Source organism: Streptomyces sp. NPDC005566 (genome assembly GCF_040605575.1).
Classification (GTDB): domain Bacteria; phylum Actinomycetota; class Actinomycetes; order Streptomycetales; family Streptomycetaceae; genus Streptomyces.
The window spans coordinates 454,709-511,239 of sequence record NZ_JBEXDB010000002.1; the positions used below are offsets into that span (position 1 = coordinate 454,709).

Annotated in this window: 52 protein-coding genes (2 of these 52 running past the window's edge); 11 read left to right on the top strand and 41 right to left on the bottom strand. The window is 70.5% G+C overall.

The features are described from left to right. A protein-coding gene (locus ABZS61_RS04950; RefSeq protein ID WP_356416193.1) for a DUF3533 domain-containing protein crosses the window boundary here: on the top strand, positions 1 to 384 show its final stretch. Its footprint begins 657 nt before the window's first position; 384 of the gene's 1,041 nt are visible here — the last part of the coding sequence; its start codon lies beyond the left edge, outside the window; the stop codon is at positions 382 to 384. Positions 385 to 625: 241 nt separating this feature from the next. Beyond that, on the top strand, positions 626 to 1,120 hold the full coding sequence (locus ABZS61_RS04955; protein WP_356416196.1) for a phospholipase: 495 nt from the start codon (positions 626 to 628) through the stop codon (positions 1,118 to 1,120). 129 nt (positions 1,121 to 1,249) lie between these two features. Here ABZS61_RS04955 and ABZS61_RS04960 read toward each other — a convergent pair whose 3' ends face one another. Next, positions 1,250 to 2,335 (bottom strand): S1 family peptidase, encoded by a 1,086-nt coding sequence (locus ABZS61_RS04960; RefSeq protein ID WP_356416199.1) that lies wholly within the window; start codon positions 2,333 to 2,335, stop codon positions 1,250 to 1,252. Positions 2,336 to 2,762: 427 nt separating this feature from the next. On the opposite strand from ABZS61_RS04960, the gene ABZS61_RS04965 reads away from it, so the two are divergent. Then, complete coding sequence (locus ABZS61_RS04965) at positions 2,763 to 3,647, top strand: alpha/beta fold hydrolase (protein ID WP_356416201.1); 885 nt, start codon at positions 2,763 to 2,765, stop codon at positions 3,645 to 3,647. Between the two features lie 60 nt (positions 3,648 to 3,707). Here ABZS61_RS04965 and fxsT read toward each other — a convergent pair whose 3' ends face one another. The 5 genes from fxsT to ABZS61_RS04990 form a co-directional block, all read right to left on the bottom strand. After that, complete coding sequence (gene fxsT, locus ABZS61_RS04970; RefSeq protein ID WP_356416204.1) at positions 3,708 to 7,643, bottom strand: FxSxx-COOH system tetratricopeptide repeat protein; 3,936 nt, start codon at positions 7,641 to 7,643, stop codon at positions 3,708 to 3,710. Then, the gene (fsxC, locus tag ABZS61_RS04975; RefSeq protein WP_356416208.1) at positions 7,640 to 8,986 is read right to left on the bottom strand and encodes an FxsC protein; all 1,347 of its coding nucleotides are present in this window, start codon (positions 8,984 to 8,986) and stop codon (positions 7,640 to 7,642) included. Before fsxC ends, fxsT begins: the two co-directional genes overlap by 4 nt. A 148-nt stretch (positions 8,987 to 9,134) precedes the next feature. Next, a complete protein-coding gene (gene fxsB, locus ABZS61_RS04980) occupies positions 9,135 to 11,384 on the bottom strand; it encodes a radical SAM/SPASM protein FxsB, inactivated metallohydrolase extension form (protein ID WP_356416211.1) in 2,250 nt (749 codons plus the stop codon). 55 nt (positions 11,385 to 11,439) lie between these two features. Then, complete coding sequence (locus tag ABZS61_RS04985; RefSeq protein ID WP_356416214.1) at positions 11,440 to 11,613, bottom strand: FXSXX-COOH protein; 174 nt, start codon at positions 11,611 to 11,613, stop codon at positions 11,440 to 11,442. 412 nt (positions 11,614 to 12,025) lie between these two features. After that, complete coding sequence (locus ABZS61_RS04990; RefSeq protein ID WP_356416217.1) at positions 12,026 to 12,736, bottom strand: hypothetical protein; 711 nt, start codon at positions 12,734 to 12,736, stop codon at positions 12,026 to 12,028. 302 nt (positions 12,737 to 13,038) lie between these two features. Between ABZS61_RS04990 and ABZS61_RS04995 the strand changes: the two genes are divergently transcribed. After that, positions 13,039 to 13,968 (top strand): DUF4231 domain-containing protein, encoded by a 930-nt coding sequence (locus ABZS61_RS04995; RefSeq protein WP_356416220.1) that lies wholly within the window; start codon positions 13,039 to 13,041, stop codon positions 13,966 to 13,968. A 12-nt stretch (positions 13,969 to 13,980) separates the two neighbouring features. Here ABZS61_RS04995 and ABZS61_RS05000 read toward each other — a convergent pair whose 3' ends face one another. From ABZS61_RS05000 to ABZS61_RS05045, 10 genes are all read right to left on the bottom strand, one after another. Next, positions 13,981 to 14,460, bottom strand: coding sequence for a hypothetical protein (locus ABZS61_RS05000; RefSeq protein ID WP_356416223.1), 480 nt, complete (start codon positions 14,458 to 14,460; stop codon positions 13,981 to 13,983). A gap of 185 nt (positions 14,461 to 14,645) precedes the next feature. Continuing rightward, positions 14,646 to 15,545, bottom strand: coding sequence for a S1 family peptidase (locus ABZS61_RS05005; protein WP_356416226.1), 900 nt, complete (start codon positions 15,543 to 15,545; stop codon positions 14,646 to 14,648). A gap of 267 nt (positions 15,546 to 15,812) precedes the next feature. Continuing rightward, the gene (locus ABZS61_RS05010; protein ID WP_356416229.1) at positions 15,813 to 16,619 is read right to left on the bottom strand and encodes a DUF1684 domain-containing protein; all 807 of its coding nucleotides are present in this window, start codon (positions 16,617 to 16,619) and stop codon (positions 15,813 to 15,815) included. 4 nt (positions 16,620 to 16,623) lie between these two features. Then, on the bottom strand, positions 16,624 to 17,913 hold the full coding sequence (locus ABZS61_RS05015) for an NtaA/DmoA family FMN-dependent monooxygenase (protein WP_356416231.1): 1,290 nt from the start codon (positions 17,911 to 17,913) through the stop codon (positions 16,624 to 16,626). After that, complete coding sequence (locus tag ABZS61_RS05020) at positions 17,910 to 18,986, bottom strand: LLM class flavin-dependent oxidoreductase (protein WP_356416234.1); 1,077 nt, start codon at positions 18,984 to 18,986, stop codon at positions 17,910 to 17,912. The genes ABZS61_RS05015 and ABZS61_RS05020 overlap by 4 nt, the downstream gene beginning before the upstream one ends. Before the next feature lie 17 nt (positions 18,987 to 19,003). Further along, positions 19,004 to 19,978, bottom strand: a complete 975-nt coding sequence (locus tag ABZS61_RS05025) for an ABC transporter substrate-binding protein (protein WP_356416237.1) — start codon at positions 19,976 to 19,978, stop codon at positions 19,004 to 19,006. Positions 19,979 to 20,038: 60 nt separating this feature from the next. Next, positions 20,039 to 20,791: an amino acid ABC transporter ATP-binding protein gene (locus tag ABZS61_RS05030; protein WP_356416426.1), complete on the bottom strand. Its 753-nt coding sequence runs from the start codon at positions 20,789 to 20,791 to the stop codon at positions 20,039 to 20,041. 50 nt (positions 20,792 to 20,841) lie between these two features. Next, entirely contained in the window at positions 20,842 to 21,738 is an 897-nt protein-coding gene (locus ABZS61_RS05035; RefSeq protein WP_356416240.1) for an amino acid ABC transporter permease, read from the bottom strand. Positions 21,739 to 21,779: 41 nt separating this feature from the next. Continuing rightward, the gene (locus ABZS61_RS05040; protein WP_356416243.1) at positions 21,780 to 23,621 is read right to left on the bottom strand and encodes an FAD/NAD(P)-binding protein; all 1,842 of its coding nucleotides are present in this window, start codon (positions 23,619 to 23,621) and stop codon (positions 21,780 to 21,782) included. Beyond that, a complete protein-coding gene (locus ABZS61_RS05045; protein ID WP_356416246.1) occupies positions 23,618 to 24,484 on the bottom strand; it encodes an amino acid ABC transporter permease in 867 nt (288 codons plus the stop codon). The genes ABZS61_RS05040 and ABZS61_RS05045 overlap by 4 nt, the downstream gene beginning before the upstream one ends. A gap of 448 nt (positions 24,485 to 24,932) precedes the next feature. Between ABZS61_RS05045 and ABZS61_RS05050 the strand changes: the two genes are divergently transcribed. Then, complete coding sequence (locus ABZS61_RS05050; protein WP_356416249.1) at positions 24,933 to 25,871, top strand: ABC transporter substrate-binding protein; 939 nt, start codon at positions 24,933 to 24,935, stop codon at positions 25,869 to 25,871. A gap of 69 nt (positions 25,872 to 25,940) precedes the next feature. Here ABZS61_RS05050 and ABZS61_RS05055 read toward each other — a convergent pair whose 3' ends face one another. Then, the gene (locus tag ABZS61_RS05055; protein ID WP_356416251.1) at positions 25,941 to 27,146 is read right to left on the bottom strand and encodes a DUF5685 family protein; all 1,206 of its coding nucleotides are present in this window, start codon (positions 27,144 to 27,146) and stop codon (positions 25,941 to 25,943) included. 308 nt (positions 27,147 to 27,454) lie between these two features. Between ABZS61_RS05055 and sepF the strand changes: the two genes are divergently transcribed. Continuing rightward, positions 27,455 to 27,895, top strand: coding sequence for a cell division protein SepF (gene sepF / locus ABZS61_RS05060; RefSeq protein WP_356416255.1), 441 nt, complete (start codon positions 27,455 to 27,457; stop codon positions 27,893 to 27,895). A 41-nt stretch (positions 27,896 to 27,936) separates the two neighbouring features. On the opposite strand, the gene ABZS61_RS05065 is transcribed toward sepF, so the two are convergent. Both ABZS61_RS05065 and ABZS61_RS05070 read right to left on the bottom strand, forming a co-directional pair. After that, entirely contained in the window at positions 27,937 to 29,145 is a 1,209-nt protein-coding gene (locus tag ABZS61_RS05065) for an acyl-CoA dehydrogenase family protein (RefSeq protein ID WP_356416258.1), read from the bottom strand. Between the two features lie 73 nt (positions 29,146 to 29,218). After that, the gene (locus tag ABZS61_RS05070; RefSeq protein WP_356416261.1) at positions 29,219 to 30,925 is read right to left on the bottom strand and encodes an MFS transporter; all 1,707 of its coding nucleotides are present in this window, start codon (positions 30,923 to 30,925) and stop codon (positions 29,219 to 29,221) included. A 500-nt stretch (positions 30,926 to 31,425) separates the two neighbouring features. Between ABZS61_RS05070 and ABZS61_RS05075 the strand changes: the two genes are divergently transcribed. Then, on the top strand, positions 31,426 to 32,457 hold the full coding sequence (locus ABZS61_RS05075; RefSeq protein WP_356416264.1) for a phosphatase PAP2 family protein: 1,032 nt from the start codon (positions 31,426 to 31,428) through the stop codon (positions 32,455 to 32,457). An 85-nt stretch (positions 32,458 to 32,542) separates the two neighbouring features. Here the strand turns inward: ABZS61_RS05075 and ABZS61_RS05080 are convergent, their stop codons facing one another. Both ABZS61_RS05080 and ABZS61_RS05085 read right to left on the bottom strand, forming a co-directional pair. Continuing rightward, entirely contained in the window at positions 32,543 to 32,758 is a 216-nt protein-coding gene (locus ABZS61_RS05080) for an I78 family peptidase inhibitor (protein WP_356416267.1), read from the bottom strand. A 409-nt stretch (positions 32,759 to 33,167) separates the two neighbouring features. Continuing rightward, positions 33,168 to 34,451, bottom strand: a complete 1,284-nt coding sequence (locus ABZS61_RS05085; RefSeq protein ID WP_356416269.1) for a glycosyltransferase — start codon at positions 34,449 to 34,451, stop codon at positions 33,168 to 33,170. 301 nt (positions 34,452 to 34,752) lie between these two features. Here ABZS61_RS05085 and ABZS61_RS05090 point away from each other — a divergent pair, with 301 nt between their 5' ends. Continuing rightward, complete coding sequence (locus tag ABZS61_RS05090) at positions 34,753 to 35,535, top strand: hypothetical protein (protein ID WP_356416272.1); 783 nt, start codon at positions 34,753 to 34,755, stop codon at positions 35,533 to 35,535. 137 nt (positions 35,536 to 35,672) lie between these two features. Beyond that, entirely contained in the window at positions 35,673 to 35,975 is a 303-nt protein-coding gene (locus ABZS61_RS05095) for a hypothetical protein (protein ID WP_356416275.1), read from the top strand. A 61-nt stretch (positions 35,976 to 36,036) separates the two neighbouring features. Here ABZS61_RS05095 and der read toward each other — a convergent pair whose 3' ends face one another. The 7 genes from der to ABZS61_RS05130 all read right to left on the bottom strand — a co-directional run bounded on the left by der (position 36,037) and on the right by ABZS61_RS05130 (position 41,553). Then, positions 36,037 to 37,506 (bottom strand): ribosome biogenesis GTPase Der, encoded by a 1,470-nt coding sequence (der, locus tag ABZS61_RS05100; protein ID WP_356416278.1) that lies wholly within the window; start codon positions 37,504 to 37,506, stop codon positions 36,037 to 36,039. A gap of 79 nt (positions 37,507 to 37,585) precedes the next feature. After that, on the bottom strand, positions 37,586 to 38,263 hold the full coding sequence (locus tag ABZS61_RS05105; protein ID WP_356416281.1) for a lysophospholipid acyltransferase family protein: 678 nt from the start codon (positions 38,261 to 38,263) through the stop codon (positions 37,586 to 37,588). Next, on the bottom strand, positions 38,260 to 38,976 hold the full coding sequence (gene cmk, locus ABZS61_RS05110; protein ID WP_356416284.1) for a (d)CMP kinase: 717 nt from the start codon (positions 38,974 to 38,976) through the stop codon (positions 38,260 to 38,262). Before cmk ends, ABZS61_RS05105 begins: the two co-directional genes overlap by 4 nt. A gap of 102 nt (positions 38,977 to 39,078) precedes the next feature. Next, on the bottom strand, positions 39,079 to 40,164 hold the full coding sequence (locus ABZS61_RS05115) for a prephenate dehydrogenase (RefSeq protein WP_356416287.1): 1,086 nt from the start codon (positions 40,162 to 40,164) through the stop codon (positions 39,079 to 39,081). Then, positions 40,161 to 40,523 carry a chorismate mutase gene (gene aroH, locus ABZS61_RS05120; protein ID WP_056786131.1) on the bottom strand — a complete coding sequence of 121 codons (363 nt, stop codon included), beginning with the start codon at positions 40,521 to 40,523 and terminating at the stop codon, positions 40,161 to 40,163. The genes ABZS61_RS05115 and aroH overlap by 4 nt, the downstream gene beginning before the upstream one ends. A gap of 35 nt (positions 40,524 to 40,558) precedes the next feature. Further along, the gene (locus ABZS61_RS05125; protein ID WP_356416291.1) at positions 40,559 to 41,185 is read right to left on the bottom strand and encodes a TetR/AcrR family transcriptional regulator; all 627 of its coding nucleotides are present in this window, start codon (positions 41,183 to 41,185) and stop codon (positions 40,559 to 40,561) included. A gap of 5 nt (positions 41,186 to 41,190) precedes the next feature. Continuing rightward, entirely contained in the window at positions 41,191 to 41,553 is a 363-nt protein-coding gene (locus ABZS61_RS05130) for a DUF1304 domain-containing protein (RefSeq protein ID WP_356416294.1), read from the bottom strand. Between the two features lie 151 nt (positions 41,554 to 41,704). On the opposite strand from ABZS61_RS05130, the gene ABZS61_RS05135 reads away from it, so the two are divergent. Both ABZS61_RS05135 and ABZS61_RS05140 read left to right on the top strand, forming a co-directional pair. Continuing rightward, entirely contained in the window at positions 41,705 to 42,169 is a 465-nt protein-coding gene (locus ABZS61_RS05135) for a Rieske (2Fe-2S) protein (RefSeq protein ID WP_356416297.1), read from the top strand. A gap of 18 nt (positions 42,170 to 42,187) precedes the next feature. Continuing rightward, a complete protein-coding gene (locus ABZS61_RS05140; RefSeq protein WP_356416300.1) occupies positions 42,188 to 42,883 on the top strand; it encodes a nucleotidyltransferase domain-containing protein in 696 nt (231 codons plus the stop codon). A 64-nt stretch (positions 42,884 to 42,947) separates the two neighbouring features. On the opposite strand, the gene ABZS61_RS05145 is transcribed toward ABZS61_RS05140, so the two are convergent. From ABZS61_RS05145 to ABZS61_RS05205, 13 genes are all read right to left on the bottom strand, one after another. Continuing rightward, the gene (locus ABZS61_RS05145; protein WP_356416303.1) at positions 42,948 to 43,724 is read right to left on the bottom strand and encodes a nucleotidyltransferase domain-containing protein; all 777 of its coding nucleotides are present in this window, start codon (positions 43,722 to 43,724) and stop codon (positions 42,948 to 42,950) included. A 3-nt stretch (positions 43,725 to 43,727) separates the two neighbouring features. Beyond that, positions 43,728 to 44,750 carry an ADP-ribosylglycohydrolase family protein gene (locus tag ABZS61_RS05150; RefSeq protein WP_356416306.1) on the bottom strand — a complete coding sequence of 341 codons (1,023 nt, stop codon included), beginning with the start codon at positions 44,748 to 44,750 and terminating at the stop codon, positions 43,728 to 43,730. After that, positions 44,747 to 45,478 (bottom strand): NUDIX domain-containing protein, encoded by a 732-nt coding sequence (locus tag ABZS61_RS05155; protein ID WP_356416309.1) that lies wholly within the window; start codon positions 45,476 to 45,478, stop codon positions 44,747 to 44,749. Before ABZS61_RS05155 ends, ABZS61_RS05150 begins: the two co-directional genes overlap by 4 nt. After that, positions 45,475 to 46,554: an AAA family ATPase gene (locus ABZS61_RS05160; RefSeq protein WP_356416311.1), complete on the bottom strand. Its 1,080-nt coding sequence runs from the start codon at positions 46,552 to 46,554 to the stop codon at positions 45,475 to 45,477. The genes ABZS61_RS05155 and ABZS61_RS05160 overlap by 4 nt, the downstream gene beginning before the upstream one ends. Next, a complete protein-coding gene (gene pnuC / locus ABZS61_RS05165; protein WP_356416314.1) occupies positions 46,551 to 47,201 on the bottom strand; it encodes a nicotinamide riboside transporter PnuC in 651 nt (216 codons plus the stop codon). Before pnuC ends, ABZS61_RS05160 begins: the two co-directional genes overlap by 4 nt. A 134-nt stretch (positions 47,202 to 47,335) precedes the next feature. After that, a complete protein-coding gene (locus tag ABZS61_RS05170; protein ID WP_356416317.1) occupies positions 47,336 to 48,520 on the bottom strand; it encodes a pseudouridine synthase in 1,185 nt (394 codons plus the stop codon). Beyond that, positions 48,520 to 49,170 carry an SMC-Scp complex subunit ScpB gene (gene scpB, locus ABZS61_RS05175; protein WP_356416320.1) on the bottom strand — a complete coding sequence of 217 codons (651 nt, stop codon included), beginning with the start codon at positions 49,168 to 49,170 and terminating at the stop codon, positions 48,520 to 48,522. The genes ABZS61_RS05170 and scpB overlap by 1 nt, the downstream gene beginning before the upstream one ends. Further along, positions 49,167 to 50,348: a segregation/condensation protein A gene (locus ABZS61_RS05180; protein ID WP_356416323.1), complete on the bottom strand. Its 1,182-nt coding sequence runs from the start codon at positions 50,346 to 50,348 to the stop codon at positions 49,167 to 49,169. The genes scpB and ABZS61_RS05180 overlap by 4 nt, the downstream gene beginning before the upstream one ends. Before the next feature lie 108 nt (positions 50,349 to 50,456). Next, positions 50,457 to 51,062, bottom strand: a complete 606-nt coding sequence (locus ABZS61_RS05185) for a hypothetical protein (RefSeq protein ID WP_356416428.1) — start codon at positions 51,060 to 51,062, stop codon at positions 50,457 to 50,459. Next, positions 51,059 to 52,177 (bottom strand): ParA family protein, encoded by a 1,119-nt coding sequence (locus ABZS61_RS05190; RefSeq protein WP_329212580.1) that lies wholly within the window; start codon positions 52,175 to 52,177, stop codon positions 51,059 to 51,061. Before ABZS61_RS05190 ends, ABZS61_RS05185 begins: the two co-directional genes overlap by 4 nt. A gap of 369 nt (positions 52,178 to 52,546) precedes the next feature. Then, complete coding sequence (gene ald / locus ABZS61_RS05195; protein ID WP_356416431.1) at positions 52,547 to 53,662, bottom strand: alanine dehydrogenase; 1,116 nt, start codon at positions 53,660 to 53,662, stop codon at positions 52,547 to 52,549. A 144-nt stretch (positions 53,663 to 53,806) separates the two neighbouring features. Continuing rightward, positions 53,807 to 55,879, bottom strand: a complete 2,073-nt coding sequence (locus ABZS61_RS05200; protein WP_356416326.1) for a tetratricopeptide repeat protein — start codon at positions 55,877 to 55,879, stop codon at positions 53,807 to 53,809. 388 nt (positions 55,880 to 56,267) lie between these two features. Beyond that, positions 56,268 to 56,531, bottom strand: partial view of an NUDIX hydrolase gene (locus ABZS61_RS05205; protein ID WP_356416329.1) — the final stretch only. It continues 363 nt past the right edge of the window; the window shows 264 of its 627 coding nt (coding positions 364–627); the start codon falls outside the window, past its right edge; its stop codon occupies positions 56,268 to 56,270.

Consider the following 56,531-nt stretch of genomic DNA (forward strand, 5'->3'; position numbering starts at 1 on the left):
GCCCTGTCCGGGCTCGGCGCCCTGGTCGTCTTCTCGGTCGGCATGATCACACTCGCCCTGGAGGCGCTCACCGGCATCGTCGGCATCGGCCTGGCCGTGCTGATCATCGTGATCGCGGGAAATCCGAGCGCGGGCGGCGCCTTCCCGCTGCCGATGCTGCCGGACTTCTGGCGCGCGGTCGGCCCCGCCCTGCCGCCGGGCGCGGGGACCTGGGTGGCCCGCTCGATCGCGTACTTCGAGGGCAACGCGGTCACCGGACCGCTGCTGGTGCTCTCGGCCTGGGCGGTCGCCGGCACGGTCGTCACCCTGCTGACCGCGATGCGGCACCGGCCGGACGAGGCGACGAGAGCGGCGACGGCCCACGGCGGCTCGAACCTCGCCTGAGGCTTCGCGCCGTCACGTGTGGAGCGGCTGGAGCACCCCTCTGCGCCGGGGCTCCCGCATGCGCTCGGGGCCCCTCGTCCTTGGCCCCCGTGACTGCTGCCCGACCGGTGCGCCAACTCTTGGCGTCCGATCGGCGAAACAGCTAGGCATGGCAGGTACATGGCGGCATTCTGGAGCGGCCTCGTGCGACCCGCGAGGCGCACGGCCACCACAGCTCTCTTTCATCCCACGGAGGTTGCTCATGCGTCGCCGCTTCGCCACCCTGCTCGCCACAGTCGCCTTGTCGCTTCCCCTCGCCCTGATACCCGCCGCATCCGCCTCGGCCGCCCCTGCGGACAAGCCCCAGGTCCTCAGCTCCTGGACCCAGACGAGCGCCTCCAGTTACAACGCCTGGAACGCCGCCCGTAACAACCAGGGCGCATGGGCCGCCTACGGCTTCGACTGGGGGACGGACTACTGCAGCACCTCCCCCGACAACCCGTTCGGCTTCCCCTTCCAAACGGCGTGCGCCCGCCACGACTTCGGCTACCGGAACTACAAGGCAGCCGGCACGTTCTCCGCCAACAAGGCCCGCATCGACTCCGCCTTCTATTCGGACCTCAAGCGCGTATGCGCGGCCTACTCCGGCGCAACGCTGACGTCGTGCAACGCCACAGCCTGGACGTATTACCACGCCGTGGACATCTTCGGCGTCGCACCGGCCAAGGCGGACGGCAGACTCCCCCAGGCCGCCTGACCGCCGCCGTCCCTTCGGGCCCGGTCGGCATCACCGCCCGGGCCCTCCACCGCTCACGGCAACGGGCCCGCTCGCCTCACCTGGGAGTGAGGGAGCGAGCCCGTCGCGTACAGGAGCAGGAGGTGCAGGTCAGCCGATCTCGGCCCCGAAGGCGGACAGAGCCTCCGGCACCGGCTGGAAGAAGGTCTCGCCGCCCGCGGAGCAGTCGCCGCTGCCGCCCGAGGTCAGGCCGATGGCGGTGTCGCCCGAGAAGAGCGAGCCGCCGCTGTCGCCCGGCTCGGCGCAGACCGTCGTCTGGATGAGGCCGTTGACGATGTCGCCGTTGCCGTAGTTGACCGTGGCGTCCAGTGCGGTGACCTCACCGTCGTGCACCTGGGTGGTGGAGCCGCTGCGGGTCACCGACATGCCGACGGTGGCCTCGCCCGCCTTGGTGATCGGCTGGGTGGAGCCGTTGTAGAGGTTCACCTCGCTGGGGTGCGGCACGTCCGCGGTGTACTTGACCAGGCCGTAGTCGTTGTCCGGGAAGCTGGAGCCCTCGTTGGCGCCGATCTCCGCGCCACCCTGCGAGTCGGACCAGCTGGTGATCCCCTCGGTGCAGTGCCCGGCGGTCAGGAAGTACGGCTCGCCGTCCTTGACCACGTTGAAGCCGAGCGAGCAGCGTCCGCTGCCACCGAAGATGGCGTCGCCGCCCGCGATGAGGGGCTTGAACTCCCCTGCGGACTTGTTGAGTTCCGCCTTGCCGCCGAGACCCTCGACCACGGCGCTGAGCTTGTCCCAGGCCGCGCCCTCGACGGTACGGTCGGCGGTGACGACCACCTTGTTGCTGACGGGGTCGACCGCCCAGGCGGTGCCGGGGATGGTGGCCTTGTCGGTGAGGGTCTGCCGGGCCGATGACAGCTCGGTGAGCGAGTTCCGTACGACTCTGGCCTTGCCGCCCGCCTGGCGCACCTGCTCCGCCGCGGCGTCGTCGAGGACGTTCACGACGAGGTTCTTCGCCTCGGCGTCGTAGTACGCGCCGGCCGTGTCGCCGCCCAGGGTCTTGTCCAGGGTCGTGGCGAGATTTCCGGCCGCGTTCGCCGTCAGCGTCCGTGCCGTGAACTGGGGCACGTCGTCACTGGCGTTCGCAGTCTGGAAGGTGACTCCTGCTGCAACCAGGGCGACGACGGCCGATCCCGCCATGGCCGCGCGCTTCCTGGATATGCGTCGGTGCTTCAACTTCGACCTCCTGTGGGGCCGTGGTACGGACCTGTGGGGGGTCCGGAACACGGAGGATGGGGCGCCCACTATTCCGATGCGGGCGATAGCACACAAGGTCGACTTCAGGACGCACACACGACAACGACGCTTCACCCCTGACCCGTTCACAACCGGGAGGTCGGACCACGTCGGTTCCATATGCGAATACCGCGTGCAATCGGCTGTCGGCAGCGGGTGAGGACTAGTCCTGTCCTGTTTTCGCTCTTGCGAGTCCGGATGCTGGGGTTCCCCGTCCGGATGCGGTGCGAGCCGGAAACCGGGCAGACGCGGGTTCCTTCCGACAAGGAGTCCCGGTGGCGCCCTTGATGGGTCATCATCGAACTGGCAGCACACACCGGGCACTTGATGCCCGGACCGGGCGGGGTGACCGAGCGGAGGCGACGGGGTGCGCAGTCGGGTGCGCGTGGCGGACGGACGGCATCTGATGGTCGAGCGTCAGGGGGATCCGCGCGGCAGACCGGTCTTCCTCCTGCACGGAATGCCGGGCAGCCGGCTCGGACCCGCTCCCCGCGGGATGGTCCTCTACCAGCGCAAGATGCAGCTGATCGCCTACGACCGCCCGGGGTACGGCGGTTCCGACCGGCTGGCGGGACGCCGGGTGGTGGATGTCGTCGAGGACGTACGGGCGATCGCCGACTCGCTCGGCCTGGAGCGCTTCGCCGTGGTCGGCAGGTCCGGCGGCGCGCCGCACGCCCTGGCGTGCGCGGCGATGATGCCCGAGCGGGTGACCCGTACCGCCGCACTGGTCGGTCTGGCTCCCTGGGATGCCGAGGGCCTCGACTGGTTCGAGGGGATGGCCGCGTCGAACGTCCTCGCGTACTCGGCGGCGGCGGCCGATCCCGACGGGCTCGCGGAGTCCTTCATCAGCCGCTCGGCGGTGATCCGGCAGGATCCGGTCCGGCTCCTGGACGACCTGCGCAGGGAGCTGACCGACTCCGACCGGATCGTGGTCAACGACGCCGGGATCCGTACGATGCTGCTCGCCAACTACCGCGAGGGGCTGCGCACGTCGGCGTACGGCTGGATCGACGACGCGATCGCGTTCTGCCGGCCGTGGGGTTTCGATCCCGCGGACATCACGGGCCCCGTGATGCTGTGGCACGGCGAGAAGGACGTGTTCTCACCCGTCGGCCACTCCCGATGGCTGGCCGAACAGATCCCGGGCGTCACCGCCGTGATGGAACCCGCGGCGGCACACTTCGACGCGCTGTCCGTGCTCCCCGAGGTGCTCAACTGGCTGCTGGACGACCGCAAGGCGCCGGTCTGCTGACCCACGGTCCGGGGTGCGGAGTCCGTGCGGACTCGGCACCCCGGACCGTGGCAGGCCCGATCACACCGACATCGGTTCCAGTTCGCGCAGGAACCTGGTCTCGTCCCGCGCTATCCGGGTCAGCGGGTGATCGTCGCCGAGCTGGCGTGCCAGCTCGTCGCCCGTCTCCGCCCGCAGCCCCAGTGCCTCGTCCTTGCGCCCCATCGCATCGAGGGTGACCGCGAGGTTGGAGGTCATGGCCAGGGTCTCCGGGTGGTGCGCCCCGAGGACCTCCCTGAGCTGACCGGAGACCTTGCGCTCCGTCTCCAGGACGAGCTCGAGGTCGCCGCGCTCGGCCGTCGCGTTGGCCAGGTTCATGACGCAGAACAGGGTGTTCGGGTGCTCGCGGCCGAACACCTCGCGCATCGAGGCGACCACCCGTGTCAGCAGCCTCTCCGACTCCTCCGGCGCGCCGGACCCCAAGAGGTACACACCGAGGTTGTTCTGTGCGGCCAGGGTGTACGGGTGCCGCTCCCCCGGCACCTTCATGTACTGGTCGACGACCTCCTGGGCGGTGTTCCTGGCCTCGGCCGCCTCCCCTGCCGCGAACAGGTCCGCCGCCAGGTTGAGGTCGCAGGCGAGCGATTCGGGGTTGGCCGAGGTGTACTTGCCCCGGTACCTGGCGCGGGTGGCCACCGTCAGCCTGCGGGCGTCCTCCAGCTGCCCGGCCCTGCGCAGGGAGACCGCGAGGCTCTTCGCGACGCTCAGAGTGGTCGGATAGGTCCGGCCGAGCGTGGACTTGAAGCTGTCGTAGGTGCGGCTGAGCAGACTGACGGAGTCCTCGTACCGTCCGACCTCGCGCAGGTCGCGGGCCAGGTTCATGGCGGAGGACAGGCTGTGCGGGTGCTCCTGTCCCAGCACCTCGGACCGCAGGTCGTAGCAGTCCTGGTCGATCTCCCTGGCCCGGGCGTACTGCCCGATGCTCCGGAGGTTCAGTGCCAGGTTGTTGGCCGCGGCCAGCGTCCTCGGGTGCCGTTCGTGGAAGATCTGTCCGAAGCCCTCATGGGCCTTGGTCGCCAGCTCGATCGCCTTGCCGTAGTCACCGAGCAGCCCCAGGTCGATGGCCAGGCTGCTGGTGGTCATGTACGTGTGCGGGTGCTCCGGCCCCAGCACCTCCCGCTGCCGCTGGAGGGTGAACTCGTCCAGCTCCTTCGCCTCCACGTACCGGCCCCGGGTGCGCAGGATGTTGGAGATGTGGAAGCAGAGGTACAGGTACTGCAGGTCCTGCTCCCCCAGCATCTCCAGCCAGGTCTCGCGCAGTTCGTCGCCGAGCGTGGCCGCGGTCCTGACGTCTCCGCGCTTCCACAGGTAGCGCACCCTGTCGATCAGCAGCCTGCGGGTCTCCGGCTCCTTGCAGTTGCGCGCGTCGGACGGACCGAGGTGCGGCCAGATCGAGGCGAAGCGGGACCATGTCTCCGGGTTGTCGATCGGCTCGTCGCTGTCGGGCCGGGCCCCGGCCAGGATCCGGTGCACGACATGCCGGGCCTCGCGCTGTTCCTCCTCGCTGAGCTGGGCCTTGATGACGGCCTGTACGAGGCGGTGGACCTGGATCGAGTTGGAGACCTGGTCGACCTTGGCGAGGGCGAACCGGCCGATCTCCCTGATGACCCGGCCCAGGACCAGCTTCTCCTGGAGCGAGGAGTCGTACGGCTTCAGCGCCTCGATCATCTCCTTGCTGTAGAGGAGGTCCGCGGAGATCGGCTCCGGGGCGAAGAAGGCGCAGAGCTGGAGCAGCCGCACCGCTGCGGGCGAACGCTCCTTGAGGCGTTCGATGGAGATGTTCCAGGTGGCCGCGACGGGCTCCGGGTAACCCGCGGGCTGGTTGAGGGCCAGGACCTGGGGGGCCTGGCGGGCCAGCTGTTCCAGGTAGGTCCCGATGGGGGTGGCGGTCTCCGCGATCCAGGCGGCGGCCTGTTCGACGGCCAGTGGCAGGTCACCGACGGCGGTGGCCACCTGGGCGGCGTCCTCCACGCTCAGACCCGGGGCCCGGCGCTGGAGGTGTTCGATCGACTCCTCCCGCAGGAAGACGTCGACGGGCAGCGCGTCACCGTGCTGGGACCACGCCTGGTTCCTCGACGTGACCAGGATGTGGCCGGAGCCGCCCTGCGGGAAGTAGCGCCTGAGCCGCTCGGGGTCGTCCGCGTTGTCGAAGACCAGCAGCCAGCGGTCCGAGGGCACACCGCGCCGTAGCAGGTCAACGGCCTCCAGCGAGGCCGAGGCCATGTCGTCGCCGCCCTGGGCGCCGAGCCGGACGGCGAGTTCGGCGAGGCTGGCCACGACGTCGTCGGACTGTTCGGACGATATCCACCACACCAGGTCGTAGTCCGCCATGAAGCGGTGCACGTACTCCAGTGCCACCTGGGTCTTGCCGACGCCGCCGAGCCCGTACAGCGTCTGCGGCTGCGGCAGCACGACGGCCATGCCGCCGCCGAGCTGGTCCCGCATCCGCTCCAGGACCAGTGAGCGGCCGGTGAAGCCGGGGTTGCGGGGCGGTGCGTTCCAGATCCTCGGCACGGTACCGGGGAAGCGGGGTCCCGGCGACACTCCGTCGCCGAGCTGGACGGGCCTGTCCAGGGCGCGCATCAGGGCGGTGGTGGCGTGGACCTCGTCCAGCCGGAACAGGTCGACCGGGTTGCGGTCGATGTACGGCGCCGAGAGGCGCACGTCGGTGACCCTGAGCGGCAGCAGCTGACGCCGCCCGCCGCCGGGGTCCTCGTTGACCGCCCGGGTCCACAGGTCGACGGCCCGCTGGGACTTGAGGTAGGCGCTGGAGAGCAGCACGACGGTGCGGGCCGCGATCTCGGGCGTGCTGTGCGGGGCGTCCAGGGTGGCGGGGTCGGCGGAGACGTCGCGCGGGACCACGCGGAATCCGGCCCGGGTGAGGACCGATTCGATCCAGTCGGCCCACATGCGGTTCTCCGCCACGTAGCTGAGGAAGAGATCGGCCGGCATGGCGGGGCGGCGCCGGGTGAAGGCGTCGCGGATGCGCAGCCGTACCTCCTCGCCCACCGGCGGCATCGAGGTGATCTCCTGCGCGGTGACGACCGCGGTGAGCCGTTCGAAGGCGGACAGGAGCGAGTTGCTGAGGCCGGCCTCGTCGCCGAAGGTGGCGAGGGTCTCCTCGTACGCGTAGTAGGGACGGTAGGGGATCTCCACCGCACCCCAGTAGGCGGTGAGTTCGTCGCCGGAGAGGTCCCGGGGCAGCCGGTCGAACTTCAGCCGGGCCAGGGCCCTGCCCGCGTCCGCCTTCTCCTTCTCACCCTCGTCGATGCGCATCGGGACGGGGAAGATGGAGATGGGGCGGCCGGTGTAGCGCTCGGCGATCTGCCGGGCGACGGAGGCCGCGCCGTCGATGGACTGGTCGCTGAGGGTGAAGCAGTCGACCAGTACGTCCGGGAGGTGGACGGTGCAGATGTCGGCGATGTCGCTGAGGCCGGTACGGCTGTCGATGAGGACGTAGTCGTAGTTGGCCTTCATGTCGTCGCGCAGGGCGTCGAAGAAGTGCCCGCCGCCCAGCCGGTCGTAGAAGTTGTCCCAGTCGAAGGTGGAGACGGTCGCGGAGTACTCGCGGTTCTGGCGGCCGGCGGAGACGAAGTCGAGCGTGCCGCCCTGCGGGAACTCCCAGCCGAGCGCCTCGGGGTTGAGCGAGACCGCGTGCGGCTGGATGCGGGCGTAGTCGCGGTGCCAGTCGTCCGCGCGCTGGGCGGGGTTGGTCGCGGCCCAGGCGTACTCGGTGATCAGGTCGATCACACCGGTGGTGGCACCGAGCGTCGCCGGGTCGAGGAAGGGGTGGAAGAACCGGTGGAGCCCTGGGGCTTCCAGGTCCCAGTCGACGGCCAGCACCCGCTTGCCGTTGGCTGCGAGGATCCAGGCGGTGTTGGCCAGGGCCATGGTGCGCCCCGTGCCGCCCTTGTACGAGTAGAAAGTGACGATGCGCCCGTCACGACCGGCTGTCATACGTCCTCCGCATCCGTCGCAGGGTCGTGCATGTCGGGTATGAACTGCGTGTTGCCCATGGGCCCCATCAGTCGCGTCCGTTCGGTGTGCCGTCCGCCTGTCGCGGGCGGATAGACCGTGGCATGCCTGAGATACTGCTGAGCGGCCACCTCGACCACCTGGGGAAGGATCTGGCCGAACGCCTCCATGGTCGGTACCCCTTTGGCCGCGATCCGGCAGAAGGCCCGCCCCTGTCGCATCTTGGCCGGCATCGTCTGCTCGAGCTTCTCGGTCAGTTCTGCTTCGGCGGCTCTGCTCTGATGGTCGTCGCGGCACCACGGCACGACCATGGTCACCCAGGGACGGTTCTCCGCGTCGAAGGCCGCGAGCCGCCGCCGCCGGTCCTCGTCCTGCAGGGCCCAGCGGTCGACCAGGAGTATCTCCGGGGTGCTGGGCGGCTGCTTCCCCTCCAATTGCCCGGACTCCTCGTCGAACGAGGTGATGAATGCCTGGTAGTTGAGGGACCGGACCAGTTCCTCGGCGACGTAGGCCAGCGGTTTCGCGGCGTCCGGATGGTAAGGGTTCCAGTCGTGCGGGTTGTCCCCGTAGTAATCGGGGTTGCGTCCCGTCGGCAGGTCGTGGCGGGTGGGAGCGGCGATGGTGATCTGCATGGGCCGGGGTGCTCCGACTCCACTGCTCGGTGATCCGAAGGCGCTGGGAGCGAGCCGGTAGTCCACCGGCCTCCCGGTGTCGATCTGGACCGTGTCGGCGACGCTGACGATGCGTTTGGCCAGTTCGTAGACGGCCCGCTCGTATTCCTGGGCGAAGAGCCTGAGTTTGATCAGCCCGTAGAGCCCGTCGCTGACGTAACGGTCCCCGAAATCACGGTGGTTGAACTGTAACCGTTCGGCTGATCCGGGCAGTTGGTTGGGCGGCACCGGAACCCAGAGCGCCGGAACGATCGCTTCTGCCGGCTGGTTCGAGCGGGCCCGGTGGTGGATGGCACGCTGCTCGAAGGCGTACCACTCCTTGCCGCACATCTCGCTGGCGAAATAGCGCGGCGAGAACAGTGGCACGAAGACACGGCAGGTGGCGAGTACCCCGCCCAGGCGCTCCGACCAGCCCTCACCGGAACGTATCTCCCGGTCCATGAACCCCGCGGGCGCGCCCGCGGGCAGATCGGTCATGGCCATCACATGGCCGCAAAGATCTTGGAAAAGCCGTTCGACCCACATATCGGGGTCCGTTCCACCGCCGTACCCCGGTGTGTGCGCGTAACTCAGAAAGAAGTACGGCCGATGGTCCGCCGCTCGCTGCTGCGTCGATGCGTGCACACGACCCCCGTCCTGTGTGAGCACCCGCATCCCAGGACTGTGGAGAGGGTGCGAGCGAATTCATCATTCCGGAGCGGACCTTGCTCCACCCCCATGGCGTTCGGTCAATCAACGCCGCTTTTCAGTCATCCATACCCAGGTTCGACCGGCGCCTTCGCGATTCACGGCAATCCTGTGGCTATTCGGCCCACTTGTCCCGTGTTTCCTTCATCTCCTCGATGAGCACTCCCACGAGTCGCCTTCCCGCGACCGTGGGCTCGGCCGCTGTCCCGATCATGTCGAGTGCCTGTTCCACACCCTGCATGTAAAGGGGATCAAGAGCGGCAATTGCCACCCGTTCATAGGTGTCGGCCAGCAGCCGGGAAAACGGAACCAATTCCTCCGTCCATGGCAGGCGATGTTCCCAGGCACCGTCCGACGCATAAAGCTCCGTGATGTCGAGAATGGCCCGCAACGTGGTCCGCCGGAGCCCGCGCATCAGTTCGATCGCCAGTTCCTCCGCGTCACCGGTCACCGGGAGACCGATCGCACCGTGACCGGGACGGCGCTCCTCGCTCCGCCCCGTGGTGAGCGGGGTCAGCGTGATCGGGCCGCCTCCCGCAGCCGCGACCGTGGCGGGCGCCGACGCCTCCAGCAGCTCCCAGGCCTCCGCGAGTCCCGCGCCCCACGCCTCGGCCTCCGCCTGCCCGAGCCGGGGCGCGGCCGGAGCGCCGAAGCAGTCCCGGTACGGGTCGAGGTCGTCGAGCACGAAGGAGGGCGTGCGGCCCTGGCCGAGGAGGCGCACCGGAAGCCAGTCGGGTTCGTCACCCGGCCCGTCCGTCACGATCCGCCACTCGGCCCCGCCACTGTCCGGCCGCACCACGAACCCGTCGTCCGTGGCGCGCACCCGGACCGTGCCGGCCTGCCCGGCCCCACCGATCCGCAGCTCGCCGAGTGTGGGCAGATAGAGCCTGCCGTCCCGGTACGGAACCTGCGCCGCCTGAGGGAGACCCGCCCGTACCGCGGCTGCCGCCGCACAGGCCGGGAACCTCAGGGCGTCGTCGACCGCACCGGGCCGTCCTGCGTGCAGGCCCTCGAGCGCGTCCAGCAGCCAGGTCCGCGTGTACGGATGAGCCAGTACCCGGTCGAGCGCCGAGACGCCCCCTTCCGACGACTCCAGTACCGCTGCCAGCTCCCAGGCCTCGTCCCAGCGCGCCCCTCCGCGGCCGTCCAGCTCGGAGTGGAGCCCGGCGAGCAGGGTGCGGGTCAGGTCCTGCTGCTCGGCGGCCAGTTCCTGCGGGTCGGTCACCGCCGGGGGGACCGTGAGGTGGGCGGTGCGTGCCTCGATGCCGCGCACCAGCGCTTCCAGGTCGTGGCAGTACACGGACGGGTTGTCGAAGTCGGTGGCCGAGCTGTAGCGGTGCGTGTAGAGGCCCCCACCGCACGAACGTACGACGGGGCACCGGCGGCACGTCTCGCTGACTCCCGCCAGCCCGAGCTGCCTCGCCCGCACCCCGGGGTGGGCGGCGACGTCGTCGAAGGAGTGCGAGAAGACGTCGAATCCGGTGGCTGCCGCACCCTCGTACGCACTCTTGAGCGAATCCACCTGCTCCAGCTGGCCATCGGTCTCGACGACCACCAGGTCGGTGGGTGCGAGGCCCAGGGACTCGGTGAGGCTGGGGCCGCCGCCCAGGGTGGAGAGCACCGAGGAGAAGAGTCGCACCGGCAGCCGCTGTTCCGGATCCTGCTCCTGCCAGCGGTCGAAGACCGCGAGGAGCCAGTCGGCATAGGCGGTGGGCGAGCCGTCCGGCCGCAGCGGGGGGTCGTCCCAGGTGGCATGCGGCAGAAGGAAGTCGACGCGGGGCGGTTCGAGCTCGGCGAGCGCGTCGAACACGGCGACCGGGTCGTTCCGGATGTCGATGGTGCACAGGAGCCCGAGGTCCAGGTGCCGGTAGCGCTCCTGACGGAGCAGATCCACGGCTCGGAGAACCTGCGGATGGCTGGTACGCCCGTTGGCGAAGCGGCGGTGCCGGTCGTTCGCCGTGCGATCACCGTCGAGCGAGATGCCGACCCTGACGTGGAACTCGTCGAAGAGGTCGAGGTAGCGGGAGCTGAGCTGGACACCGTTGGTGTGGATCCTGAGGTCCAGCTCAGCGACACCGTTCATCGCCGATGTGAGCTCCTCGCAGACACGACGCAGTTGCGCGGGTCCGGCCAGGAGTGGCTCTCCTCCATGCAGGATCACTGACATCGAATCGAGCGCATGCGCCGAGGCATGCTCGGCCAGTCGTCGAGCTGTCCATGAAATGGCTTCGTCAGAGATCGTTTTCGGGCGGGTACGCCAGCTCTGATCTGCGTGTTCATAGATATAGCAATGGTCACACGCGAGATCGCACCTGCTGTGCACCTTGAGTACGATCTCGCGAAAAGGGACCAGGGGTCCTGTCATTCTCCCAGTCTAGCCACGCCAGGACCCCTCTCGGAGCTCGGAGCGGAAGCTTGGCTCAGAGCGCAGAGCTGAAGCTCGACGTCTGGACAGGACGACCCACGGGCGTGCCGAATACCCGGCCGAGCTTCCTGGATGCCTCGATGCTGCGTGCATCGATCTCGGCAAGTGCCACACGACTCTTCTTCATGTGGTCGGAAGCAGACGCGGGGGAGGTTTCGTAGGTCTTCACGGCCGTCCTTGAGGGTCCTTGGAGGGGGTATTTTCGGACACCGACTCGGGCGTCGGAGTCCGCATATTCAGCACGACTTTACTCCCAACCGGTCCCTCTCACACGCCGCCCTGACGTGAAACCTTGCGGTAATGGAGCATTTCGGAGAAGGAAATGCCGGCCGGGGTTCGCCCACCTGGGTGATGAATGAATCCGCAGGCCAAAGCACCTGCGGCCGGGCCCGCTCCGGCGGACGCCGCGGAGGCCACCGCTCCACGGATCCCGCACGGACCGGGAGCACTCCCGGCGTCGACTTCAGGACACTCCCAGGACAACACGCGTTCACTTCCGACCGGTTCACCCGTCCGGTGGCTCCGGGTGGCGGGTCCTGCGCGTGAACGGTCTGCCCGGTCCCTCGCGGCGGGGACGACAGTCAGTCGAGCGGGGCGTGGACGACCCCTCGCGCACCCTTCATGCAGTCCCCTGTGCGCTCATGGCTGTCGCCCACCACGTCGGTCACCCGCACGCGTACGTACAGCGCGTCGACCTTCTCGACGAACCTCTTCGAGAAGGCGCCCACCAGCACCGTCTCGTAGCTTCCGGTCCCCACCAGGGGGAAGCCCCTGCCGAACTCCACGAGCTGGAAGTCCTCGGCCACGACCAGCCCGGCCGCGGTCAGTTCGGCCACGGCCCCGGAGACGTCGACCCACGAGGCGGCACCGGACTCGGTCTCCCCCGCCGGCACCACCCGGCAGTCGAAGGCCTCGATCGCCGCGATGTGCTGACCGCCGTTGAGTATGCCCACCCGCCACGCCTGCGCATCCCCCTTGAGGAGACCCTTGGCCCAGGCTCCCCGCCAGCCCAGATAGGGCCGGACGGTTCGGGCGTACTGGGCCCTGGCCAGTACGGCACCGACCGCGACGGCCAGCAGGCTCCCCAGCGCCTCCATCTCGAGCAGCTGGAGACGCCATGGCCACTGGGTTCGCGCATCGGCCGTCACATTGGCACGGATCGCCTCCCAGAACAGGACGAGGACCAGCAGCCCGAGCAGCACCAGCGGCGCGGTGAAGAGCAGGGGGCTCCGTCGGATCCTGCGCTGCGCCTCGGACGGCGGATCCATAGGGCGTCGGCCTGCGTCGTTCACGCTGTCTCCCCCTGTGGCAGGCCAGACCCGGCTTTCGCGCTCGCGGGTCAACTCGCCTGTATACATGACTAGTTGTCAGACCCTCTCATAGGGCGACGGATCACACGAGAGGGTCGTTCGGGCACGGCCGGCCGGGAGGCGCCATTGCAGTCTGCGGGGAGGCGACCCTACTCTCATGGCCCCGGCAGGCCTCGGCGCATGCGTCCTCCTGAGCCCCGGGCAGCACACCCGGTCGGGCCCCGTGCGGTCGGACCGGCCGTATGACCGACGGAGCATGCCCACAACTGCACACGGGGGTGAACATGACGGCGATTCCCGGGCCACTTCAGTCCATGGTCTTCCGGACCGAGGACCTTCCGGCGCTCTTCCACCACACGGACGCCATCGCCATCGCACGCCAGCGGGAGGCGGTCAACACCACCCGCGGGCAACTGATCCTGCTCGTCCTCGGCACCGTTCCCGGCGCCCTGCCCTGGCACGTCGAGGTCGGTGACTCCTTCCAGCTCCTCGACTCCGTAGCCGTGCTGGCGTATCTCGGCGTTCTGGTCACGACGTACCTCGCCTCGCGGCGCAAGGCCAAGTCGCACTGGCAGCTCAACCGGTCGGCAGCGGAGTACATCAAGTCCAACTGCTGGCGCTACGCGGTCCACGGCTCGCCCTTCGACACCGGCACGCACCATCCGGAAGCCGTGTTCGCCAACCGGCTGGAGGACGGTCTGCAGGAGCTGAGGAAGGTGGGGTGGGACGACCCCCGGGAGGAGATGACGGACGCGGGCGGCGGACTCATCACCGAGTCCATGCGCGAGTTACGGGACAAGGCGTTCACGGTGCGCAAGGAGACGTACATCCGCGACCGGCTGATCGAGCAGCGGCGCTGGTACCGCAGGCGCCGGCAGGTCTCCCGGCGCGGTGCGTTCGTCTGGACGAGCACGATCGCCGCCCTGACACTGCCCGCCCTGGTCCTCGCCCTGCTGCAGGCGTTCGGCACCGCCGGGTCCTTCGCGCTGACGGGATCGCTGTCCGCCGCCGCTGCCGCCTGCCTCGCCTGGAACGAGATGCGCCGCCATCACCCGCTGGTCTCCGCGCACTCGCTGGTGGAGGACGATCTGGAGAACATGCAGGCGGCGATGGAGACCACTCTGGCGGAGCGGCAGTGGGCGGCCGCCGTGTTCGAGACCGAGCGCATCGTCTCCCCCGAGCACACGGACTGGCTCGTCCGGCACCGGATGTGACCGCACGTCGGGTCAGGCCCGCTCCACGCCGTCGCGCCAGATGACCGTGACCGGCCGGCCGAGGCTCCGGGCGTACGTCACGATGTCGCCGGTACCGCCCAGGCCGCGTGCGGGCCGGCCGTCCCACACCGCGAGCAGCCGGTCGCAGTGGTCGGCGATGTAGGCGCCCGCCGCGTAGTAGGCCTCGTCGGTGGAGTGCGGGTAGTCCAGCCGGACCTCGCGGGCCGCCCGGGCCTTGAGCATCCGGTAGCGCGCGAGGTCGGCCTCGTCGGCGAAGCCCTCCTCGTAGTCCCCGCTGGGGATCACCACGGTCAGCTCCGCACCGCAGGCCAGCGCCAGGTCGGCGAACAGCTGGTCGGCTCCGACCGCCAGGCTGGAGAGGGCTTCCGTGGAGCCTTCGAGGCCGCACAGTGCCGCCCGCATTCCTTCCAGCACGTGCGCGTAGGCCTCTTGAGGGATGGAGCGGTGACCGGTCACTCCGATGCGTTTCACGGACCTGGAACCCCCTGGGAGTCTGTGGGGGCCCGGAGGGCATCCCTCCGGACAGGTGCAGCGTCCGCCCCCGTGGTGCCTCTGCGACCGACCGTCCTGACATCCTCTCAAAAGCCGCGGACCGAAGGGGAGCCCCCGCCGGGAATCGGCGGGGGCTCACGGGGGTACGGCCGTTCCCGGCCTTGTCAGAACACGCTGACGCCGTAGGCGCTCAGCGCTTCGGTGACCGGCTGGAAGAAGGTCGTTCCGCCGGAGCTGCAGTTGCCGCTGCCGCCCGAGGTGAGACCGATCGCCCGGGTTCCCGAGTAGAGCGGGCCGCCGGAGTCGCCGGGCTCGGCGCACACGTTGGTGCGGATCATGCCGTAGACGATGTCCCCGCCGCCGTAGTTGACCGTGGCGTTGAGGCCGGTGACGGAGCCGCTGTGGGTACCGGTGGTGGAGCCGCGGCGGGTGACGGACATGCCGACCGTGGCGTTGGCGGCACTGGTGATGTCCTGGCTGCCCACGGTGCCCGACTTGGTGACCGAGGTGTTGGTGTACCGCACGATGCCGTAGTCGTTGGTCGGGAAGCTGGAGCCCGAGGTGGTGCCGAGGACGGTGGTGTGCCCCGAGTTGGACCACCAGGTTCCGGCGCCGTCGGTGCAGTGCCCGGCCGTCAGGAAGTAGTAGGTACTGCCACTGCGGACGTTGAAGCCGAGGGAGCAGCGCCAGCTGGAGGCGTAGATGGCGTCGCCGCCGGAGATCAGCTTGCTGAACGTTCCGGGTGCGCGTTCGATGTCCAGGGCGCCCGCGTTGGCTCCGGCGGACTCCTTGATCCGGTTGATCTCGGCCTGCGAGACGGTGCTGTCGACCGTGACGACGAGGCGCTTGGTCGCGGGGTCGATGTTCCAGGCGGTGCCCGCGATGTCGGCGCCGAGTACGGCGTCCTGGGCGGCGGTGAGCTGGTTGGCGCTGAACGTCCCGGTGGAGTTGGCGTTGGCCGCGGGGACGGCGAGTGCAGCGACGGCGACGAGGCCTGCGGAGACGGCGATCACTCTGCTGCGTCTCGCTGTGCCGCTGCGGGGGGTGGTGCGCTTGATCCTCACTTTTCGTTCCTCCCGAGGGGAATCGGGGGCCCGCCTGTGGGGTGGCCGGACCCGTGAGGCGCAGTCAGCGGGCATGTCCGCATCCAGAAAGCGTTCGAATTCCGGATGCTCCGTGCGCCTGACAAGCGCTGCTCGGGAGTATTGGGCGCGTCAACTCGCCGCGCAAGGGCGCCTTTCGGCCGCGGCGGACGCGCAGCGGGGACGGCCCCGGCAGCTCTGTGGCTGACGGGGCCGGATGGCCGGGCGCTGCGTCGCCGGTGGGACGGGTCAGGCGTCGATGCGGTTCCGCTCCCCCGCCGCAACCGCGACGGCGAGCGTGTTACCGGGCGGCGGGAAGGGGCAGATGAAGTGGTCGGCGAAGGCGCAGGGAGGCAGCAGTGCGCGGTTGAGGTCCACCCTGACCTTGCCGGCCGCGTCCGGGGCCTCGGGCCGCAGGAAGCGGAAGCGGTAGCTGCTGTCTCCGCTGGTGGCATCGGCGAATACGGCCCAGAGCGAGCCGTCGGGCTCGACCGCGACCTGGAGCGTGTGCTCCGCGCCGTCCAGCTGGAAGCCGATCTCGCCGCCGAGGCCCAGTCCTCGCTCGCGCCCGTCGGCGTTCGCCACCCGGACGGTCCGGTCCGAGCCGTACGGGCGGAAGGTGCCCTCCAGTGACCAGCGCGCGTCGTACGGGGTGGCGTCGATGGTCCGGAAGGAATGCCGTGCGGGCGACTGCGGGTCGAAGTCCCTGACCGCCCACAGGCCTTCGCGGCTCAGTACGACCAGCCGTCGCTCGCCCTGCGCCACCCGGGACGTGTCGATCGGCCCGCGGTCGGCGCCCAGGCGGACCTCGCCGGCCAGCGGTTTTCCGTCGACGGTCAGCCCGTCCTCGGCGGCGCCGGTGAGCACCACCTCGTCCCCGTCCTCACGCCACTGCCCCGGCACGGCCGGAATTCGACCGTCCGGGTGGTCGGAGAGCCAGTGGGTGCCCGTGAGGGAGAGTGGTCCGTGCGGTGCCGCCACCGCGACGATGCGCTCCTCGTGCCACCGCTGCCAATCCTGGAAGTCCTGGCTGCCCTGCTGTGCGTCCGTGCTCATGCGATCAACCTTTCCATACCGGCTCGGCCAGACCGAGGTGCGACCGGAGGGTGGAGCCGGTGTATTCGGAGCGGAAGGCTCCGCGTTCCTGGAGGAGCGGGACGACCCGGTCGACGAAGTCGTCGAGGCCGCCCGGTGTGAGATGCGGTACGAGGATGAAGCCGTCGGCCGCGTCGGTGGAGACGAACGTCTCCAGTTCGGCCGCCACCGTCTGCGGGGAGCCGATGAAGGACTGCCGGGCCGTGGACTCGATGACCGTCTGGCGGATGGACAACCCCTTGGCTGCCGACAGTGCACGCCACTTGGCGGCGACGGCCAGCGGATCGGCGACCCGGACCCTGCCCTTCACCAGGCCGGACTCGGGGTCCGGCTCGATGTCGGGGAGGGGGCCGTCCGGGTCGCACGAGGAGAGGTCGCGGCCCCAGACCTGTTCGAGGGCGAGGATGGCGTTCTGCGGGGAGACCTGCTGCCGGCGGATCTCGGCGGCGTTCTCCTGTGCCTCCGCGTCGGTGTCGCCGAGGGCGACGGTGACTCCGGGCATGATCTTCAGGTCCTCGGGCTGCCTGCCGTACTTCGCCAGCCGTTCCTTGACGTCGGCGTAGAAGACCCGCCCGGCCTCCAGGGTGCCGTGCCGGGTGAAGATGACGTCGGCGGCCGATGCGGCGAATTCCCGGCCTTCGTCGGAGTCCCCGGCCTGGATGACGACGGGGTGCCCCTGTGGGGAGCGGGGGACGGTGAACTCCCCGGAGACCTCGAAGTGCGCTCCGGAGTGCGCGAACGGGCGGGACGTCCCGTCCGGTGTCCAGGAGTCCCACAACTCCCGCACAGTGGCGACGAATTCGGCGGCGCGGGTGTAGCGGTCCGCGCGGTCGAGGTAGCCGCCGCGGCGGAAGTTCTCCCCGGTGAAGGCGTCGGAGGAGGTCACGACGTTCCAGGCGGCGCGCCCGTCACTGAGGTGGTCGAGCGTGGCGAGGCGGCGCGCGAGTTCGTACGGCTCGTTGAAGGTGGCGTTGACCGTGGCCGCGAGCCCCAGACGGTCGGTGACGGCGGCCAGGGCGTTCAGGACGGTGAGGGACTCCGGGCGGCCGACCACGTCCAGGTCGTGGATCCGGCCGTTGTGCTCGCGCAGCCGCAGCCCCTCGGCGAGAAAGAAGAAGTCGAACCGGCCGCGCTCCGCGGTTCGGGCCAGGTGCTCGAAGGAGGCGAAGTCGATCTGGCTCCGGGAGCGGGGGTCCGCCCACACGGTGGTGCTGTTGACGCCGGGGAAGTGTGCGGCGAGGTGCATCTGCTTCATGAGGTCGCCCCCGAAGTCCTCGCGAGCGCGTAGCGGTTGGCCGGGCGGGCCAGGCCGAGGTGCTCGCGCAGAGTGCCCCCCGGATAGAAGGTGCGGAACAGACTGCGGTGCTGGAGCAGGGCCACGGTGCCGTTGACGATCCTTTCGAGGTCGCGCTCGGGGGTGATGGGGGTGAGGTGGAAGCCGTCCACGGCCCCGCCCCGGTGCCACTGGGTGATGAGTTCGGCGAGGTCGACCGGGCCGCCCCGGAAGTAGGTCCCCCGCCCGGCGAGTTGCGGACCGCTCTCCAGCCCCGGCTCCGGTGCCGTCTCGGCGTCCCCTAGGTCGACGGTGAGGGCGACCAGCACCCGCAGGGTGTCGGGATCGCGGCCGTGCGCCGCGGCGATGCGGCGTACCTCCGTGCGGAGCGATGCCGCCTGCTCGGGCGAGGTGGCCCGTACGTAGACGACGTCGGCGTACCGGGCGGCGGACTCCCGGGCCGCGCCGCCCGTGCCGTCGAAGACGGTGACGGGCCTGCCCTGCGGTGGCCGGGGCACGATGGCCGGGCCCCGTACGGAGAAGGTGCTGCCCTCGAAGTCCACGTAGTGCAGCTTGTCGCGGTCGATGAACCGGCCGGTGGCGACGTCCCGGATCTCCGCGTCGCCCTCCCAGCTGTCCCACAGCCGGGCTCCGACGTCGGCCGTCTCCCCCGCCTCCTGCCACAGGGCGGCGGCGGGCGCGGCACCGCGCCGGCCGAACAGCCGGGCCTCGGCCTCGGTCGTCGACACGTCGGCGTGCCAGCCGGCCCGGCCTCGGCTGACCCAGTCGAGAGTGGCGACGGCGGACGAGACGTGGAAGGGCTCGGTGTGTGTGGTGGTGACGGTCGGTACGAGACCGATCCGGGTGGTGGCCGGGGCGACCCGGGCGAGCACGGCGAGCGCGTCCGGTCCCGGCCGGGCGAAGGAGTCGCCGAGGGTGACGAAGTCGAGCGCGCCCTGCTCGGCGAGACGGGCGAGTGTGACGTGGGAGGCGGCGTCGTAACGCGGCGGGCCGCCGATCTCGGCGGCCAGATGGAGTGGCCTGGTGGCAGACATTGCGGGACCTCTCGGGGTCAGTTCTTGGCCTTGGGGAGGCCGGGCGGGTTGATCTCCGACTTCTCGACGGCCTCGTTGGACAGACCCCAGCGCTTCAGCACCTTGGCGTAGGAGCCGTCCTGGACGATGTGGTCGATCGCCGCGCCGTAGGCCTCGACCAGGCCGCTGTCCTTCTTCGTGGTGACGGCGATCTTCCCCTGGACTCCGTCACCGCCGCCGGAGAGCGTGCCGACGATCTCGGACTGCCCGGCCGCCGCGACGTGGTAGTTGGCCGAGGGGCTCGGGCCGAGGTAGGCGTCGATCCGGCCCGACTGCAGGGCCAGGTAGTAGTCGGTGTCCTTCTGGAAGTACTTGATGTCCACCGGCTTCCGGCCGGCCTTGACGTTCTGCTCGCTCCAGTCGACGAGGATCTTCTCCTGGTTGGTGCCCGAGGCGACGGAGATCGTCTTCCCCGCCACGTCCTCGGGGCCCTTCACCTTCCAGCCGGACCCCTTTTTGGCCTCGAAGGCGATGTTGTCGAGCCGGTAGGTGGCGAAGTCGTACTTCTCCTTGCGCTCCTCGGTCACGGTGACGTTGGACAGGACGCCGTCGAACTTGGAACTGTCGAGGCCGACGAAGAGGTTCTCCCAGGAGACCTCGTCGAACTGCGGCTTCAGCCCGAGCGTGTCGGCGATCAGGGTCGCTATGTCGATCTCGCTGCCGATCCGGGTCTCGTCATCGGTCGCGTAGAAGCCGAGTGGTGGTGAGGCGTCGGCGCTCGCACCGAGGCGGAGCGTGCCGCGCTCACGGACGGCTTCGGGCACCTTGGCGGCGATGGCGTCGACCTTCTTGCCTCTGATCCGCTTCTGGTCGGGCCCGATGTTGATCCCGGTGTCCTTCTCCCCCTTCGGACGGACCACGTCGGTGGCGGCGTCGCTGGTGCCGCAGGCGGTGAGCAGGCCGGCGGCGGTGAGAGTGGCGAGGGCGACGACGAGGGTGCGGCGGACGGACACGTGACTGCTCCTTGACGGTGGGGAGAGGGGCTGCGGAGGCGTGGGCTGCGCGGGCACGGCTCAGAGGACCTTGGAGAGGAACGCGCGGGTGCGTTCCTGGACGGGGCGGTCGAGTACGTCGGCGGGCGCGCCCTGCTCGACGATCCGCCCCTCGTCCATGAACACCACGGTGTCGGCGACCTCACGGGCGAAGCCGATCTCGTGCGTGACGACGATCATCGTGGTGCCCCGGTGCGCCAGGTCCTTGATGACGTCGAGGACCTCGCCGACGAGTTCGGGGTCGAGCGCGGAGGTTGGCTCGTCGAAGAGCAGCAGCTTCGGTTCGAGAGCGAGCGCGCGGGCGATGGCGACGCGCTGCTGCTGGCCGCCGGAGAGCTGTTTGGGGTACGCCCCCGACTTGTCGGCGAGCCCGACCCGGGCGAGGAGGGTCTCCGCGGTGGCGACGGCGTCCTTGCGGGTGCGGCCGAGGGCCGCGACCGGGGCTTCGATGATGTTCTCGAGGACGGTCAGGTGCGGGAAGAGGTTGAAGTTCTGGAAGACGAAGCCGATCTGGGTGCGCTGGCGCAGGACCTCGCGTTCGCGGAGCTCGTACAGCTTGTTGCCGGACCGGCGGTAGCCGACCAGGGTGCCGTCGACGCTGATCCAGCCCTGGTCGACCTTCTCCAGGTGGTTGATGGTGCGCAGCAGGGTGGACTTCCCCGAGCCGGAGGGGCCGAGGACGACGGTCACCTCTCCCGGCCGTACGGACAGGTCGATGCCGCGGAGCACTTCGAGGGAGCCGAAGCTCTTGTGCACGGCGCGGATCTCGACCATGGCGTCCGTGGTGTTGCCGGGTGCGTCGGTGGATACATCTGTGGGTGCGCTCATCGCACGGCCCCCTTGGCGTAGTGACGTTCGACGTAGTACTGGAGGGCGGAGAGCACCGTGGTCAGGAGGATGTACCAGACCGTGGCGACCATCAGCAGGGGCACGACCCTGCCGTTGCGGCCGTAGACGACCTGGACCTGGTAGAAGAGTTCGCCGATCGCCATCACGGAGACGATCGAGGTGCCTTTGAAGAGGGAGATGATCTCGTTGGCGGCGTTCGGCAGGATGGAGCGCATCGCCTGCGGCAGCACGATCCGCCGCAGTTGCCGCAGCCGGGGGATCCCGAGGGCGGCGGCGGCCTCCAACTGCCCGCTGTCCACGGCCAGTACGCCGCCCCGGACGATCTCCGCGGCGTACGCCGCCTGGTGCAGCGCGAGCCCCAGCACGGCCGCGCTCATCGCTCCGACGAGGTTCATCGTGTCGAAGGAGAAGAAGCCGGGCCCGAACGGGATGCCGAACTGCAGCTCCTTGTAGAGGTAGGCGAGGTTGAACCAGAACAGCAGCTGGACGATGAGCGGGATCGAACGGAACGCCCAGATGTAGGCGTACGCGACGGCCCTGAGGAAGGGGCTGGCCGACAGCCGCATGAAGGCGAGGACGATGCCGAGCGCGAAGCCGATGACCGTTCCGTAGAAGGTCAGCTGGAGGGTGACCCAGACCGCCTTGAGGATGGTCTCGGTGGTGAAGAACTGGGCGAAGACGTTCCATTCCCAGCCGGGGTTGGTGATCAGCCCGTTCAGGAACTGGGCGAGCAGCACAGCGGTGGCTGCGACGGCGACCCAGCGCCAGGGGTGGCGCAGCGGGACGACGGTCAGCTCGGCGAAGCCGGGCCCGTCGTGCGGGGGCGTGCGTACGGTCTCTTTGTCGATGGGTGGATCACTGGTCAGCGGCATTCGGATTCCTTCGGCGACGTGTACGGGAGGAGGTGCCGCACTCACGCGGTGCGGCGGTCACGACAGGAGAGGTCGCGCAGGAACGCGAGCGCCGTGCGGGCGGTGGCGTCGTTCTGCCGGAAGGCGGGGCCGCCGGTGCGGGGCCTGGTGAAGGCGCCGCTCGAGCGTGCGGTGGTGTACGGGCCGAGGGCGAAGCGGCGCGGGTGCGGGCTGCCGTCGACGCCCAGGATCCGGCTGTCACGGGCGTCCACGGAGAGCAGTCCCGTGTCGGTGCCGGCGGCCCCGTCCTCGTACAGTCCGCGCAGGAGCCGGCTGCGGGTGCGGTGCAGGGACGGGTGGGGGAGCCTGGCTTCGACGAGTGCCCGGGCCTCGGTGAACTCTCCGGGCACGGTCGCGCCGGAGGCCCGGAAGACGCCCCGCTCCTCGTCGGCCTCGACGGTGAGCCCGGCTCCGAGGAAGCGGACGACTCCGGCGCGGGACAGGGCGAGGAGCTGGCGCAGCCGTGGGCCGGGCGGCCCGGACGCGAGGTAGCTGAAGAAGCTGTGCCACCGTTCGCCGATGTCGCCGAAGTGGATCAGATGCCCGTAGACGGACAGCAGTCCGAGGAAGACGGCGAGATCGGGGCTGTTGCCGGGGTCGTGGCGGCGTTCCAGGTCGGCGGTGATGTAGTCGCGCAGCCCGTCCTGCAGTGTGTCGTAGGAGGCATGGCGCACTCCGTCCAGCGGGTGGTCGAGCGCCTCCAGGTCGAGCCGGTCGGCGGGGTCGGGAACGGCCGAGGAGACGAGGGCCTGCAGTTCGGGGCTGCCGGGCTCCGCGACGGCGTACTTCTCCTCGAAGTCGCCCCAGCCGACGGCGGTGCGCTCGGGGTGGGTGGTGAAGAGGCGGTGGTAGTGGGCGTGGCCGAGCTCCTTGGTGACCAGCGGCCACAGGTCGCGCCGGAAGTCCACGGGGCCGGGGCGGCTCAGCAGTTCCTGCACCCGGTCGGGCCCGAAGTGCCGTGGCAGGGGCGGCCGTTCACCTGTCCAGGGGTAGCCGATCTTCGAGTGGTACGGGACGCCGCGCCGCGATCCGACGTACAGGACGGGTTCCCGGCCGGAGGGGACGTAGACCCCGTTCTCGTACCGTCCGCCGCGGCCCTCGGTGAGCAGGACCATCAGATCGATGAAGGCGAGCCCGAAGCCGCGGACGATGACCGGCTCGCCCGCGGGCAGCGCCGTCAGGTCGCTGTCGGCGGTGAAGTCGGGTGGCAGGTGGACCAGCCCGTGCCGTGCCGCGAAGTCGCCCAGTTCCCGCTGCTCGGGCTCGAGTTCGGCGTCGAGGTGACCGACGGTGAGGACGACGAGGTCGGCGACGAGGGGCTCGGTGCGCCCGTCGAGCCAGACGCGCTGGCTGCCGTCGCGGGGGCCGGTGATCTGCCGTGCGCGGCCCAGGTGTTCGTGGACGGTGATGCCCGGCGGGAGTGCGGTGAGCGCCTGCTCGTACACCCAGCGCAGATAGGCGCTCTGCAGCCGGCGGCTGGGGAAGTCCTGGGCGCCGAGCCCTCGTATCTCCTCCAGTATCGCGGGGGCGGTGCGGGTCGTGGTCCGCCCCTCTCGGACGTCGGCGGCCCAGGTGTGCAGGGCGGGACCGGGCCGTACGGGACCGTCCTGCTGCACCGTGTCGTCGGTGAACATCGTGACGTCCTCGGCCATGGAGTTCATCCAGAGCAGCGGGGACTGGTCCTGCCGCCAGATCCGGCCGCCGCCGGGGGGATACGGGTCGACGAGGTGGATGTCCAGGCGCCGGTCCCCGTACAGGTCGGCCGCGTTGGCGGCGATGCGTTCGATGACGCCGGTGCCGCGCGGTCCGCCGCCGATGATGACGAGGGTCGGTGCGCCGCTCATCGGGCGTCTGCCGTGCCGCGTGCGTAGTGGCGTTCGACGTAGTACTGCCCGATGGACAGGAGGGAGGTGACGGCGATGTACCAGAGGGTGGCGACCAGCAGCAGCGGGATGACTTCGTAGGTGCGGTGGTAGACGAGCTGCACCGAGTAGAGCAGGTCCTGCACGGCGATGATGCTGACGATCGAGGTGCCCTTGAGCGTGCCGATCAGCATGTTCCCGGCGGGCGGGACGATGGAGCGCATGGCCTGCGGCAGCACGATCCGCCGGAGCCGGCGCCACGGGCCGAGGCCGAGCGACTGGGCGGCCTCCAGCTGTCCGCGCTCGACGGAGAGGATGCCGCCGCGGACCACTTCGGCGGCGTACGCGGCTTCGTGGAGGGTGAGTCCGATGACGGCGACGGCGACGGGTCCGAGGATGTTCACCGTGCTGACGCCGAGGACCTGCGGGTACAGCGCGCCGATGTTGAACCAGAAGAGCAGCTGGACCAGGATCGGAGTGGACCTGAACAGCCAGATGTATCCCCAGCTGACGGCCTGCAGCACACGGTTGCCGGAGAGCCTGAGCACGGCGAGGAGCGTCCCGAGGGCGAAGCCAAGCACCATCACGAGTGCGGTGAGCCACAGGGTGAGCCCGAGGCCGCGCAGCACGGAGGCGGTGGTGAGGTAGTCGCCGACGACGTCCCACTGGAACGCGTCGTTGCGGATGACCGAGCTCAACGCGCCGGCGACGAGCAGCAGGACGACAACGGCCGCAGCCCACTGCCCTGTTCGCCGTACGGGGACGATGCGTGGGGCGGAGGCTTCGTCGTGCTGGGCGGGTGGGGCCGGAAGTGGTGGCGGGAGGGTATCTGTCTGCGCAGACATGCGAAGGCTCCGTGGATGCAGAGATCGAACACGGGATGTGCCTTCAGCAGAAACACGACGTGGACCGGGCCCCTCAGCGCCGGTCCGGTTCCGAGACAACCGCTGTTCAGGGCCAGTTGTCAAGCCTGTCCACACTGTGAGCCGTACGTCTCACGCCAGTTGACGTGCAACCGGATGCCTGCTCCACTTGGGCCATGTATTCGCAGCAGTGGCTGGTCACCCGCTCCCACATCGACTTCGGTCGCGTGTGGTCCTCTTCCTGTTGAGCTGACCCCCTGCTTTTCCGCTTTTCCCCGCTCGCGCCCCTGCCGGCGCTCGAGCCGATCTTCCGCGTGCCTTCACGTACACGACGCCGCTCCACCCTCCCCTCGTACAGCTGATCTCCCGCCCCGTGGCTCCGTGCGCCCACGCACCGGAGCGCGGTCGACGACCCCGGAGAGTTTCCGTCATGCCCCGAACCCGGCACACCGCTGCCTTCGCCCTGATCACCGTTGCCGCATTCACGCTCACCTCCTGCGGATCGGGTGACCCGGCGGCCTCCTCGGCCGGTTCCGGCCCCGCGGGCAAGGGAGAGTTCTCCACGGCCGACGTCGTCTCTCCGGTGAAGAAGAACGAGGCCGCGGCGAAGCTGCTGCCCGCCGGGGTACGCGACTCCGGCACCCTCACCATCGCCTCCAGCATCGGCACACCGCCCGGAGCGTTCTATCTGGAGGACGGCAAGACCCTGGCCGGCGCGGACATCGAGTTCGCGGACGCGGCGGCCAAGGCCCTCGGACTGGAGCTGAAGCGTGAGGTCGCCTCGTTCGAGGCGATCCTCCCGGCTCTCGGCAGCGGGAAGTACGACCTGGGTACCGGCAACTTCGGGGTGACCGACGAGCGCTTGAAGACGATCGACTTCGTGACGTACATCAACGACGGCCAAGGTTTCGCCGTCCGCGACGACAGCAAGCTGAAGGACGTCACCGACCTCACCCAGCTCTGCGGCCTGACCGTGGCGACCAGCGCCGGAACCACGTTCGAGGCGACGCTGGAGGAGAACAAGCACGTGTGCGCCGACGCGGGCAGGAAGGCGTACGACGTGAAGACGTACGCCGACCAGGCCGCCGTCTGGATCTCGCTCCAGCAGGGCCGCAGCGATGTCGTGATGTCGACGATCAACGGACTGCGCTACGCCGTGACCCAGCAGAAGGGGCTGCGCTTCCTGAGTGAGTTCAAGCGGCTCGACGTCGGCTTCGCCTTCAAGAAGGGCACCCCGCTCGCGCCCGCCTTCCAGGCGGCGGTCAACGGCCTCAAGGCGGACGGGACCTACGACCGGATCCTGAAGAAGTGGGGCACGAAGGGGTCGGCGATCGAGACGTCGCAGATCTCGCCGCCCGAGATCACGTGAGGACGGGCGACCGCCTCACGCGACCACCCCGCGCGCTGCCCCGGTCTGCGGCTGCCGGACCCGGCCGGTTCAGCAGTCGCAGCCGCAGTCGCAGCAGCCGCCGTCCTCCCCGCCGCAGCTGCAGCAGTTGCTGCAGCAGTCGCATCCTTCGCAGCAGTCCCCGCAGTCGCACTTGTGGCAGAGGCCTTCGCGTTCCTGCCCCGACCAGGGGTCGTGGAAGCTTCCGCAGCACATCTGGCAGGTGCAGGCGAGCCCCGCCCACACCAGGCAGCCGGTGATCAGACCGCGCCGGTTGCGGGGCGGCTCGGGCGGGAGCGGCGGGCCGGGCGGACCGTACGGACCACCGGGTGTCGGCGCGTACGGGTTACCGGGCGCGGGGCCGAAGGATCCCGTCGGCAGGTCCGGCTGATGCGAGCAGGAGTCCGAGCCGAAGGCCCGGTCCACCGAGCGCCGCAGCTCGTGCACCAGCAGCACGTGCGCCAGCTTGCTGTCGGTGAACTCCGCGTCGCGCATCGCGAGGCGCATCCCGTGCAGCGCGTCGTCGCACAGCCGCCGGGCCTCGGACAGCGGCGTGCCGGTGGCGGTGAGCGGGTTCCAGGCACCCGACGCCGCGTCAGTTTCCCGGTCCTCCACGGCATCCAGCAGATGGGCGAGCCGCCCGAAGAGCCGTCCGGCCTCGGCCAGGGGGGCGGCGTTCTGCGGCTTGCCCGCGAGTACGGCGGTGTGCGCGAAGGCCGCGGCCGTCGCCGTCTCGGTGGGTTCGGTGACCGTCAGCAGGGGCGTGCCCGGTCCGGCGAGTGACTCGATCCCGGTCTGCCGGTCGACGGCGTCGACCAGTACCGCCGTGTCGAATCCGAGTTCGGCGCCGGTACGCGCCCCGGCCCTGTCCCAGCCGGCGGCCACCCGGCGCGCCGCGGCGGCGACCGGTCGCCGCTTCAACAGCCCGTCCCGGTCGGCCACGTGGTCGCGCACCTTCGCCGACGCCAGCACGAGCGAGACGGCGGCGGCGAGTCGGGCGCCCTCACCGCGGGCGACCGGAGCCGTCCGCATCGAGCGCAGCGGGCAGGGGCCCGCGGTGCGCCGCTGTGCCGTGGTCCGTTCGCTCTGAGCCTCCGTCAGGACCGAGACGATCAGGCCGTCGTAGTTCGTGACGATGCGGGCGAACTGACCGTGGTCGGCGCGAAGGGCGAGACACAGCCCGCAGAGATGGGCCATCCACTCCGTCTTGAGCCTCTCGGACAGCCGATGGGTACAGGGCCTCACGATTCCGAACACGACGATCCCCCGGGAGCCGTTCACCTGATGCGCCGCGCTCGTGCACATGCGCGGCGTGCATCGTATCGAGTGACCCGTTCACCCGTACGTCCCCCATGTCACCCGTACGGACCGGAGCATCATATTTTCTTTCTGCGAGCGGCCGTACACAGGAGGAACCTTGACGAATCGCCACATCTTCTGCACCAGTACCGTCACGAATCCCCTGCGCGCCGACTATCCCCTTGGCGCAGTATCCGCATCATGGACGACGATGGGGACAGTAAAGACATGCGGACACCAAGGAACCGCGGTGAGAGGAGGCGTCCATGGGATCGGTGCGCAAGGCGAGTGCCTGGCTGGGCCTCGTAGAGGACAACGACGAGCGGTACTACGACGACGAGTACTCCGAGGATGCTGAGACCGGCACGAACCAGGCGTGGACGACCGACCCCCGCGTGCAGGTGGCCGTGGAGACGGCCGAGGACAGAGGCCGCCGGATCGCCACCGTCACCCCGGACAGCTTCCGGGACGCGCGCGGCATCGGCGAGCTCTTCCGGGACGGTGTGCCGGTGATCGTCAACCTCACGGCCATGGATCCCGCCGACGCCAAGCGCGTCGTGGACTTCGCCGCGGGGCTGACGTTCGGGCTGCGCGGCTCGATCGAGCGCGTGGCCACCCGGGTCTTCCTCCTGACCCCCGCCGACACCCAGGTGGTGACCGGCGAAGCCGCCGGCCGGCCGGCCGACGGCTTCTTCAACCAGAGCTGAGCAGGGCGCTCGCCGGACAGATCCGGTTCACCGTCCGCCTTCTACCGGAAGGCGTCCAGACCGGTGAGCGCCTTGCCCAGCACGAGCTGGTGCATCTCCACGGTGCCCTCGTAGGTGAGCACCGACTCCAGATTCGTGGCGTGCCGCATCACCGGGTACTCCAGCGAGATCCCGTTGGCGCCGAGGATCGTGCGCGAGGTGCGGCAGATCTCGATGGCTTCCCGCACGTTGTTGAGCTTGCCGAAACTGACCTGCTCGGGTCGGAGCCTGCCCGCGTCCATCCGGCGGCCCAGGTGGTGGGCGAGCAGGATGCCCTTGTGCAGCTCGACGGCCATGTCGGCGAGCTTGGCCTGGGTCAGCTGGAAGCCGCCGATCGGCTTGCCGAACTGTTCCCGGGTCTTCGCGTAGTCCACGGCCGACTCGAAGCTGGCGCGCGCCGCGCCCATGGCCCCCCAGACGATGCCGTAGCGGGCATGACTGAGACAGCTGAGCGGGCCGCGCAGACCGGTGACGCGGGGAAGTACGGCGTCGGCGGGCAGCCGCACTCCGTCGAGGACGAGCTCGCTGGTGACCGAGGCACGCAGTGACCACTTGTGCCGGATCTCCGGCGCGGAGAATCCCGGGCTGTCCGTGGGCACGACGAAACCGCGGATGCCGGAGCCGCCGCCGGCCTCGTCGGTCTGCGCCCAGACGACGGCGACCCCGGCGACCGATCCGTTGGTGATCCACATCTTGCGGCCGGTGAGGATCCAGTCCTCGCCGTCACGCTTGGCGTACGTCCGCATCCCGGCCGGGTCCGAGCCGTGGTCCGGCTCGGTGAGGCCGAAGCAGCCGATGATCTCGCCGGCCGCCATGCCGGGCAGCCACTGCTGCTTCTGCTCCTCGGAGCCGAAGCGGTGGATCGCGTACATGGCGAGCGAGCCCTGCACGGAGACGAGGGAGCGGATACCGGAGTCGGCAGCCTCCAGCTCCAGGCAGGCCAGGCCGTACTGGACCGCGGTGGCGCCGGCACAGCCGTACCCCTGCAGGGACATGCCCAAGGCGCCGAGGGAGCCCAGTTCGCGGGCCAGCTCACGGATGCCGGGGAGCTCGCCGTTCTCGTACCACTCGGCGATGTGCGGCAGGACGCGGTCGGTGGCCCAGCTGCGCACGGTGTCGCGGATCGCGAGGTCCTCCGGCTCGAGGAGATCATCGATGCCGAGGGGGTCGGCCGGGTCGAACGGCGGGAGTTTCGACGGCTTGACGGACATGGGAGTGCCTCCGGCGGCTCGCACGGTACTAAAACTAGCAGTGATAGTTATGGCGTCGTGCCGACGTTACGGCTCAGCGCGGCGCCCGTCCAGAGCCCGTGGCCTCGGCGGGTTCGCGCCGCGCGGGCAGTGCGAGCCGACGGCCCGGCCGCTTCTGCACCGGCAGCGCTCGTGGCTCGGAACGCGGCCCCGAAGCCACCGGGTCGGCCACGCGCGGCCGGCAGGCATCCCTGGCCGGAGCGCAGTCCATGACCTTGGGCAGCCGCAGCGCCGCCAGCGCCCCGAGCAGCAGCAGTCCGGCGCTGACCAGCAGCGTGACATGCAGTCCCTGGACGAAGGCGTGCCGGGCCGTGTCGCGCAGCAGATCACCCATCGGGCCGCCCAGCCGGCCCGCCACCTGATAGGCCTCGCCGAGCGAGTTCGAGGCGGCCGAGCCGGCCGCGGCGGGCACGCCCTCCTCGTGGAGCCGGGCCAGTCCGGGCGCGTAGGCCGCGTTCATGACACTGCCGAGCAGGGCGATGCCCAGCCCGGCGCCCAGCTGGTACGAGGTCTCGCCGATCGCCGCCGCACCGCCGGCCCGTTCGGCGGGCGCCTCGCTGAGCATCGATTCGTACGCCCCGAAGAGCGTGGACTGAAGGCCGAAGCCCAGCAGCACGAAGCCGACGGTGAGCAGTGCCGGCCGGTCGTGCTGCCCCATCAGGGTCAACAGGAGCACCGAGGCCGCCGTGAGGACGAACCCCCAGCCGACCATGCGGCGGGGGCCGATCCGGCTCAGGGTGTACGAACCGGTGGCGCCGGCCGCCATCGCGGCGAAGGTCAGCGGAAGGAGTCGCAGCCCGGTTTCCAGTGGGCTGAGGTCCAGCACCAGCTGGAGGTACTGGACGGCGATCAGCTCCAGTCCGACCAGGGCCAGCATCGCGAGGACGATGCAGCCGACGGCGGTGGTGAAGGCGGGGCGGGAGAACATCGCGATGTCGATCAGCGGATGCGTCCGGCGTTTCTGCCTGCGCACGAAGAGCACCAGCAGCGCGGCTCCCGCAAGCAGCGGGGCGACACCGGCGAGGTCCAGCACGCCCCCGCCGGAGCCCATCCGTTTGACCCCGAGGACGGCTCCGAGCACGCCCGCCGCGGCCATCAGTGCGCCGACCACGTCCCAGGGGCCGTCTCCGGTGCCGCGGGACTCGGGCAGCAGGAAGCGTCCGAGCGGAAGGATCATGGCCATGAGCGGGATGTTGATGAGGAAGACCGAACCCCACCAGTAGTGCTCGACGAGGAATCCGCCGATGACCGGTCCGGCGGCGGCACCGACAGCGGCGACCGCGGTCCATATCCCGATGGCCAGGGCGCGCTCGCGCCGGTCGGGGAAGACCTGGCGGAGTATCGACAGCGTCGCGGGCATGATCATCGCGCCGCCGACGCCGAGCAGGGCACGCGCCGCTATCAGTACGGCGGGAGAATCGGCTGCCGCCGCCAGCGCGGAGGCGAGGCCGAAGAGCGCGTAGCCGAACAACAGGACACGCCGTCTGCCGATCCGGTCACCGAGCGTGCCGAAGAGAATCAGCAGCGAGGCACAGACCAGCGGATAGGCGTCCACGATCCACAGCAGGCCGACGGCGCTGGGCCGCAGGTCCTCGGTGACGGCGGGAACGGCGACGTGCAGCACGGTCGCGTCGAGGGCGACCAGCAGCAGGCTGAGGCAGAGGACGACCAGGACGACCCAGCGGTTGGCACCGCCGGCTGCTGCGCGCAGCCGGGTCACAGCCGTGGACGTCCCGCTCATATACGTACCTCCCAATGAGTCCCTCGCGCTCGGCAGACCTACCGGGGCCCCGGCTTTCGGCGTCCCTCAGGTCCGGCATCGACGGGCGAGTGAGCCGTCAGCGTACGCGAGTTCCACGTGGTCACACGTGGTCCACCTCATACCTTCGCCCGGCCCCGAGTGTGTCGTACGCCACTTCCGCCCCACCGGCGGGGCCGCACCCGGGACCCCTCGCACCGGTGCGGGGGCGGCGCCGAGGCCGCCCCTCACACCGCCCCGGGAGCCGCACCGCGCCTCCTCCGCCTGGCCGGGTGAATACATACGAAAGGTGCGTCGCACGATTGCATCGATGATCAAACATTCCTACGAATTGCCACCGGAGCGAATAGGCCGCAAGGCTGATCGGATTCTTCGCGACACCCGTAATAGATGCCGGTCTGAGACAAAGTCCACATCACATCGTCATCACAAAGAGCCGGGATCGGCCGGATCGCACACTCACTCGCTGTAACGTCCTTTGCGTGCGTACCGACATCTTTGCCCGGCTGGACCGGGAGCCGGAACCGCCGAAGATAGAGATCCCGCGGATGAGTCGTCACCGCATCGCTCTCTTCGGCGGGACTTTGGCGTTCTATCTCGCCATCGTCGTCGCCGTGCTGGTCTCGTCCTGGCTGGTGGCCCTCGACTGGAAGGTCATGCTGTTCCGGCCCTACCAGCAGTGGCCCGGGCTCCATGCCTTCCTCGACTACTACGTCGTGCTCGGCCAGCGTGGCCCCACGGCCGTGATGGTCGCCTCCTGGCTCGGCTGGCGCTCCTGGCGCCAGCACACGTTGCGCCCCCTGCTCACGCTGGGCGCCTCGCTGCTGCTGCTCAATGTGACGGTGGGGGCGGTCAAGCTCGGCCTGGGGCGGCTCGGCCCGCACTACGCCACCCAGATCGGCTCCGCGGAGCTCTACGCCGGCGGCGATATATTTCCTTCGGGACACACCGCCAACGCCGTGGTGACCTGGGGAATCCTTGCCTACCTGGCCACCACGCCGCGCGCCAGGCGCTATCTGTCGGCCCTGTCCGCGTTCGTCTCGCTGGGCGTGGGGCTGACCACCGTCTACATCGGCACGCACTGGCTCAGCGACGTCCTGCTGGGCTGGGTGGCCGGTCTGCTGATCCTTCTGGCCCTGCCCTGGTTCGAGCCGCTGATCACGCGTACGGAGGTCTGGGTCCTGTCCGTGCGCGAGCAGTGGCGCGCGCGGCGCAGGCTCCGGGCCACCGCACCGGTGGCCGGGGGCGGCCCCACACCGGTGCTCCTGCCCCAGTCGCTGAGCGTGCTCGGCACCGAGCACGCCGAGGGCTGTGACTCCGCACCGGACGCACCACCAGCCGGCGGCCACACCGGCACGGGCACCCGGGCGAGGGCGCATCCCGTGCACGGGGTGCGCTCGGAACGGACGCCGATCACCCCGGCAGGCTCACGCCGCCCGCCGCACGCGGACCGCACCCTCCGGGGCGGCACGACTCCGGCCCACCCGGTGACGGGCGGATCGGTCGCCCCCTGACCTGCGCGGACGGTGCGCACAGCCGTTTTTCTGCATGAGTGAAGGCCCCGACTCCGGTCGGGGCCTTCACTCATGCAGAAGGGGTTCAGCCCACCCAGCAGCGGGTCACGGTGGAGGCGTCGACCTCGAAGTTGATCCGCCCGCCGACGAACTCCATGGTGATGAAGGTGCCCGGGGCAAGAGCCCTCACCGTGCTCCAGCCATGCGCTCTGGCCTGCCGTTCGGCGGTTTCGGCGTCGAGGCCGACGTACGACTCGGGGGTGTCGTCCGGCTGGGCGGGAGGGGTCGGTATAGGTGCCATACCTCTCACCGTAGGCGGCCCGGCACCGCGACGGAAGCCGGGGCGGAAACAAGCGGTGATGCATCCCCACGTACCCCACCGGTCACGCTTGTGTCACAGGATCCCCACACGCGTGTACGTCGAACTGCTTCACCCGAACGAGCCTGCCGAGCGCACACAGTGAGAATGCGGGCTGTCCCGAGAATGACTGTCCGGTGCCTACGAAGGAAATTGCGGGAGAGATGCGGAGCGAGGTCCGCATTCCCGCCAGGCACACGGAGGCGGGCGGGAACAGTTTTGCCATCCGGAATGCACGCGGCTTTATGCGGGTCTTATGAATCCCCCGCCGCGGTCTCCTCCGCGCCCCTCGCCCGCCCCCGCCCGCCCGTGCTATCCGGAATGAAACGATCCGGGATGTCGTGGCCAGAGCTCACCCGGCCCGCCCCTTGCGCAGCGCGTCGGCCGCCTTGTAGCGCAGCGCGTACGCACCGTCCAGGACTGTTCCCCTGGAGCGGTGGAGCACGGTGCGCAGCGCGCTCCGTGAACGGCCCCGCGGACCCTGCGCGGCCAGCTCGGCGAAGAGCTTCTCGTGCCGCTCCGCGATCGGTGCCGGGTCGAACCGCGCGGAGGAGGCCCGTGCGGCGCGTCCCATCCGCCGCCTCAGCTCGTCGTCGTCGATCAGGGCGAGCAGGGCCCGCGCGAACGCGTCGGTGTCCCCCACCGGCACGAGCCGCCCGTCCGTGCCGTCGTCGATGATCTCGGCCGGACCGTGCGGGCAGTCCGTGGCGACGACCGGCAGTCCGCAGCGCATCGCCTCGACGATGGTCATGCCGAACGACTCGCGCTCCGAGGTGACGGCGGCGATGGAACCCTTGGGCCACTCCGCCTCCATGGGGTGGACCGAGCCCATGAGGCGCACCCGCTCCTGGAGCCCGAGTGCGTCGATGAGTCCGCGCAGCGTCTTCTGCTCGTTGCCGGTCGCGTCGCCGCCGCCGTAGATCCGCAGCCGCCAGCCGGGGCGGGCCGCCGCTACTTCGGCGAAGGCGCGTACCAGTAAGTCGTACCGCTTGACCCGGTGCAGCCGGCCTGCCGCGACCACCCACTTGGCGTCGGACTCCGCGGGCGGGCCCGCGGGCTCCGGCACGCTGTTCGGGATGGACTCGATCCGTACGCCGGGCAGCCGCAGCCTGTTGCGGTAGTCGCGGGCGTCGGCCCGGGTGACGGTGGTGACCGCGTCGAGCAGTCCGTACCGGTGGCTTATCTCCCGGCGCAGCCGGTAGCTGTGACTGTCGAGGGTCAGGTGCTCCTGGCCGATGCGCACGGGCCCGCGCCGCGCCTGTGCGCTGATGTGGACGTTGAGGCCGGGGCGCGTGCCGATGACGACATCCGCTTCGAGCGCGCCCAGATGCGCCGCGATCCGGGTGTCGGTGAGCCTGCTGTACTGCCCGTGCCGGGTGTCGCCGCGCGGGAACACCGCGGCGGGCCTGGCATGTTCACCGTCGCCGCCTTCGTAGGACGGACTCTCCTTGCGCAGATCGACGAGATGGCTCATCCGTACGCGGCCGGGCGCGCCCAGCGCGGGTCCGTCACGGTGCCGGAAGACGGACACGATCTCGACGTCGTGCTGCTCGGCCAAGGTCTGCGCGAGCGTGAAGGTGGTACGGATCGTTCCCCCGATGCCGTACGCGTTGTGGAGCAGAAATGAAATGTGCATTACGTAGTCGTTTCCCCTGATCGACTGGTCTGCGACGGACATTACGTGGCGTCAGGAACAGTCACGGGGTTCGCACAGGAGTCGTGCAGAGTCGTGACAATTCGAACGAACGCCCGTGCACGGCGGATTCATCCGCGGAATATCCGACTCCGTATCAGTTTCCCGATCTGTCGATGTATCGGCCTGCCGACTCTCCCGCGTTCTCCTCCCGATTCGCGCGTGACCCCGGCCCCGGATCGCCCGTTGTCTCTTCATGAGCCGGGAACCACCCGGCTCACGCACCGAGTTCGAGGAGCCACCCGTGCCGCGCATGCTCGACGTCAGCGAGGACGTACGCGCCGAGATCGGCGACGCCGAAGCCGACCGGCTGCTCGTCGGCGACAACGCCCCAGGCAGTTACGACTGCACCTCCTGCCGCACTCCCGGCGACTCCGACCAGGAGCGCACCAGCACGGTGCTGTTCATCGGCGACGAGACCGCTGTGCTCGCGTTCGCCCACGCGACCTGCATCCCGTCGCAGGTCGTCCAGGTCGCCGAGGACCAGCTGCAGGGCGCCGTGCGATCCATCACCGGCAGCGAGCCACAGAACGCGGAGAGCCTCATGCCCCAGCAGGCCGTCCTCGGCATCACCAGCGGTCTCGTCCTCATCGAGGACGACCTCCGCCCGGCCCTGGTCGTCGAACCGACCGGCCCGATCGCCCGGCCGGGCACGGACGGCCTGGCGGGCGACCAGTTCCTCCAGCTGCTGCAGGAACAGGGCTTCCTGCACACACCCGATCTGAACCGTCTGCCGGCTGTGCTCCCCGGCTGGTCGGTCCTCCTCGCCATGGGACAGCTGCACGCAGTGCTGCAGCCGGGCGCCGGAGGCGGCAACCCGGTCGCCTGGTGGCAGGCCCATCAGCCGCTCCAGGTCACGGAGGGCTGGCGGGCGGCGGCGAACAAGTCGCAGACCGTGCTCGTCTTCGCCGCCCCGGCGGGCTCGATCGGCCAGCAGCCGCGCGAGGACCTGCTCCGCGACGCACTGGACAAGGCCGCGGTCAACGGGCTCCTGGTCGCAGCGTCCATGCCGCTGGCCGGGACCTGATCGTGTCGCTGCTGCCTTCCCACACCCGCCGAACAGCGATTTCTCCGCCCGGCCCGCATCCGACGGGCGGTGAGTTCGTTGGCACCTACGTGCACTCATACGACCCTCCGCGCCAGCAGCAGACCCCGATCCCGGCCATGCGCCCGTCGCAGGACCCCTCGGGCGGCAAGTCCCCCACCCCGATCTACGACGCTCTGTACTCCGAGTACCGGCGGTCGTTCCGGGCGCTGCCTGGGGACCGGAGCGGCGAGGAGAATCTCGGCTTCAGAACGTTCGGCACCGGGATGTTCGGCAGCCGTGCGCCGCTGGGCGGCCGAACGGCGAACGGGCAGGGCAGCCAGAGCACCCACACCGGGAACCTCGGGTCCTGGCAGCGGGTCGGACGGCATGCCGGGCACGCCCGGCCCGCGGCGCTGCCTCCCGGGTCCTCGGACGCCTGACGGCACGACGAAGCCCCGGACCACTCGCTCCGTGCGAGTGGTCCGGGGCTTCGTCGTGCCGTTACTTCTTGCGGCCGCGCTTCTCGCGCACCCGGACCGAGATGTGGAGCGGAGTCCCCTCGAAACCGAACTCCTCGCGCAGGCGGCGCTCGACGAAGCGGCGGTAGCCGTGCTCCAGGAAGCCGGAGGCGAAGAGCACGAACCGCGGCGGCTTCACACCGGCCTGCGTCCCGAAGAGGATGCGGGGCTGCTTGCCGCCGCGGACCGGGTGCGGGTGGGAGGCGACGATCTCACCGAGGAAGGCGTTCAGCCGACCGGTCGGGATACGGGTCTCCCAGCCCTCGATCGCGGTCTCGATCGCCGGGACCAGCCGCTCCATGTGCCGGCCGGTGACGGCCGAGACGTTGACGCGTGGGGCCCAGGCGACCTGCGCGAGCTCCGTCTCGATCTCGCGCTCGAGGTAGTAGCGACGCTCCTCGTCGAGGGTGTCCCACTTGTTGAAGGCGAGCACGATCGCGCGGCCCGCCTCGACGGCCATCGTGACGATCCGCTGGTCCTGGACGCTGATGGTCTCGCTCGAGTCGATCAGGATGACGGCGACCTCGGCCTTCTCCACGGCGGCCGCGGTGCGCAGGGAGGCGTAGTAGTCCGCGCCCTCCTGGAGGTGGACCTTGCGACGGATGCCGGCCGTGTCGATGAACTTCCAGGTGATGCCGCCCAGCTCGATCAGCTCGTCGACCGGGTCACGGGTGGTGCCGGCGATCTCGTTGACGACGACACGGTCCTCGTTGGCGACCTTGTTCAGGAGCGAGGACTTGCCGACGTTCGGGCGCCCGATGAGCGCGATGCGGCGCGGGCCGCCGAGGGCGGTGCCGAACGTCTGGGCGGGCGCCTCGGGCAGCGCCTCCAGCACGGCGTCGAGCATGTCGCCGGTGCCGCGGCCGTGCAGCGAGGAGACCGGGTGGGGCTGGCCGAGACCGAGCGACCACAGCGCGGTCGCGTCCGCCTCGCCGCTCTGACCGTCGACCTTGTTCGCGCACAGGACGACGGGCTTCTTGGCCTTGCGCAGCAGCCTGACGACGGCCTCGTCGGTGTCGGTGGCGCCGACCGTCGCGTCGACGACGAAGACGACCGCGTCGGCTGTCGAGATCGCGTACTCGGCCTGGGCGGCGACGGAGGCGTCGAGGCCCAGCACGTCCTGCTCCCAACCGCCGGTGTCGACGAGCCTGAAGCGGCGGCCGGCCCATTCGGCCTCATAGTTCACCCGGTCGCGGGTGACGCCCGGCTTGTCCTGCACGACGGCCTCGCGTCGGCCCAGGATGCGGTTCACCAGGGTCGACTTGCCGACGTTGGGGCGGCCGACGACGGCAAGGACGGGAAGCGGGCCGTGACCGGCCTCACCGATCGCGCCCTCGACCTCTTCGGGGTCGAACCCCTCCTGCGCGGCGAGCTCCATGAACTCCGCGTACTCGGCATCGCCAAGTGCTCCGTGCTCGTGGTCCGAGCCGCCGGAGTGAATCTGGTCGTTCATGAAGTCCGTTCCCTCTTTGCATCATCATCGATGGGCCACGATCGCGCGGCCCACTACTCAAGTCTCGCAGGCCCTGCCGTCAATTCACCGACGGCCGGGCCTGGCGCCCGGTGAGGCGCCTGGCGTTCTCCAGGTGCGCGGTCAGCTTTCCCTGGATGCGGAGCGTCGCCTCGTCCAGCGCCTTCCTGGTACGCCGTCCGCTGCCGTCGCCGGCCTGGAAGGCGTCGCCGAAGACGACGTCGACCCGGCTGCGCAGCGGAGGCAGTGCCGGTATCAGCCGTCCGCGGCCCTCGGTGCTTCCCAGGACCGCCACGGGGACGATCGGTGCCCCGCCGCGTACCGCGAAGTACGCGAGTCCTGCCCGCAGGGAGGCGAAGTCGCCCTCGCCCCTGGTGCCCTCGGGGAAGATCCCGAGGACCCCGCCGTTGTCCAGCACACCGAGGGCCTGGGTGATGGCGGTGCGGTCGACGGTCGTACGGTCCACCTTCAGCTGACCGATTCCGCGCAGGAACGGGTCGAGGGGGCCGACGAACGCCTCTTTCTTGATCAGGAAGTGGACGGGCCGGGGCGCGGTGCCCATCAGCATCGGTCCGTCGAGGTTGTGCGCATGGTTCACCGCGAGTATGACGGGTCCGGCGGCGGGTACCCGCCACGCACCGAGGACTCGTGGCTTGAACAGCCCGTACATGAGCCCGATGCCGATGCCCCGTCCGACGGCCGCTCCGCGCAGTGCGGGTGCGGCAGTGGCTTCGGTCACTTCACGGCCTGCTTCTCCCCGACGAGGGTGACGACGCACTCGATGACCTGCTGAAGGGTCAGCTCGGTGGTGTCCACCTCGACCGCGTCACCGGCCTTGGCCAGCGGCGAGGTCTTGCGGCCGGAGTCGGCTGCGTCCCGCTTGATCAGCGCCTCCTTGGTGGTGGCGAGATCGGAACCCTTGACCTCACCGCTGCGGCGGGCGGCGCGCGCCTCCGGGGAGGCGGTCAGGAAGATCTTGACGTCGGCGTCGGGCAGCACGGTCGTGCCGATGTCCCGGCCCTCGACGACGATGCCGCGCTCGGCCTCCGCGGCGATGGAGCGCTGCAGCTCGGTGATCAGGGTGCGCACCTCCGGGACCGCGCTGACGGCGCTGACCTTGGAGGTGACCTCCTGGGTGCGGATCGGGCCCGAGGCGTCCTCGCCGTCGACGGTGATCGTCGGGGCGGCCGGGTCCGTACCGGAGACGATGACCGGCTTGGCGGCGGCCGTGGCGATCTCGGCCGCGTTCTGCACGTCGATGCCGTTGTTCAGCATCCACCACGTGATCGCGCGGTACTGGGCGCCGGTGTCCAGGTAGCTCAGGCCGAGCTGGGCGGCGACGGCCTTGGAGGTGCTCGACTTGCCGGTGCCGGAGGGTCCGTCGATGGCGACGATCACTGCGGCCGGTGCGGTCCGGGCGGCGGCGCTTACGGTTTCCACGGTGGTGGACACCTTCCTGGTACACGGGGTGGGCGGAGCGGGGCCACGGGACGGCCTCCCCCAAGGTTACCGAGTGCGGGAAGGGCCCTCGCGCACCCCTGTCCCGCCGTCCCGCTACGGGCGGATCGACCAGCCCCGCTCGCTGAGCGCCGCGCTCAGTGCGGGCGCCGCGCTCGGCTCGACCATGAGCTGGACCAGACCGGCCTGCTGCCCGGTGGCGTGCTCGATGCGTACGTCCTCGACGTTGACCCCGGCCCGCCCCGCGTCGGCGAAGATCGCGGCCAGTTCACCGGGCCGGTCGCTGATGAGCACGGCCACGATCTCGTACGAGGCCGGGGCTGTGCCGTGCTTGCCCGGCACCCTCACCCGGCCGGCGTTGCCGCGGCGCAGGACGTCCTCGATGCCCTCGGTGCCCGCGCGGCGCTTGTCCTCGTCGGCGGACTGGAGGCCGCGCAGCGCCCGTACCGTCTCGTCCAGGTCGGTGGCGACGCCGGCCAGGACGTCGGCGACCGGGCCGGGGTTGGCGGAGAGGATCTCCACCCACATCCGGGGGTCGGAGGCGGCGATCCGGGTGACGTCCCTGATTCCCTGGCCGCACAGGCGTACGGCGGACTCGTCGGCCTCCTCAAGGCGGGCGGCGACCATCGAGGAGATCAGCTGCGGGGTGTGGGAGACCAGGGCGACGGCGCGGTCGTGCGCGTCGGCGTCCATGACGACGGGGACCGCACGGCAGAGCGCGACCAGTTCCAGGGCGAGGTTGAGGACCTCCGTGTCGGTGTCCCGGGTCGGGGTGAGGACCCAGGGGCGGCCCTCGAACAGGTCGGCGGTGGCCGCGAGGGGTCCGGAGCGCTCCTTGCCGGCCATGGGGTGCGTACCTATGTACGGCGCGAGATCGATGCCGCGTGCCTCCAGCTCGCGGCGCGGGCCGCCCTTGACGCTGGCGACGTCCAGGTAGCCGCGGGCGACACCGTCCCGCATGGCGGTGGCCAGCACGGACGCGGTGTGTGCGGGCGGTACGGCGATGATCGCCAGGTCGACGGGGCCTTCGGGCGCCTCTTCCGTCCCCGCCCCGAGTGCCGCCGCCGTCCCGGCCGACGTGGTGTCCCGGTCGACGAGGTGGACATGGACACCCCGCCCCACGAGCGCGAGGGCTGCGGAGGTGCCGACCAGGCCGGTTCCGATGACGACGGCTGTTCTCACTGGGCGATGTCCTTGCGGAGGGCGCCGGTGGCGCCGAGGTAGACGTGGCTGATCTCCGCTTTCGAGAGATAGGTCTCCACGTGCGCGAGTATGCGGACCACCCGGGGCATGGCCCCGGTGATGTCGAGCTCCTGGGCGCAGATCAGCGGTACGTCGACGATGCCGAGGCCGCGTGCGGCGGCGGCCGGGAAGTCGCTGTGCAGATCGGGGGTGGCGGTGAACCAGACGCTGATCAGGTCGTCGGCGACGATCTGGTTGCGCTCCAGGATCGCGGTGAGCAGCGCGCCCACCTGCTCGTCCATGTGTCCGGCTTCGTCCCGCTCCAGCTGGACGGCTCCTCGGACCGCTCGTACCGCCACGTCGTAACCCCTTGTTCTTCGATCTGCGTGCTCTTTCAGCCTAGAGGTGCGGCGGGCCCCGTGGTCACCGTGCTCTGTCCGTGAGACGCCGCCGCGGCGTGCACGGCCAGGAGGTTGCGCCAGATCCGTCCGGCGAGCTGCTCCGGTGTGGCGTCGGTCCGGCCGTGGACCCAGTCGGCGAGCATTCCGGTGAACAGCCCGGCCACGGCGCTCGCGGTGAGGTCGTGTCCGCTCCCGGCGGGCCTGCGCCGCCGCAGCTCGTCGACGCTTCGCTGCCGCAGCTCCTTGTGCAGCAGGTCCCCGAGGGGGCCGCCCGGGCCGAGCAGGCTCCGGTAGACCGCGGCCCGGTCGCGCACGCCCCCGAGCAGGGCGACCAGCTCCTCCGGGGGCGCGTCGGGTCCGGGGGGTGTCCGGTCCCAGGCGTGGAGGGCGTCGACCGCCTCCCGTACGGCCCCGGCGCAGGCGTCCAGGGCCAGGGCGCGCAGATCGTCGTAGTGCAGGTAGAAGGTGGCGCGCCCGACGCCTGCCCCGCGCACCACGTCCGCGACGCTGACCCGGTCCAGCGGCCGCTCGGCACAGGCCTCCAGCAGCGCCTCGCGGAGCCTGCCGCGGGTGCGTGCGGTACGCGGGTCGCCGCTGCCGTCCGTCACCGCCGGCGTCATGGTGCTCAGCCCGCCGACAGGACGAGTGCGAGGGCGAGGGCGGCGGGCGCCGCCTGGACGTACAGGATCTTGCGGCTGACGGTGACCGCCCCGTACACCCCGGCGACGATCAGGCAGCTCAGGAAGAAGATCTGCGCCTGGTACGCGACGGGATCGCCCGCGATCAGGCTCCAGACCAGCCCGGCGGCCATGAATCCGTTGTAGAGCCCCTGATTGGCGGCGAGCGCGGCGCTCTGCCCGGAGAACTCCTCGGTGGTGCCGAAGGCCTTCCGGCCGCGCGGGGTGTCCCAGAGGAACATCTCCAGGACGAGGAAGTAGGCGTGGATCAGCGCGACGAGCGCGACCAGCACCTGGGCGGCGGTCTGCATGGGTTCGGCCTCCTGCGACGTGATTTCCTGGACAACCGTACAGGAAGTCCCTCCATCGCCACCCGCCCGGGCGCACCCTCCGCCCGGTTGCTTCGTCCACTCGGCCCGCGGCGCCACGATGCCTCTCATCGACCACCACGCGAGGAGAGCCATGAACGCACGGCGAAGGACGGTCCTGACGGCGGGCGCCGCCGCACTGGCGACCGGCTGCGGCTCGTCCGGTGGCGGGGACAGCGACGGAAGCACGGCCCCGGCCTCCGCCACGGAGACCGGGAAGAGCCCGGAAGCCTCGGAGACCGGGAAGAGCCCGGAAGCCTCGGGGACCCCCTCCGGGGAGCTGACCCGGACCTCCGACGTCCCGGTCGGCGGTGGCACGATCTTCAAGGACCGCAAGGTCGTGGTGACCCAGCCGGAGGCGGGCGAGTTCAAGGCCTTCTCCGCCGTCTGCACCCACGCGGGCTGCATCGTCGCGTCGGTGAGTGACGGCACGATCAACTGCGCCTGCCACGGCAGCAGGTTCAGCATCACGGACGCCGCCGTCGAAGCCGGCCCCGCCACGCGCCCGCTGCCCGCCGAGCAGATCACCGTCGAGGGCGACAGCATCAGGCTCGGGTAGGCCGGTAGCCTCGCGCGCATGATCACCCCTGAGGCCGAGGCCCTCGTACGCGACCACACGGTCTACTCGTGTGTGATGGGCTCCCGCGCCTTCGGGCTGGCCACGGACGACAGCGACACGGACCGGCGCGGGATCTTCCTCGCGCCGACCCCGCTGTTCTGGCGCTTCACCAAGCCGCCGACGCATGTCGACGGACCCGGTCCGGAGCAGTTCTCCTGGGAGCTGGAGCGCTTCTGCGAGCTGGCGCTCCGGGCCAACCCCAACGTGCTGGAGTGCCTGCACTCACCACTCGTCGAGCGGATCGACGACACCGGCCGGGAACTGATCGGCCTGCGTGGGGCATTCCTGTCCCGCCGGGCCCACGAGACGTTCGTCCGCTACGCGATGGGCCAGCGCAGGAAGCTGGAGGCGGACGTCCGGCAGTACGGCGCCCCGCGCTGGAAGCACGCCATGCACCTGCTGCGGCTGCTGGCGACCGGCCGGGACCTGTTGCGGACGGGCCGGCTGACGATCGAGGTCGGCGACGCGCGGGAGGAGCTCCTCGCGGTGAAGCGGGGCGAGGTGCCGTGGTCCGAGGTCGAGCGCCGGATGGCACACCTGGCCGAGGCCAACGACGAGGCGGCCACTCGTTCGCCGCTGCCCCCGGAGCCGGACCTGGAGCGCGTGGAGGCGTTCCTGGTCCGTGCCCGGAGGGCGTCGGCGGCAGGCGGTTAGGGTCTTTCGTCTGGATCAGGCTGGACCAGGGCACGCGAGCCCGGCAAGATCCGAACGAGAGGCCCTAGCCGAGCCGCGCGCGGACCACCAGGTCGTGCAGTGCGTCGAACCCCGACCCGGCGTCGGCCAGCCGTGATCCGGCCTGGGCCTCGTCGAGGACCGTGTGCAGTGCCTCGACGTCCCGCGCAGCCACCGCACCGTCCACGGTGTGGGCACCGCCGTGCTCGGCCTCCGCCTTCGCCTCGATCAGGGACGGCAGATACGAGGGCGCAGCCACCTCCCCGAGCAGCGTCGGCAGGTGTGCCACCAGTTCGCCGCTGCGCATCACGTGGATGCCGGTGAGCAGGGCCCGGAAGGTGTAGAGGAGCGGTTTCAGTTCCCCGGTCTTCTCGAACAGCCGCCACTGGGTGCCGGCGAATCCCCGGTAGTGGTGGGCGTGGTTGCGGGTCAGCACGCTCGGCGACAGTGCGGCCAGCTCCGCGTGGAGTGCGGTGGTGTGCACGACCAGCGGGGACAGCAGCTGCTCCAGTACGTAGCCGTTGGGCTTCAGCATGAGGCGGACGAACTTGCGGAGGTCGTGGGTGACGAGATCCATCTCGACGCCGTCGCGGTCCCACATGCGCGAGCGCGTCTCCTCGGGGTCGCGCAGCCCCACGAGATCCTCCGCGGGAAGGACGTGGACCCCCCGCAGGTCCACGTCCGAGTCGCGTGAAGGGAAGCCGTAGAGGTGCGCGCCGGAGACCGTGGCGAACAGGAGCGGGCCGGGCTCCTCGGCGAGGACCGGGGCGAAGTCGGTGACCGGCAGCCCGGCCCGTAGGAGGGGCGTCGTGTCGAGGTGCATGGATCAAGAGTCCCAGAGCGCGCCGAGCGACAGCAGGTCGCTCCGGTACTCGATGCGTTCCGACCATTCCTTGGGCCAGGCACCCGCCCCCAGGTGCGCCCCGGCCAGCGCTCCCGTCAGGCAGCCCAGCGAGTCGGAGTCGCCCCGGGTGCAGGCGGCCCTGCGCAGTGCGGTGGCCGGCTCCTCCGGGAAGAGCAGGAAGCAGTGCAGGGCCGTGGCAAGGGCCTCCTCGGCGATCCAGCCGTCGCCGGTGGCCTCGCAGGGGTCGGTCTCCGGGGAGGGGTGACGCAGTGCGTCCTGGACCTTGGACAGGGCGGTCAGGCACTCGTCCCAGCCTCGGCCGATGTACTCCTCCGGCGAGGCGTCGCCCGCGTACCTCCAGAGGTCGCCGAGCCAGCGCTCCAGGTAGCGGCCCCTGCTCTCGAACGCGTAGCTGCGCAACTGCCCCACCAGGCCCATGGGTTCGGCCCCCTGCGCCAGCAGGAACACCGCGCGGGCCATCAGGTCGGAGGCGGCCAGGGCGGTGGGGTGGCCGTGGGTGAGGGCGGCCTGGAGCTGGGCCGCTCCGGAGCGCTGCTCCTCGCTGAGGCCGGGCACGAGCCCGACGGGTGCGACCCGCATGTTGGCGCCGCAGCCCTTGGAGCCTGTCTGGCTGGCCTCCTGCCAGGGCCGCTCGCTGTCGAGCAGGCGGCAGGCCGTCATGCAGGTGCGTCCGGGGGCGCGGTTGTTGTCCGGCGAGTGGTACCAGTCGACGAACTCCTCGCGGACGGGGCGCACCAGCCGCAGCGGGGTGAGCAGTCCGCGGTCCATGGCGGTGCGTATGCCGCGTCCCAGGGCGAGTGTCATCTGGGTGTCGTCGCTGACGATCGCCGGCTTCGGGAGCCGCATCTGCCGCCACGGCCCGCACTTGGCGAGGATGGACGGCACGTTGTTGAACTCGGTCGGGAAGCCCAGCGCGTCACCGAGCGCGAGCCCGATCAGCGCGCCCGAGGCCGCCTGTTTGGTGAGAATCCTTGTCGGGATCATGATGTCCGTCCTTCCGGGCGCAGGAGTGGAGGGTGCAGGGCGGTGGCGGCACCCGCCCGGTACAGGGCGGCCGGTTTCCCCCGTCCGCCGGTGCGGCGTGGCGGTCCGTCGACGGCCTCGACGAATCCGGGCGTGGTCAGGACCTTGCGCCGGAAGTTGGGCCGGTCGAGCTCGACGCCCCAGACGGTCTCGTAGACCTGCTGGAGGTCCCCGAGCGTGAACTCGGCGGGGCAGAAGGCCGTCGCCAGACAGGTGTACTCGAGCTTGGCGCCGATCCGGTCGTTCGCGTCGGCCAGGATGCCGTCGTGGTCGAAGGCGAGCGGCCCGGCTCCGCCGGTGTCCCACCACTGCGCGCGCGCCGCATCCCCGCCGCCACGCGGTTCGGGCAGGTCGGGCACGAGCGCGGCGTACGCGACGGAGACGACCCGCATCCTGGGGTCGCGGTCCGGATCGCTGTACGTGCGCAGCTGTTCCAGGTGGAAGGCGCTCACGGTGTTCTGGGTGAGGCCGGTCTCCTCGGCGAGTTCGCGGCGTGCCGCCTCCTCGGCCGATTCGCGGGGCAGCACGAAGCCGCCCGGAAGCGCCCAGTGGCCCTTGTAGGGGTCCTGGCCCCGTTCCACGAGCAGCACGTGGAGCCTGCCTTCCCGGACCGTGAAGACCGCGAGGTCGACGGTGACGGCGAAGGGCGCGAAGGCATGGGGGTCGTATCCCTCGGGGACGGTGCTCATCGCTTCTCCGGGAGGGGTTCGGTGAAGTACGGGCCGGAGGCGAGGAGTTCGTCGACGGCGGCGACCGCCGTGGCCAGCCGTGTCCGGTGCGGGCCGGTGACCTCTATGAACGTCCTCCCTGTGCGGGTGAGTTCGGCGCGGAAGCGATCGGTCATCCAGGGCCGCAGCTCCTCGCCGTCGCGCAGGCCGTCGTCCTCGAAGGCGACGCCCTCGTGATCGGTGAGCAGCCAGAGGTGGTGGGCGGTCCGGTCGGCGGTCTTCTCCACGAGCGGGTTGCGTCCGCCGATGTACCTCTCGTGCCAGACGGTGGTGGCGAAGGAGTCCGTGTCGCAGAAGAGCACCGGGGAGCCGATCCGGGCGGCGGCCTCCTCGCGGTCGTTCTGGGTCTCGGCGATGAGGGGGAAGTCGTCCGTGGTGAAGGTGACGTCCTCCCACTGCGCGCCGGGCCATCGGCTGCGCAGGTCCGCCAGCTTCCGTTCGCTGAACTCCCTTCCGTACTCGGCGACGTACTGGGTGTGCGCCCAGGTACCGCCGCGCTGCCGGTAGTGCTCGGTCAGCGCCCGGGCCAGGGTCGTGGTGCCGGTGGACTCTGCTCCGAGGACGACGATCCGGCGGGTGAGCGCGGCCCGTACGGGCGGTTGGAGGAAGTCCCAGCTGCCGGCCGGGTCCGCGCGGACCGCGGTGCCGGAGACGGGGAAGACGGTGCGGCCGGGGTCGACGAGGACGGACCGGGCGCCGAAGCGGCGGGCGAGTTCGTCGCCGTACGACTCCGAGGTGAAGACGGCGTCGACCTGTTCGGGTACGGCCCCGGTGAACACGGCCATGTGCGCGTCCCAGACAGCGGGGTCGTTGAGGTCCATGGGGGTGTCGTCGACGGCGCCCACCACCCGTACGTCCGGGTGCACTTCGCGCATCCAGGCGACGCGGTCGGCCAGGGGCACCGACTCGACGGAGGCCGCGCAGACCAGGACGGTGAGCCGCTCGCAGCGGTCCTGGGCGGTGCGGACGAGGTGGTGGTGGCCGGCGTGCGGCGGATAGAACTTGCCGAGGACCAGACCGTGCCCGTAGCTCTTCATGCGGGCACCTGCTCCCGGCCCGGGGCCGCAACGAGGTCGCGGCTCCAGTTGCGCAGCCCGATGAGGCAGAGCGTGAGGAAGCCGGCGTACAGCAGGGAGGTGAGGTAGAGCTCCTTGTACGCGTACAGCGGGATGTAGACCACGTCGGCGGCGATCCACAGCCACCAGGACTCGACCCGCTTGCGGCACTGCCCGTACGTCGCCATGAGGGACAGGGAGGTCGTCAGGGCGTCCCAGAACGGAACGGTGGAGTCCGTGGCCCGGGACAGCAGCAGGGTGAGCCCGAGGGTCCCCGCCACCCCCGCCGCGCGCAGCCAGGTCCATTCGGTGCGCGTGGTCCTGCGCACCGGCAGGACGGCTGCACCTGGTCCACCCCCGTGGGTCCAGGTCCACCAGCCGTACGCGGCGAGGGTGATGAAGACGATCTGCAGGCCGGCGTCGGCGTACAGACCGGACTGGGCGAACAGCAGGATGAAGAACAGGTTGTTGGCGATGCCGATCGGCCAGTTGGCGAGGTGCTGGCGGGCCACGAGCCACACGCACAGCGCCCCGCTGCCGAAACCGAGCACCTCGGTCCAGCTGACCGGGGTGTCCAGGACCGTCACCAGGGGCTGTTGCAGGGGGTCGAGTATCTCCGCGAGCGTCACGCCGTTCCTTCTCTCTTCTTTATGGTCACTTTGACTATAAAGAAGAAACGGCGGCAGCAAAAGGCCCGCGGCCGGTTCCTGTTCGAAAAAACGAACCCAGGAACCGGCCGCGGGCCGTTCGGTGCGGGCGCGGGTTACAGACCGACCTCGCGCATCAGCATGCCGACCTCGGTGTTGGTCAGGCGGCGCAGCCAGCCGGACTTCTGGTCACCCAGCGGAATCGGCCCGAAGGACGTGCGCACGAGCCGCTCGACCGGGAAGCCGGCCTCGGCCAGCATCCGGCGGACGATGTGCTTGCGGCCCTCGTGGAGGGTCACCTCGACCAGGTAGTTCTTGCCGGTGTTCTCGACGACCCGGAAGTGGTCGGCGCGGGCGTACCCGTCCTCCAGCTGGATGCCGTCCTTGAGCCGCTTGCCGAGGTCGCGCGGGAGCGGGCCCTGGATGGCGGCCAGGTAGATCTTCTTCACCCCGTACCCGGGGTGCGTCAGGCGGTGGGCCAGCTCACCGTGGTTGGTGAGCAGGATGATGCCCTCGGTCTCGGTGTCGAGCCGGCCGACGTGGAACAGACGCGTCTCACGGTTGTTGACGTAGTCGCCGAGGTTCTGGCGGCCGTCCGGGTCCCCCATCGTGGAGACCACACCGGCGGGCTTGTTCAGCGCGAAGAACAGGTGCGACTGGGTCGCGACGGTGAGGCCGTCGACCTTGATCTCGTCCTTCTGCGGGTCGACACGCTTGCCCTGCTCGAGGACGATCTCGCCGTTGACCTCGACCCTGGCCTGCTCGATGAGCTCCTCGCACGCCCGGCGCGAGCCCATGCCGGCTCGGGCGAGGATCTTCTGCAGCCGCTCGCCCTCCTGCTCGGCACCCGGGTGCGTCTTGGGGGTCTTGATGTCGGGCTTGTCCGCGTACCGGTCACGGTTGCGCTGCTCGATCTTGGCGTCGAGCTCGCGGGGCCGGGACGGAGCGCCCACACGGCGTCCACCCTTGCTCACGTTCTGTGCGGGCTTGGGGCCGCCCTTGGCCCCTCCGCGGGCCGCCGTGCCGCGGCCCTTGCGGGGGCCGCCGTCGCCGCCCGGCTTGTCGGAGCCCACGTCGTAGCGGCGCTCCTCGGGGCGGGGCCGGCGGGGACGCTGCTCCTGCTTGTCGTCACGCTCGCCGTCACGCCCGGAGCCGGAGACCCGGGGGTTCGGGTTGCTGCTCCGGCCGCTGCCGCTGTTGTTGGTGTTCCTGCCGCCTGCGCCGCCGCTCCTGGAGCCGCTGCCGCCGCCACTCCTGCCGCCGCTCTTGCCGCTTCCGCTGTTGCTGCCACTGCTTCGCATCAAAAATCCGTCTTGTCGTCTGCGTGAGTTTCCGGGGTGTCCGGTGCGTCCGGATCGAACGACGGCACACCCTCTAGCGTCTCAGCCTCGATCGCGTCCGCCTCCGGGAGGAAGGGCGCGAGCTCCGGGAGCTCGTCCAGGCCTCGCAGGCCCATGCGCTCCAGAAAGTAGTTCGTCGTCCTGTACAGGATCGCACCTGTTTCGGGTTCCGCGCCCGCCTCCTCGACCAGACCCCTCTGGAGGAGGGTCCGCATGACGCCGTCGCAGTTGACTCCGCGCACCGCCGAGACCCTCGACCGGCTCACCGGCTGGCGGTAGGCGACCACCGCGAGCGTCTCCAGGGCCGCCTGGGTGAGCCGGGCGTGCTGTCCGTCCAGGACGAAGCCCTCGACCGCCTCCGCGTACTCCGGGCGCGTGTAGAAGCGCCAGCCCCCCGCGACGAGCCGCAGGTCGAAGCCGCGGCGCTGGACGGTGTACTCGTCCGCCAGCTCCCGCAGGGCATCCGCGACGGCCCGGCGGGGGCGCTGGAGCACCTTGGCCAGGTGTTCCTCGGTGGCGGGCTCGTCGACGACCATGAGGACCGCCTCCAGGGCGGGCTTGAGGTCGAGCCCGGCGACCGTACCGCTGCGCCCGTCGTCTTCTGCGCTCATTCCCGTTCGCCCTCCTGTACCTCGTGCACCTCTTGGTCGAACTCGTCCGTCACCAGGGCTTCCGCCCCTTCCACGCCCGCCCAGCGCACGATGAGATCACCCAGTGCCTCCTCCTGGTCCAGGACGACCGCCTTCTCCCTGTACAGCTCCAGGAGCGCCAGGAACCGGGCGACGACGGTGAGGGTGTCCGGGGCGTCCTCGGTGAGGGCCCGGAAGCTGAGCTCGCCCTCCGCGCGCAACCGCGCCACCACGATCTCCCCCTGTTCACGCACACTGACCAGCGGTGCGTGGATGTGGTCGACGTACACCTGCGGCTTGGGCTTCGGCTGCATCGCCTTCACCGCGAGCCTGGCGAAGCCGTCCGGACCGATACTGATGACGACCTCGGGCAGCAGCGCCGCGTGGTGGGGTTCGAGCCCGACGGTACGGGGGTAGCGGCGGGACTCGGACTCCAGCCGCTCGCTGAAGATCTCGGCGATCCGCTTGTACGCCCGGTACTGCAGGAGCCGTGCGAAGAGCAGGTCCCGCGCCTCCAGGAGCGCGAGGTCCGCCTCGTCCTCCACTTCGGCGGTGGGCAGCAGCCGGGCGGCCTTCAGGTCGAGGAGGGTTGCGGCGACGACGAGGAATTCGGTGGTCTGGTCGAGATCCCAGTCCGGACCCATGGCCCGGATGTGTCCCATGAACTCGTCGGTGACCTTGGACAGCGCGACCTCGGTCACATCGAGCTTGTGCTTGGCGATCAGCTGGAGCAGCAGGTCGAAGGGGCCCTCGAAATTGACCAGCCGCACGGTGAACCGCTTGTCGTCGACGGTCCCGGGCGCCGCATCCCCGTCGGGCGTCCGGGGATCCGGAGCCGAACCCGAAGGGGGATGCGCGGCCGTACCGGACTGTGTGTCCGCGTCCGCCCCGGCGGGCTGCTGCACGTCTGTGGTGTCTGTGGCGCCCCCACGCGGGTCACCGGCGCCCGGACCCTCCTCCGGGGCCCTCGGGGCCTCTCCGGCCCGCTGCGGCGCGTCCACCGGCCCGGCGGGTGCAGCCGGCGGGCCGACGGGCCCTACGGGTGCAGCCGGCGCGTCCACCGGCCCGGGGGGTGCGGCCGGCGGGTCCGCGGGCCGGACACCCGGTCCGCGGCCGAGAGCACGGCGGGGCGGGCGGGTGGAGTCGTCGGCAGTCGGCATTGCGGTCCAGGGGTGCGGCGGAGGAACGGACGGGCGTCTGCCCGTGCACACGGGCCGGGCCGCCCGTGGGGCGGCCCGCTCCCCGGCAGGCTACCGGCGCCGCACCGGTCAGCGGCCCCGCAGCCTTCGTACGAGGATGCTCGCGTCGCCCCGCGACTCCAGGTCGGCGAGCACCACCGCGACCGCCTCGCGGACGATGCGTCCGCGGTCGACCGCCAGCCCGTGCTCACCGCGCAGCACGAGGCGTGCGTGCTCGAGGTCCATCAGTTCCTCGGCGGACACGTAGACGGTGATCTTCTCGTCGTGGCGCTCACGACCGCTGGGCCGGCGGTTCGCGCCGCGACCACCGCCGCCACGACCGCGCTGCGGCTGGACGGCCGGAGGAGCCTCCTGCGGTGCGTTGCCGCCGGGCCTGCCCGCAGCAGACCCGGTCCCGGGCCGTTCACCCCCGTCGGCGCGGCTGCGGGAGCCGCCCCCGTCGGAGTCCGCCGCGGAGTGCTCCTCCCGGGACGGAGCTGCGGCGGTACCGCCCGCTCCCCCGGCGCCGCCGCCCTGCCCTGCCGTGTCCGCGGCTGCCGAGGAGTCGCTCTCCCCGGCCGGCGCGGGCACGCGTGCTTCACCGTTCGCCTTGCGTCGCCGCTCGGCCGGGGACGAGCCCTGAAGGCCCATGCCCCCGGTGGTGCGGAACAGCTCGTCGGCCCCCGGCAGACTCACTCGGCGTGACACCGGGCGAGCACCTCCCTGGCGAGCTGGCGATAGGCGGCGGCACCGACCGAGTTGGACGCGTACGTGGTGATGGGCTCGCCGGCGACCGTGGTCTCCGGGAAGCGCACCGTGCGCCCGATGACGGTGTGGTAGACGTGCTCGTCGAAGGCCTCGACCACGCGCGCGAGCACCTCACGGCTGTGCACCGTGCGGGAGTCGTACATCGTGGCGAGGATGCCGTCGAGCTCCAGCTCCGGGTTGAGCCGCTCCTGGACCTTCTCGATGGTCTCGGTGAGCAGCGCCACCCCGCGCAGTGCGAAGAACTCGCACTCGAGCGGGACTATCACCTTGTGAGCCGCCGTCAGGGCGTTCACGGTGAGCAGCCCGAGTGAGGGCTGACAGTCGATCACGATGTAGTCGTAGTCGGCCATCAGCGGCTTGAGGGCCCGCTGCAGCGTCGACTCCCTCGCCACCTCGCTCACCAGCTGCACTTCGGCGGCCGAGAGGTCGATGTTGCTCGGGAGCAGGTCCATGTTGGGTACGGCGGTCTTCAGCAGGACCTCGTCGGCCGCCATGCCCCGCTCCATGAGCAGGTTGTAGACCGTGAGGTCGAGCTCCATCGGGTTGACCCCGAGTCCGACCGACAGGGCACCCTGCGGGTCGAAGTCGACGAGCAGGACGCGTCGTCCGTACTCCGCGAGCGCGGCACCGAGGTTGATGGTCGACGTGGTCTTGCCGACACCGCCCTTCTGGTTGCACATCGCGATGATCTTCGCGGGGCCGTGATCGGTCAGCGGACCGGGAATCGGGAAGTACGGCAGCGGCCGGCCGGTCGGGCCGATCCGCTCGCGGCGCTGGCGAGCGGCGTCGGGCGCGAGGGTGGCCGCGTACTCCGGATCGGGCTCGTACTCGGCATCGGGGTCGTAGAAGTGCCCCTCGGGCACCTCGGCGAAGTCGGCGAAGTGGGCTGTGTCTCGGCCACTTTCGTTGCCGGCCATGGCGTTCACGTGTAGGCCGTCCATCATCTGGGGGGCTGTCGTCATGTGCTGGTGGGTGGCGAAGGTGCGGACAGCGACGGAGCCGACAGCTTCGAGCCCGATCGGGCTCAGACCCCGTGCAGGCATCCCTGGTTGACCACCCCCGGGAGTAATTGTCGACTCATTCACAAGTCGTCTTACCTCCTTGGATGTGACCAGGAAACTTATCGATAGGTCAGCGTGGCACCATGCCGACGATTGGCGACTCTATGGCGTGTCACCGGTTCGCAGCAACACAATCCGCCGGACCCGGCCCGATGTGTCGGCAATCGAACACCCCTCTGTCAAGAGTGCACGGGGAGCAGAGCGCATCATTCACGGGGGTGCAAAACGGGTAGAGGGTTACGTCTCCGGCGAGTTGAGCGGGGCTCCCGAAGGGCCCAGGCATGAGTCCGGCCGGACCTTGCTGGGCAAGGTCCGGCCGGACTCATGAGGTTGACGAACGGCGTTGACCGCTCAGCCGAGAAGCGCGCTCAGTTCGACGTGGTCGAGGCCGTGCGCCTCGGCCACCTCGCGGTAAACCACCTGTCCGTCATGGGTGTTGAGGCCCCGGGCGAGCGCGGCGTCACGGCGCAGCGCGTCGGCCCAGCCGCGGTTCGCGAGCTCCAGGATGTAGGGCAGCGTGGCGTTCGTGAGCGCGTAGGTGGAGGTGTTCGGCACGGCACCCGGCATGTTCGCGACGCAGTAGAAGACCGAGTTGTGAACCATGAAGGTCGGCTCGGCGTGCGTCGTCGGACGCGAGTCCTCGAAGCAGCCGCCCTGGTCGATCGCAATGTCGACAAGGACACTTCCAGGCTTCATCTTGGCGACCAGCTCGTTGGTGACGAGCTTCGGGGCCTTCGCACCCGGGATGAGCACGGCGCCCACGACGAGGTCGGCCTCGACGACGGCCTTCTCGAGCTCGAGCGCGTTGGAGACGACCGTCCGCACCTTGGTGCCGAAGATCCTGTCGGCCTCGCGGAGCTTGTTGATGTCCCGGTCGAGCAGCGTGACGTGGAAGCCGAGACCGACGGCGATCTGCGTGGCGTTCCAGCCGGACACGCCGCCGCCGATGACGACCGCCCTGGCCGAGCCCGTACCGGGGACACCGCCGGGCAGCACGCCGCGGCCGCCGACGGAGCGCATCAGGTGGTACGCGCCGACCTGCGGGGCGAGGCGGCCCGCGACCTCGGACATCGGAGCGAGCAGCGGCAGCGCGCGGGTCACGGTCTCGACCGTCTCGTAGGCGATCGCGGTCGTGCCCGACTCCAGCAGCGCGTCCGTGCACTCACGGGAGGCGGCGAGGTGCAGGTACGTGAAGAGGGTCTGGCCCTTGCGGAGGCGGTGGTACTCCTCGGCGACCGGCTCCTTGACCTTGAGCAGCAGGTCGGCGGCGGCCCAGACCTCGTCGGCGGTGGGCAGGATCTGCGCCCCGGCGGCGACGTACTCCTCGTCCGGGATGGAGGAGCCCTCGCCGGCGTGCCGCTCGACGATGACCTGGTGGCCGTGACGGACGAGCTCATGCACTCCGGCGGGGGTGATCGCCACCCGGAACTCGTTGTTCTTGACTTCGCGGGGGATGCCGACCTTCACGTCGATCACGGTCCTAGGTTCGGAGGATGGCTCGGACATGACGGGAGATACCCGCATGAATCAAGCATAAATGGAGACACCGCAGGGATGCGCGGCAGAGCCATCATTAATGAAGGACTTCTCGCTGTCCAGCCTTACAAAGCATTAAGTTTCCGTCGAAGCACTACGGATTTCGTAGGCTGGCCCTTCCTCCGCCAGTAATCCGTCGGCTGCGCCCCGGTGCAGCCTGGCCGCTGCGGGGTCACCGAGCCGGTCCAGCGTGTCGGCCAGCCTGAGCTGCAGGGCCGCCTGCAGCCGCACGTCACCCGCCCTGCGCGCCAGATCGACCGCCTCGTGGCAGGTCTGCAGCGACTCCTGCGGCCTGCCCGCGTACTCCTGGACCCGCGCGGCCTCACTGAGCGCCCGCGCCTGCGAGGGCAGGTCACCGAGCCTGCGGTGGCCCGCGGCCGCGGCCCGCCAGTTGCGCAGGGCCTCGCCGTAGCGCCCGGCGTACGTGTGGACGGCACCGAGCCGCCCGTACAGCCGCGCCTCGTCGGCCCCCTCGCCCTGGGTGAGCCGCTGCGCGAGGGCCCGGCCGTACCAGTCGGAGGCGCGGTTGAAGTCGCCGAGCTCCGCGTAGGCGCCTCCCACGGATTCCATGGCGCGGCCGGTCGCGTAGAGGTCGTTCGCCGCGCGTCCGGCGTCCAGAGCGGCCCGGTACCGGGTCAGCGCCGCCCGGGTACGGCCGGTTCCGGCGTCCAGGTCGGCGAGATTGAGCAGGGCCGCGGCCTTCTCCCGGGGAAGATCGCGGCGCTCGGCCACGTCCAGGACCAGACCGTGCAGCCCGTACAGATCGGGCGCGGCGTCCTCCGTGCCCCTGTGCACGGCGAGCGCCCGGACGAGTGCGGCGACCAGCCGGCGGGCGAGGGTGTCCAGCTCCCCGTCACCGACCGCGATCCGGGCGGAGGCCAGCAGGGCGGGCCGGCGGATCCGCAGCCACTCGGCAGCGGCCTCCGGGTTGGGAAACCGCAGCGAGCGGGGCAGCCCGGCGAGTTTGCGGCGGGCCGGGGAACCCTCCGGATCGGTGACGGCCCGGCAGGACTGGAGCTGACGTACGGTCCGCTCCAGCATCCTGGCCCGAGCCAACTGGATCTCGGCCGGCCGCTCCCGCTCCTCCATCAGGGCGCGCAGCAGGGGTGCGAGGCAGCCGGGGACCTCGTACTGGGGCAGGACCGCGCCGTTCGTCCGCAGGAGACCGAGCCGGACGAAGTCGTCCAGGGTGCTCTGGGCGGCCGAGACGGAACAGCCTGCCAGCGCGGAGGCGGTGTGGGCGTCGGCCAGTCCGGCGGGGGCGAGCGCGAGCAGTCGCAGTATCCCGGCAGCGGCCTGCGGGAGCGAATCGTGGACCAGCCGGAAGGCGCGGGCCAACGGGCGCGCGCCGGTGGGCTGTTCGGCGTCACCCGGCAGGTCGCGCAGTTGCTTGGTGACATCGGCGACCGACGCGCCGGGACGGGCGGCGAGCCAGCCGGCGACCAGCATCAGCGCCGCGGGCTGTCCCGCGCACTCCTCCGTCAGCGTCTCGGCGGTGCGCGGATCGACGGTGATGCGGACCTGGCCGATGGCGCGGGCGAGCAGCTGTACGGCGGAGCCGGCGTCCATGCCCCCGATGGTGCACGGCCGGACGCCCGGAATTCCGGTGAGCGGGCCGGTGGAGGTGGCGACGACCAGGCAGTCCGGATTGTCCGGCAGCAGCGGGTCGACCTGTTCTGCGTCCACGGCGTCGTCGAGCACGATCAGGGCGCGGCGTACGGCGAACGCCTCGCGGACCATCTCGGAGAGCTCGTCCTCGTCCGCGCCGGGCGGGGCGGCGATGGCGAGCAGGTCCAGGAGTTCGCGTGCGGTGTGCTCGACGGGGACGCGTTCCCCTCCGGGATCGCTGAGCGGGACCCGGAACACCCCATCGGGGTAGTCGCCGGGCTCCGCGAGCCTGCGGGCGAGTTCGGCGGCGAGGGCGGTGCGTCCGGATCCGGGCCGTCCGGCGATCAGGAGGACCCTGGCGCGTGCGGCCTTCCGGCCGGCGAGGGTGTCCAGTCCCGCTCGCTCGATGTCCGCCTGAAGGGCTTTCAACTCACGTTCGCGGCCGAAGAATTGGGGTGGGCTGGCATCGGACGGCGCTTCGGCCCCCGCCGTTCCCGCCGCACCGGCCGGACCGCTGGTGTCCACCGCCTGATCGGTCACGGGCCACGCTCCACTTCGCTGCACGCGGTTGCCCGCCGGAACTCCGGTCGGGGCCTTTCGAGCGTAGTTCAGTGGTGGGGACGATCACGGTCGAGCGCGGCGGACACATCCCCCGATCGGATCAGCGTTTCTTACGATCGGATGCTGATTCCGGCCTCCCGAGGGCCGGTCAGACACCCGAACGGCGGGGCGGCTCCCGGCCGGCGAGGGCGCACCCGGAACGACGGACGCGCACCCCGACGGCGGGTCACCTGGCCCCGGACCGGGCGGCCCGGGACTCTGAGGCCGGCTCGGGACTCTGAGGCCGGCTCGGGACTCTGAGGCCGGCTCGGGACTCTGAGGCCGGCTCAGACCTCGAAGAGGCGGTTCAGAACCTCGAAGGGACGGTTCAGACCTCGAACGGCCGGGCGGGCCACGGCGCCTCGGCCGGACGCAGTGAGTCCACCCCGTCGCCTGCGAGCACCGCCGTGAGCGCGAGGACGCCCACCACGAGGCAGTTGTTGTGCAGGGCTCCCGCGAGCACGCCCTGCACGAGCTCCTGCAGCGGCACCCGGGCCTGCTCCATGTCGGCCTCCTCCTCGGAGACCTCGAAACGCTCGCCCTCCACCTCGGAGAGGTTCCGGGCGAGGAAGATGCGTACGGCCTCGTCGCA

Bases quoted from the DNA above. Each gene is read 5' to 3' on its own strand.
- ABZS61_RS04955 (WP_356416196.1), top strand. From the start codon at position 626: ATGCGTCGCCGCTTCGCCACCCTGCTCGCCACAGTCGCCTTGTCGCTT.
- fxsT (WP_356416204.1), bottom strand. From the start codon at position 7,643: ATGACAGCCGGTCGTGACGGGCGCATCGTCACTTTCTACTCGTACAAG.
- fsxC (WP_356416208.1), bottom strand. From the start codon at position 8,986: ATGCGGGTGCTCACACAGGACGGGGGTCGTGTGCACGCATCGACGCAG.
- fxsB (WP_356416211.1), bottom strand. From the start codon at position 11,384: ATGACAGGACCCCTGGTCCCTTTTCGCGAGATCGTACTCAAGGTGCAC.
- ABZS61_RS04995 (WP_356416220.1), top strand. From the start codon at position 13,039: ATGACGGCGATTCCCGGGCCACTTCAGTCCATGGTCTTCCGGACCGAG.
- ABZS61_RS05010 (WP_356416229.1), bottom strand. From the start codon at position 16,619: ATGAGCACGGACGCACAGCAGGGCAGCCAGGACTTCCAGGATTGGCAG.
- ABZS61_RS05015 (WP_356416231.1), bottom strand. From the start codon at position 17,913: ATGAAGCAGATGCACCTCGCCGCACACTTCCCCGGCGTCAACAGCACC.
- ABZS61_RS05020 (WP_356416234.1), bottom strand. From the start codon at position 18,986: ATGTCTGCCACCAGGCCACTCCATCTGGCCGCCGAGATCGGCGGCCCG.
- ABZS61_RS05030 (WP_356416426.1), bottom strand. From the start codon at position 20,791: ATGGTCGAGATCCGCGCCGTGCACAAGAGCTTCGGCTCCCTCGAAGTG.
- ABZS61_RS05035 (WP_356416240.1), bottom strand. From the start codon at position 21,738: ATGCCGCTGACCAGTGATCCACCCATCGACAAAGAGACCGTACGCACG.
- ABZS61_RS05040 (WP_356416243.1), bottom strand. From the start codon at position 23,621: ATGAGCGGCGCACCGACCCTCGTCATCATCGGCGGCGGACCGCGCGGC.
- ABZS61_RS05045 (WP_356416246.1), bottom strand. From the start codon at position 24,484: ATGTCTGCGCAGACAGATACCCTCCCGCCACCACTTCCGGCCCCACCC.
- ABZS61_RS05050 (WP_356416249.1), top strand. From the start codon at position 24,933: ATGCCCCGAACCCGGCACACCGCTGCCTTCGCCCTGATCACCGTTGCC.
- sepF (WP_356416255.1), top strand. From the start codon at position 27,455: ATGGGATCGGTGCGCAAGGCGAGTGCCTGGCTGGGCCTCGTAGAGGAC.
- ABZS61_RS05065 (WP_356416258.1), bottom strand. From the start codon at position 29,145: ATGTCCGTCAAGCCGTCGAAACTCCCGCCGTTCGACCCGGCCGACCCC.
- ABZS61_RS05070 (WP_356416261.1), bottom strand. From the start codon at position 30,925: ATGAGCGGGACGTCCACGGCTGTGACCCGGCTGCGCGCAGCAGCCGGC.
- ABZS61_RS05080 (WP_356416267.1), bottom strand. From the start codon at position 32,758: ATGGCACCTATACCGACCCCTCCCGCCCAGCCGGACGACACCCCCGAG.
- ABZS61_RS05085 (WP_356416269.1), bottom strand. From the start codon at position 34,451: ATGCACATTTCATTTCTGCTCCACAACGCGTACGGCATCGGGGGAACG.
- ABZS61_RS05095 (WP_356416275.1), top strand. From the start codon at position 35,673: ATGCGCCCGTCGCAGGACCCCTCGGGCGGCAAGTCCCCCACCCCGATC.
- der (WP_356416278.1), bottom strand. From the start codon at position 37,506: ATGAACGACCAGATTCACTCCGGCGGCTCGGACCACGAGCACGGAGCA.
- ABZS61_RS05125 (WP_356416291.1), bottom strand. From the start codon at position 41,185: ATGACGCCGGCGGTGACGGACGGCAGCGGCGACCCGCGTACCGCACGC.
- ABZS61_RS05130 (WP_356416294.1), bottom strand. From the start codon at position 41,553: ATGCAGACCGCCGCCCAGGTGCTGGTCGCGCTCGTCGCGCTGATCCAC.
- ABZS61_RS05135 (WP_356416297.1), top strand. From the start codon at position 41,705: ATGAACGCACGGCGAAGGACGGTCCTGACGGCGGGCGCCGCCGCACTG.
- ABZS61_RS05140 (WP_356416300.1), top strand. From the start codon at position 42,188: ATGATCACCCCTGAGGCCGAGGCCCTCGTACGCGACCACACGGTCTAC.
- ABZS61_RS05145 (WP_356416303.1), bottom strand. From the start codon at position 43,724: ATGCACCTCGACACGACGCCCCTCCTACGGGCCGGGCTGCCGGTCACC.
- ABZS61_RS05150 (WP_356416306.1), bottom strand. From the start codon at position 44,750: ATGATCCCGACAAGGATTCTCACCAAACAGGCGGCCTCGGGCGCGCTG.
- ABZS61_RS05155 (WP_356416309.1), bottom strand. From the start codon at position 45,478: ATGAGCACCGTCCCCGAGGGATACGACCCCCATGCCTTCGCGCCCTTC.
- ABZS61_RS05160 (WP_356416311.1), bottom strand. From the start codon at position 46,554: ATGAAGAGCTACGGGCACGGTCTGGTCCTCGGCAAGTTCTATCCGCCG.
- ABZS61_RS05170 (WP_356416317.1), bottom strand. From the start codon at position 48,520: ATGCGAAGCAGTGGCAGCAACAGCGGAAGCGGCAAGAGCGGCGGCAGG.
- scpB (WP_356416320.1), bottom strand. From the start codon at position 49,170: ATGAGCGCAGAAGACGACGGGCGCAGCGGTACGGTCGCCGGGCTCGAC.
- ABZS61_RS05180 (WP_356416323.1), bottom strand. From the start codon at position 50,348: ATGCCGACTGCCGACGACTCCACCCGCCCGCCCCGCCGTGCTCTCGGC.
- ABZS61_RS05190 (WP_329212580.1), bottom strand. From the start codon at position 52,177: ATGCCTGCACGGGGTCTGAGCCCGATCGGGCTCGAAGCTGTCGGCTCC.